Source organism: Campylobacter sp. CFSAN093233 (genome assembly GCF_011068165.1).
Taxonomy (GTDB): domain Bacteria; phylum Campylobacterota; class Campylobacteria; order Campylobacterales; family Campylobacteraceae; genus Campylobacter_D; species Campylobacter_D jejuni.
The window spans coordinates 56,910-113,103 of sequence record NZ_JAAMWY010000007.1; the positions used below are offsets into that span (position 1 = coordinate 56,910).

Here is a 56,194-nt window from a genome sequence, read left to right on the forward strand (position 1 = left end):
CAAAAAAAGAAAATTTTTGTAGCGGAGGAAGTTTTTCTTTAGAACCTAATTTTTCCTATAAAGATGGTATACAAACTCCAAAAGGTCAAAGATTTGATGCGAATTTAGAATGTGAATTTAAAGAAAACCAACTTGCAGATTTTAACAAGCTTTTAAATGACATCAATTCTATCATAGCTAAAAATAATTTCATCAGCGTTTCAACACCAGCCATACAAACAAAATTTTCAAAAGATACACTAAACAACAACAAAGAAAATCTCTACAAAGAGCTTTTAAAAACATCATACGAATATGAAAAAACTTACTCTTTAGATCTTAATAAAACTTGTGTATTGAAAAATTTACAAGTAAATACAAATGCCAATATCGCACCTAGAATGTTAAATGCAAAATCTGACAATATAGAACTTTCATCTCCAATTATCAGCGAAAAAGAACAAATTTTAAGTGCGAAAGCTTTATTTATTTGCAAATAACTTAAGGCAAAATAAACTCCTTTTAAGTTTATTTTGCTATACTTTTATCTTCAATTCTTTCAGAAATTTATGCGGGAATAGCTCAGGGGTAGAGCACAACCTTGCCAAGGTTGGGGTCGCGAGTTCGAATCTCGTTTCCCGCTCCATAATCACCCGCCCGGGTGGTGGAATTGGTAGACACAAGGGACTTAAAATCCCTCGGAATTTTTCTTCCGTGCCGGTTCAAGTCCGGCCTCGGGCACCACTTTTTCAACATTATCAGGGCGACATAGCCAAGCGGTAAGGCATGGGCCTGCAAAGCCTTGATCTCCGGTTCGAATCCGGATGTCGCCTCCAAAAGGCAAAACTTTACTTTATCGGGAGATGGCTGAGTGGTCGAAAGCGGCGGTCTTGAAAACCGTTGAGGGTCACACCTCCAGGGGTTCGAATCCCTTTCTCCCGGCCACCAAGACTTTCTAGTTTATCAAGCTTATATCATTCCTGAAATTATAAAGGATATTACAAATGAAAAATAATACTTCGGTCTTACTATTTTTGTTATATCCTAAAAAAACTTAGAAAAACTATGGCTAATATAATTAAAAATAAGAAATACAAATGGAAAATTTAGAATTTGTTATCTTAAAACAAAAATATAAAATTTTAAAAATATGTCAAATTTTAAAATACAAGGTAGGCAAATGAAAGAATTTTATATGAATTTAGCTTTAAATGAGGCTTGGAAATATCAGTTTTTAACCTATCCAAATCCGGCTGTAGGCTGTGTAATCTTAGATAAAAATGAAAAAATTTTAGCCATAAAAGCTCATGAAAAAGCTGGATTAGCTCATGCGGAACTTAATGCCATAGCTCATGCTTTTAAAAACTTAAGACCTGAAATTTCATTGCCTAAAGAAGCAAACGCCTTGCATGAGTTTATTTGCAAAAACCATCAAGGTGTATTTAAAGATAGCATAGCTTTTGTCACACTTGAGCCTTGCTCTCATCAAGGAAAAACGCCTCCTTGTGCAAAACTCTTTAGCGAGCTAGGTTTTAAAAAAATTTTCATCAGCGTTAAAGATGGAAATAAAATCGCAAGTGGTGGGGCTGAATTTTTAAAAAAACAAGGTATAGAGGTTGAATTTGACATACTTAAAGAAGAAGGAAAAAAACTTTTAAAACCTTTTTTAAAATGGCAAAAAGGGCAATTTAAACTTTTTAAATTAGCCCTTTCTATGAACGGCTCACCTTTTGGCAAAATCGTAAGCAATGAGCTAAGTCGCACTTATGCACATAAAATTAGAGCGGTGATTGATTTGCTTGTAGTCGGTGGAGAAACCATAAGAAAAGATCACCCTATACTAGATGCTAGGCTTTGCAAAGCAAAAGCGCCTAATCTTTGTATCTTAAGCCGTCAAAATATAGATAATTTTGATAAAAATATCCCTTTATTTAAAGTTCCAAACCGCCAAATTTATACCCAAATTCCAAGTGAAGCTAAATTTTTAATGTATGAGGGTGGAGAAAATTTTCTCAAAACCTTTAAAGATGAAATAGATATGTTTTTGATTTTCCAAAGTTCAAGTTTAAATGATGAAAAAAATGTTACAATACCTTTAAATTTCAAGCCACTTTATAGGAATTTTTTAGGGAGTGATACTTATGGCATTTATGAACTTTAGTGGATTTTTTTATGCGAGAAATGATTTAAGATTATTTAAAATAGAAAAGAAAAATGAATTAAAATCCTTTTTTTACAAAGACTACACCTTATCAAGCTACAAAGATGCTTTAAATTTAAATAATGAAATCTTTTTTTATCAAAGTTTAAAAGAAGGCTTATTTAAAGAAAATGATGAAATTTTAGTTTCAAATTTGGGTAAAAAGATCATACTTTTTAGAAATTTCACTCAAAATTGCGATAATTTTAATGAGGCAAAATTAAAACAAATATTGCTTTTATTTTTTTTGTTATTAGCGAGCGTATTTTTTGCAAGTTTGGCTATGATTAATGAATTTGGAGCCATAGATCTTGTTTTTTTAATGATTTGCTTATTGCTTTTAGTGATGGGAGCAATCAATCTTGGCTTGCTTTTTAAGCAAATTCGTATTCTTAAAAGTTTTTCCAAAGAAGAAATGAAAGAATTTTTAAGTCTAAGAATGAAAAAATACACCAAAGTGTAAAAACACTTTAGCATACTGTTTTTAAATTTGTAGCAAGACCACCTAAAGAAGTTTCTTTGTATTTATAATTCATATCTTTTCCTGTTTCATACATGGTTTCTATAACCTCATCAAGGCTTACCATAGGAGTAGATTTACGTGTCATTGCCATTCTAGCAGCACTTATAGCCTTAATAGCTCCAAAGGCATTTCTTTCTATGCAAGGAATTTGCACAAGTCCTGCAACTGGATCGCAAGTTAAACCTAGATGATGTTCCATTGCCATTTCAGCAGCGTTGCATGCTTTAAAAGCATTAACCCCTAAAACTGTTGCCATAGCCGCAGCTGCCATAGAACTAGCACTACCAATTTCTGCTTGACAGCCTGCTTCTGCTCCGCTAATACTTGCATTTTTCTTATAAAAAGAACCTATAAGCATTGCTGTTAATAAAAACTCTATAGCTTTTTCATCACTAAAACCTATAGTATGATTTTTAAGATAAAGCATAACAGCAGGGATAACGGCACATGCTCCATTTGTTGGCGCGGTTACAACTTTTGCTCCGCTAGCATTTTCTTCAGCAATCGCAATAGCATATAAAGAAATAAAATCTATAATGCCCATAGGATCAGCTGTCATCGCCACTCTTTCTTTAAGCCCTTTAGCTCTACGTTTTAAATGAAGTTTTCCGGGCAAATAATCTTCATTTGGATGCGTACCATTATAATACACTTCTTGCATCACTTCCCAAATTTCAAGACAATAAGCACGAATTTCCTCTTTAGTGTGAAATTGCAATTCATAACGATAGGAAAGCTCTGCTAAATCCCAATCTCTTTTATCGCAAAGCTCTAAAGCTTCTTTAGCGTTATTAAGCTCTATATCTAGTTTTTTCTTTTTATTTTGGTTAGAATTTTTACCTTTTTTTTCTAATTCCGCAGCTGTTAAAACAAAGCCTCCACCTACAGAATAATAAGTTTCCTCATCAACTAACCCACCTTTACAATCATAAGCTTTAATCTTCATACCATTCTCATGTAAAGGTAAAAAATCTTTGGAAAATATCAAATCTTTTTCATAATTAAAACAAAGTTTTTTCTCACCACAAAAATCAATTTGAGCATTTTCAATAGCATTTTTATTTACTTCATCTTGTATTGCCGCACTTAAATTTTTAGCTTCTAAGCCATTTAACCCCCAAATCACAGCCTTATCACTCAAGTGTCCTTTGCCTGTTAACGACAAAGAACCATAAAGAGTAACCTCAACTCTATCAATTTCATCAAGCTTTTTAGCAACTTTTTTACAAAATAAATTTCCAGCAAGCATAGGCCCTAAAGTATGAGAAGAAGAAGGGCCAACACCTATTTTAAAAATGCTTAAATTACTCATTTTTTATCCTTAATTTATAAAAGATCATGAATTGCAGCAGAAATTGCAACTATCCCCATTACCAAAACAAAAAGATCTAAAAATTTATTACGAAACCTTGCCAAAATATCAAAACGATAAATACAATAAAGCGGCATTAAGAAAAGCAAAATAGCCAAAACAGGACCACCAATAGCCTCGATAATTCCTATAACACTTGGATTTTTATACGCAACAAACCACGCGATAGCAAAGGTAATGATCGCTGTTAAAGTTTGAGCGAATTTACCTTGAATTCTACCATTACTTGCTTTATATAAAATACCATTTAAGCCTTCTTGAGAACCAAGATAATGCCCTAAGAAACTTTTGCTAATAGCTACAAGTGCAACAATAGGTCCAACATAAGCTAGTAAAGAAACTTCAGGAAATTTATTTGCTATAAAAGTAAGAATATTGATATTTTGATCTTTTGCTGATGCAAAATCTTCTGGTGTAAAGGTTAAAGCACAAGAAAAAACAAAAAACATTACAACAAAAACCATAAGAATAATTGCTAAAGAAATAATTTTTCTAGCGCGAGGTTCAGCATAACCACCATATTCTTTTTTACAATAACAAGCAAGTGAAGAAATGATAGGAGAGTGATTAAAACTAAATACCATCACAGGAATAACAAGCCATAAAGTAACCCAAAAATTACTTGTTGAAATTACGGAAAAATCAACATTTGCAAATAACGATAAATTCCATTGTGGAATTAAAAGCAATGAAAAAATAAATAAAAATATAATAAAAGGAAAAACAAGAAAACTCATTGCTTTTGTTACAACATTTTCACCAAGAATAGAAATCAAAACCAAAACTCCAACAATCAAAAAACTCACCCACCAACGAGCAGCATGAGTAAGATCTGCATTGAAATTAAACTGATTGATTAAGAACTCAAGCAAAGTTGTTGTAAGATTAGCACTATAAACCAATAAAATAGGCAAAATAGCAAAAAAATACAAAAGTGTAATTAAAAATCCACCGCCCTTGCCAAAATAACTTTCTGCAACAAAAGTAATATCATCTTTTGGATTAGAACTTGAAAGCACAAAGCGACATAAATTTCTATGAGCTAAGTAAGTCATAGGAAAAGCTAAAACAAGTATAACTAACAAAGGTATCAATCCACCAAGCCCAGCACTAATAGGTAACAAAAGTACGCCGGCTCCAATAGCTGTTCCAAAAAGAGATAAAACCCACCTTGTATCGTGACTAGTCCATTTAGGAGTATTCATTATTCTTCCTTAAATTTAAGATTACATCTCTTTTATTTTAGCAAAATATTTATAAATAATTATTTTTTAAAAAAAATATTTTAAATCTTATGTAACATTTTGTAAATTTAATTTTATAAAAAAACAATCACTTGTATCAATAAAGTATTATTTTAAAACTAAATATATTTTGGGTTTTGCAATCAAAAAATAAAAATTTGGAAGACTATGCTTCCAAATTTTTGCATCAAATTTTCTAAGGGAGTTAAATTTTCAAAAATTAATCTAATTTTTGACCTAGGATATTTCCTTGCATATCTGTATAAACTTCCATATTGTTATTAAACTTAAATTTATAACCATTAATTTCTTTGTCTACTTCAAGAATTTGAGCATTTGATTGAGTTGCACTCACTTTTTTCATAACATTAGGTAAGATAGTATGTGGCAAAGCCTTATATTTTCCATCAACTTCTTTCCACTCTCCATTGATCATAAAATCAATTTCAGTTCCATCATTTAAAATCACATCATAAGAATCTATATCTTTTTTCACCAAACCAATTTGAGCGGTTTTAAAATTTTTAGAAATAAATTCTTTGGCATTATTTGGAAGTTCGCTAGCAGGAACAACCATATCTTTAGCTAAAAGCACCGTAGTACCCAACAAAGCAAGTAAAGTTAGTTTTGCTTTCATAATTTCTCCTTTTTTTCTTGGTTGGCGAAAGTTTAACTCAAAACTGTGAAGTGAATGTGAAACTTAAAAAATAATTTTCAAGCTTTCATTCTCAACACTTATACCTTGACTTTTTATAAATTTTATTTCTTTTCCATCTTCAAATTTTAAAATATCTTTATCTTTTAGATTAATATCATAAGTTAAAATATGCAAAACAATATCATAAATATAAAAGAAAAGTTCTTTTTCTTCTATGTTTAAATCACAAACTTCAAGTTCTAATTTATCAAAATTTCTAAGCCCATAAGTATAAGCATTAACTCCATTTTCACTAGGATAAACACTAACATATATCCAATTATATACCGGCAAGCGATTATCATCTAACATTTTTGCATTTTCTATATAAAAACTGGGCTCTAAAACAACTGCACCTGTATAAAAACCTAAAGCATGTTTATTATCCAAACATAAAGCTGCAATTTTCGTAAACATTTTAGCTTGTTCTAATTTGCTTTGATCTTGACTTAGCACCGCTATAAGAAGATGAGCTTTATGTTTTTTAGTTTGCTCTAAGGCATCTTTCCACATAAAATTAAAATTTGCATAGTATTCTGCTTCGTGATTAGGTATAGGATTTTTAATCAAATTTAGAGTAACTAACATATTTTCATATGAAAAAATCACGCCCTCTTTGGTAAAATTTTCATCAGCTATTTTTATATTAAATTTATCTTCTAAAATGCTTTTTAACTCCGAAAAATTAAAATCAACTTTATCAAGAAGAACAAAAGAGGTAAAATTGTGATTTAAATCTATAGTCATGTTAAACCCTATTAAATTTTTATAAATTATAACCTAATAAAAATAAATACTATAAACAAGAATTTCTTAAAAATTATGATAATTGATATTAATTATAAATTTATTTTTTATACAGTATAATCTTTTAAAATTTATAAGTATATTTTTGGAGAAAAATATGGAATTTTTAAAAGATTACATCGATTTAATTATCTTTTTAATTCTAGGAATTATGGCATTTATAGCTTTTTGGTGTGTTGTAGAAAGAATGCTATTTTTTAGAAAAATTAACTTTAAAAATTATGAGAATCAAGAGCAATTTGATGATGCGATTAGTGAAAATTTAACCACCATATATATCATCTATTCCAATGCCCCTTATATAGGACTTTTAGGCACTGTAATAGGCATCATGGTTACATTTTACGAAATGGGCTTGGCGGGCAATATAGATGTCAAATCTATAGTCGTGGGACTTTCTTTAGCTCTTAAAGCTACAGCCTTAGGACTTTTGGTTGCTATTCCTGCTTTAATGGCTTATAATGCCTTACTTAGAAAAGTTTCTCTCTTAAGCAATGCTTATAAGGCAAATAAAAATGCTTAAACTACCAAAAAATGAAGGTTTAAATATAGTCCCATTTATAGACATTATGCTTGTTTTGCTTGCTATAGTGCTTAGTATTTCAACCTTTATTGCGCATGGAAAAATTCAAATCTCACTTCCTTCAAGTGAAAATGCTACCAATATAAGCAATAATGAAAAAAAACTTCTTATAACCATAGACGAAAAAAATACTTTTTATTTAAATGATAAATTAGCTGATTTAAATGAAGTTCAAAATGCTATTTTTTCACTTGATAAAAAAACCATAGTAGAACTAAAAAGCGATAAAAATGCTAAATTTGAAAGCTTTGTAAAAATTATAGATTTTTTAAAAGCCAAAGAACATGAAAATTTTCAGATTCTTACTGAGAAAAACAAATGAAAACTTTATTTTTAAATCATAAATACCAAGCTTCTTATATAACTTTTATAGTCTTTATACCTTTACTTTTTGTCATTTTTCACTCAAATGACTTTTTTAAAATGGAAATTAAAAATGAAGATTCTTTTTCTTTAGCAATAAAACAATTTACCCAAACTAATCCAACAAATGAGACTAAACCAACAGAATCCATTATAGAACCTATCAAACCAAAACCTCAGCCAAAAGTTATTAAAAAAAACTCCTGAAAAAATTCAAAAAAAGGTAAAAAAAATACCTCCACGCCCAATACCAAATAAAACCCCAATAACACCAACTCAAGAAGTTAAAACTTTTACAAAAACAACTGATACAAATGTCAAACCTAAAATCACCCAATTAACACAAGGAAAAGATAATCACCCTGTATTAAAAGAAATTCAAAAAGCTATACAACAAGCACAATTTTATCCAAGGCAAGCAAAAAAAATGCGTATGCAAGGAACTGTAAAAGTAGAATTTTTATGGAAAGAAAACAAAACTTTAGCAGATTTAAAAATCATAGAAAGCTCAGGATATGATTTATTAGATAAAAGTGCTTTAGAAAGCATAAGAAAAGCTTCTTTAAATTTTCCACACTATAACGGAGATTTAAGAATTACACTACCTATTATATATGATTTTAAAACCCTAAGAGGATAAAATTATAATTTGCTACACTCTCTTATCTACAATTTGTGCTTCTTGATTTTCAATTTTATTTTGAAAATCTTTACTTAAATTCTGACTTAATTCTTGCAAAGATTTTTGCTTCAGTTTTTCAAATTCTTCAGGATTGCTAGCCTCAAGCTTTGCCTGCTCATCAGCACTTAAAGCACTTAAACCTTTTTCTTGAGCTTTTTGAAGCAAATCTTCGTCTCCTTTTTCTTTGATATTATTTTCCTTATCATCTTTTTTATTGATTTTTTGCGGATCTATGGTTTTCATAGCATTAGCTCCACCACCTGATGCTTCTTTAATGTCGCTTAAAATTTCTCTCATGCTAGGTTCTTTAACATCACTATCATCAACTTTACCATCTTTATTTACATCTTTATCAATAAAAAAATTTAATTTTTCTTCTATATTTGCATCATCAGATATTTTTTCATCGCTTGTTTTAAAGCCTAAATTTTGCATACTTTGTTGAAGGGTACTTGTATTAAAATTTAATTTTACACTTTGTTGTTTATTATTTAAATTTGAATTTAAAGAACCAAAATTATCTTTTACACTTTCAAACCAATTTGAAACAAATTGATTTGCTTCGCCATTAAGCCTTATACTACCATCATTTCTAGCAACATAATTCATATAAGAACCGAAATTTTTTTGTAAACTACTATAATTTTCATCGCTTAAATTTAAAGCTATAAGTTCACCTTGCTTATTTTCAAAAACAACCTTAACACCATCGCTATTTAAACTCGAAAGATCTTGCACGGGAATTTTATCTTGATCTTCTTTTTTTAATACGCTAAGCTCTTTTTTATCAACATTATTAGTTAAAGAATGGGTTAAACTAGCAGAAGTATCGATTTTCATTATTTATCCTTTTTTACATTTTGCAAATAAACCTAAACGACACATTTTTCTCTCATGTGAATTTTTTAAAGAATTACACTTTTTAAGTTCTTGCTCGTAGTTAGCACAAGAATTTGCAAAAGCAAAAGAACTCAAAATGCTTAAAATCAAAATTATTTTTAACACTTTCCAATCCTTATTTTAAAGATTTTTTAGTTAAAATTATACCTTTTATAATCGACAAAATCTTAAAAAACTTTATAATCTCAGAAAGGAATCAATGAAAGCATTAGCTCTTTTTAGCGGTGGGCTTGATAGTATGCTTGCAATGAAACTCATCACTGCACAAGGCATAGAAGTTAAAGCTCTAAATATCAACATAGGTTTTGGAAGCACAAGTGATAAAAGCGAAATCATGAAAAAGCGTGCAGCGATGGTAGGTGCGGATTTTGAAATGATAGATGTAAGAAATTCCTATCTTCAAGAAGTGCTTTTTAATCCACAATATGGCTATGGCAAACATTTTAATCCTTGTATAGATTGTCATGCTTTTATGTTTAAAACTGCTCTTGCTATGTTAAAAGAAGAAAATGCAAGTTTTATCATCACAGGAGAAGTTTTAGGACAACGCCCTATGAGTCAAAGAAGTGATGCAATGGCAAAGGTTAAAAAACTTGCTCTTGATGAAGAAGATTTAATCTTGCGTCCTATGTGTGCAAAAAACCTACCTCTAACCAAACCTGAAAGAGAAGGTTGGGTAGATAGAGAAAAACTCGAAGGTATTAGCGGAAGAAGTCGTAAAAGACAACTTGAACTTGCAGCTAAATTTGGATTAGAAGACTTTGAAAGCCCAGGTGGAGGTTGTTTGCTAACTCTTGATAGTTTTGCTAAAAAAATTCGAGATTTCATAGAATTTGACAAAGATATGCAGGTTAATGACGCACAACTTTTAAAATATGGTCGTCATTTAAGATTACCCAATGGAGCTAAAATGATCATAGGTAGAAATGAACTTGAAAATACTCTTTTAAAAGGTTTAAAAACTCCTAAATATGAAGTAATAGAACTTGGAGATTTAATCGGAGCTTACTCTTTGGTAGATGAAAAAATTTCAGAAAAAGACTTAGAACTTGCCTTAAAAATAGCCCTTACCTATACTAAACACGAAGTAGGAAAAAGCTATGAACTTAAATTTAAAAATCAAGCTTATACAAGTATAGCTTTTGAAAATAAGGCTGATATTAATCAATTTTTTATTAGTTAAAGTATAAAGTATTTAGCAAAACAAGCGATATAGTATTTGAATCTTTTCAAAATATTGCAATCAAGCCCATGAAAATGGGCTTTTTTTATTTTAATCCATAAGCATTTTTTAAATTGTTTAAATTCGCACTCGCATTCAAAAGCAAACAATCAGCCAAAACTAAACGCACCATAGCACTAGCTACAACACTTCCTCTAACACCTACACAAGGATCATGCCTACCTTTGAGTTCAAATTCCAAATTATTGCCAAATTTATCTATACTTTCTTGCTTGGCAAAAATAGAAGGAGTAGGTTTAAAATAAGTTTTTAAAATAAGATTTTCTCCATTTGAAATTCCTCCTAAAATTCCTCCACTATGATTGCTTAAAAACTTGCCATCTTTTAAAGCATCATTATTATACGATCCGCGCATTTTACTTGCATTAATACCTTCGCCTATTTCAACTGCTTTAACAGCATTAATTCCCATTAAAGCATGAGCTAATTTAGAGTCTAACTTATCATAAAGAACTTCTCCAAGTCCCACAAGCATACCACTAACTTTTGTAAAAACAGCAGCGCCTACACTATCTTTTGAATTTCTAGCATTTAAAATTTCATTTTTAAAGTCACTTTCTAGTTTTGGATCAAGGCAAAAAATTTCACTTTTCTTAGCAAATTCAAAATCAAATTCTTCTTCTTTCAAATTTGATACAAAAGTTCCTATTCCAAAAACACCACTTTGAACACAAATGCCAAATTCACACAAAAGCATCGCTGCAACTGCACCACCAGCCACTCTAGCAACACTTTCCCTAGCGCTTGATCTACCCCCACCCCTATGATCTCTTATGCCATATTTATAAAAATAAGTAAAATCCGCATGAGCAGGACGAAATAGATCTTTTAAATTATCATAATCTTTAGAATGAGCATTTTCATTAAAAACTACTATAGCTATGGGATGACCCGTTGTATATCCTTCAAAAACCCCGCTTAAAACCTGAGCTTTATCGCTTTCTTTTCTTGGTGTTGCAAATTTACTTCCGCCTTTGCGTTTATCAAGCTCATTTTGCAAAAATTCTTCATCAAATTTAACCCCAGCAGGCATTCCATCAATAATACATCCAACAGCCACACCATGAGACTCACCAAAACTTGTAAATTTCAATCTCGTACCAAAGGTATTCACTATAAAGCTCCTAATTTCTCAAGTGCAATTTTTGCTGCCATTTGCTGTGCTTCTTTTTTGCTTCCCGCAATAGCTCTTGCAAGTTCTTTACCATCAAGCATTAAAGCGATTTCAAATTGCTTTAAATGATCAGGACCAAAAGCACGCACTGTTTCATACTGCGGAGTTTGTCCGATTTTTCCCTGTGTAATCTCTTGTAATTTTGTTTTATAATCTTTTATAAGAATTTTTGCATCAATTTGAGGGAAATTTTTTTCTATAAGTCTTAAAGCAATAGTTTTTGCAAACTCAAACCCAGCTTCTAAATGTATAGCACCTATAATGGCTTCTAACGCATCTGAAAGTATAGAAGGCTTTTCTTTTCCTCCATTGTTTTCCTCAGCAACACTCATAAAAATAAAATCACCCAAATTTAAACTATTTGCAATTTTTGCAAAAGACTTTTCATTCACTAAAGCCGCTCTAAGCTTAGATAAATCTCCTTCGGCATCTTTGGCGAATTTATGAAAAAGGTATTCACCTACAACTAAATCAAGCACGGCATCACCTAAAAATTCCAAGCGTTCGTTGTTGTAAGATTTTTTAAAACTTTTATGGGTTAAAGCATGTATAAGAAGATTTTTATCTTTAAATTCATAAGTTAAACTCTGCTCTAGCTTTTCAATGTTTTTCATCATTTTCCCTTGCAATTTTCAAAGCAGCTTCACGCGCCAATGTATCACACCTTTCATTTTCCAAATGTCCATTATGTGCTTTTACCCAAAAAGCCTTAATCTTATGAGATTTTGCCACTTTAATATATTCCTTCCATAAATCTATATTTTTTTTACCTTTAAAATCCTTTTTTATCCATCCTTCTAGCCATTCATTAATACTTTGAACCATTAGGTTAGAATCTGTAAAAAGCGAAATTTCACAAGGCTCTTTTAAAGCCTTCAAAGATTCAATAATTGCCATTAGCTCCATTCTATTGTTAGTGGTATTAGCCTCAGCTCCAAAACCTTCCTTTTGATACTCCTTATAACGCAAAATATAAGCCCATCCGCCAAAACCTGGATTATTAAGACATGAGCCATCTGTATAAATTTCAATGTGTTTCATTGTTTTTCACTTCATAAATAATTTTACAAGTATTAAACTCATAACAAACAGGACAGTGATAAAAAAACAAAGGCATTACATTTTTACACTCAGAACAACGATATGAAAATTCTAACCCCGCATTAAAAGAATTATCTTTTAAAATTTTTAACATTTTAAAGTTAGAATTTTTAAAAACAAACTGGTGCGTATCATCATGCTTTGAAATTTTACCCAAAGCATAAAAGAATTCTAAAAAATCTTGATTTTCTAAATTAAACGCTTCATTTTCTCTATAAAGCAAATCACAAATATCAAAAAAATTTTGCCCTAAAAACATATGATATTTTTCAAAAACTAAACGCCCCAACATAGGATTATCTTCTATTTTAAATTCTAAAAGTTTTTTCTTTTTTTCTTCATCAGTAATATTAAAAGTACAAAGTTCTAAAGCTTTGATAAAATCACTCTCTTTTTGTACATCTTCATTAAGCTCAAAAAGACATTCTAAAAGTTCTAAATTTTCTTTATAAGAACGAAGTTTTAAATAAACAATTTTTAAAAGTTTTAAGGCTTGTATATTTCTTGGACGCAGTTTTAAAGCTTGTAATAAAACTTCTTTTGCACGCTCTAAAAATCCTGCTTTAAAATAAACTTTTGCTAAAGAAAGGAAAATAAATTCTCTTTCTTGTTTATCTTTACATTTTTCAAGAGCAATCAAATAAATTTGAGTTGCTTTTTCAAATTCCCCGCTTTTAGTAAAAATTTCAGCCAAAAAACTTAAATTTCCAAAACTCAAGCTACTATTTCTTAATAACTCTTTATGAGCGTTATCCATTTCAAATTTTTTTATAAATTTTTCAAGCTTTTGTTCTTCATCTTTGCTAGCAAATATTTTCCAAATATAATTTGCAACAGCTACAACAAATACTAAAATGGTTAAAATTATAAGCCCTACTAAAGGGTCTCTGTATTCTACAAAGAAAAAATCCATAGTCTCGCTCTAAAAATTTTATGCCAAATTATAGCCAAATCTTTGTATAATTTTAACAAGGTTTGTAAAATGATAACTAAAGAAAGTATAGAAAATTTATCCCAAAGACTTAATATTGTTGATATTATAGAAAATTATATTGAAGTAAAAAAACAAGGCTCTAGTTTTGTGTGTATCTGTCCTTTCCATGCAGATAAAAACCCGTCTATGCATATCAATCCTACCAAAGGTTTTTATCATTGTTTTGCTTGCAAAGCTGGTGGAGATGCTTTTAAATTTGTAATGGATTATGAAAAATTAAGTTTTGCCGATGCAGTTGAAAAAGTTGCAAGCCTTAGTAATTTTACTTTGAGTTATACAAAAGAAAAACAAGAAAATAAAAAAGAGCTAAAGTCTATACTACCAAGCTTAAATGCGTATTTTAAAGATAATCTCAAACACCACAAAGAAGTTTTAACCTATCTTTACCAGAGAGCTTTAAATGACAAAGATATAGCCAAATTCGAATTAGGTTTTGCAGGAGCAAGTGAAGATAGTATAAGATTGTTGCAAAATCAAAAAATTCCTTTAGAAGATGCTATGAGTGTTGGAGCTTTAAAAAAAGATGAAAATAATGAATTTTACGCAAGTTTTATATGGCGTGTCACCTTTCCAATCTACGATCATAAAGACTTATTGGTAGGGTTTGGAGGGCGTACTTTAAATCCCAATGTACCGGCAAAGTATGTAAATTCACCCCAAAATATACTTTTTGATAAAAGTAGAATTTTTTATGCTTTTAACATCGCTAAAGAAAATATAGCCAAAAAAAAAGAAATAATAGTATGTGAAGGCTACATGGATGCAATAGCTTTTCACAAAGCAGGGTTTAACAATGCTGTAGCAGTTCTTGGAACAGCATTAACCGAACATCATCTACCCTTAATCCGCCGTTATGATGCAAAAGTGATTTTATGTTTTGACAATGATGAAGCAGGATTAAAAGCTGCGACACGATCTGCATTTTTATTAAGCACAAACAAAATAGACGGTAAAGTGGCAATTTTGCAAGGCGGAAAAGATCCTGCTGAGCTCGTAGCAAAAAATGAAAGCACAAAACTCCATAATATACTCGATGAAGGAATAGAGCTTGGTGAATTTTATATCAGACGCTTAATATCCACTCATTCCATAATTTCTGCTCTTGATAAACAAAAAGCTTTAGAAACTATACAAAAATTCACCTTTAATCTTGAACCTTTAGTGGCAAATTCTTACACTAGTCTAGTTTCAAATTTATTAAAAGTGGATGAAAAATTTATTGTCTTATCACAAAATTCAAAAAAAACCATACAAACCCCTTTAATTTCTCAAAATAAATACAATTTTCCTAAAGAAAAAATTCACATTGCAGAATTAGAACTTATAGCTTTTTTAAAACAGCATCCAGATATATGTAACGATTTTAAGCAAATTAGTGATAGTGTTTGTTTTAAACATAAGATTTTATTGGATAAAATTTTAGAAAAAAAAGGTTATGAAGATAGTGATATTAGAGAATTTGAAAGTAAAAATATTCGAAAAAATTTAAACTATAGCGAATTCTTGTTAGGTATTTGCAAGGTTAATTTAGCTTTTTTAAACAATGTAAAAATTAAAAATTCTACACTCGCATTAAAAAAACAACTTTTTACGCTTATTGATAAAAATTTAAATCTTTTAATTAAAAATTTAAATACCGCAGAATTAAATAATTTTTTAAAAGAATATTTAAGCTTCTTAAAATATGAAAAAAACGAAGAAATTCTGCAACAATCATTTAGAAACTTAAATGGAATTTTTGGTAACAAAAACTTTACAGCTTATGATTTAGGATTTAGCATACAAAATAATGACGAACCTTTTTAATTTATTTAAATTTCAAGCCTTAATTTACCTTTTTTTAAACACAATCACGCTAAAGTATATAAAAATTTTTAAGGATAAATTATGATGCCTTTTAGTGATGAAGAGCTTATAAATCCTGTTAAAACAAGTTTAGAAAAGAGCTTGCCTATGCTTGAACGTGATGGCGGAGGGCTTGAATTTTTAGGAATTAAAAATGGGATTGTTTATGTCCATTTAATAGGAGCTTGTAAAGGCTGTGCATCGAGTGGAACAACGCTAAAATATGGTCTTGAAAGGCAACTTAAGATTGATATTCATCCAGAAATCACTATAATCAATTTAAACGGCGGAGCAGACGAATTTGCAAAATTATAAAAAACTTGGAATTGAACATTTTTACAAGAAAGATTTTAAAACTGCAAAAATGTATTTTTCTATGGCTTATGAAAAACGCAAAAATAAACGCTTGCTAAATTTTATCTGCCTTTGTGATCTTGCTTTAAAATCTCCTAAAGAAGCTTCTTTACTTTTTGATTTTTATATAGAACATTACAAAATCTCTAGCATTGATAAAGACTTAGAAGAAATTTTAAGTACAATTGAATTTAAAAAACAAGAAAACAAACAGGAAAACGAATTTGAAGATGGGCATGCGTTAAATTATCAAGATTTTTTAAAAAGCGAAGAAGAACTTGGCTTTCAAAAAAGTTTTGAAAATATCATTAACAGCACTAAGTTAGTTATTGATAATCGTGATGATTTTTTAGATTTTTTGGAAAAATTACTTGATAATGGCTATAAAGATATGACTTTAAATTACATAGAAAATGTTATGCCTCATTTTTGGGCAAATGATAGATTTATCAAACTCCAAGAAAAACTCATGGGATTTAAAAGTGAAATTAAAACTTGAAAATTCATTCATTACAGATAACACCTTAGAGTGTGAAAAAGAATGCTTTTTTTTGCAAACCACACAAAATGCTAAATTTCACGCTCAAGCCTTAGAAAAAGGTGCAAAAATCATTGATGTAAATGAGTGTAAAAAACTTTTAAAAATCGATGAAAAGATTCAAATCATAGGAATCACAGGAACCAATGGCAAAACCACAACCGCAGCAGCGATTTATTCTATCTTATTGGATTTAGGTTATAAGTGTGGGCTTTGTGGGACAAGAGGAGCTTTTATCAACGATGAACAAATCGATGAAAAATCCTTAACCACCTCCCCTATTCTTAAAACCTTAGAATACCTACAAATAGCCACTCAAAAAAAATGTGATTTTTTCATCATGGAAGTAAGCTCACACGCCTTAATTCAAAACCGCATCGAAGGCTTAAATTTTGCTGCTAAAATTTTTACCAATATCACTCAAGATCATTTAGATTTTCACGGTACTTTTGAAAATTATAAAGAAGCAAAAGAACTTTTTTTTACCGATGAGAGTTTAAAATTTATCAACAAAGATGCTTTGGCTATTAAATTTAATGTGCGTAATGCTTTTACTTATGGCATAGAAAATCCTGCTTTATATCAAATCAAAGCTTATTCTTTAGAAGAAGGCATTAGTGCTATTGTAACAAATAAAAATCAAACTTTTCACATAGACTCGCCCTTGCTAGGACTTTTTAATCTTTACAATCTTCTAGTTGCTAGTGCTTGTGTGAATGAACTCGTAAAGCCTGATTTAAAAGACTTGGAAAAAGCTATCAGTGGATTTGGCGGGGTTTGTGGCAGGGTAGAACAAGTAGCAAAAGGCGTGATTGTAGATTTTGCTCATACGCCTGATGGCATTGAAAAAGTGCTTGACACTCTTAAAAATAAAAAACTCATCGTTGTTTTTGGAGCAGGTGGAGATAGAGATAAAACCAAACGCCCTTTAATGGGAAAAATCGTCGAACATTTTGCAAAAATTGCTATCATTACAAGTGACAATCCACGCAGTGAAGAACCAAAAACCATCATGGAAGAAATTTTATCAGGCTTTACTAAAAAAGAAAAAGTTTTAATGATAGAAGATAGAAAAGAAGCTATAAAAAAAGCTTTAGAACTAAAAGAAAATGACGATTTAGTCGTTATTTTAGGCAAAGGTGATGAAACTACTCAAGAAATTAAAGGGATAAAATATCCTTTTAGTGATAAAGTAGTTGTTAATGAAATTTTAAAAAATCAAGGATAATCAATGTTTGAAAATATGGATTTTTCTAAAATGGGAGAACTTTTAAATCAAGTTCAAGAAAAAGCAAAAAATATAGAACTAGAACTTGCAAATCGTGAATTTAGTGCCAAAAGTGGAGCAGGACTTGTTAAAGTAAGTGCCAATGGAAAGGGTGAAATTATCGATGTTAGCATTGATGATTCTTTACTTGAAGATAAAGAATCCTTGCAAATTTTACTTATTTCTGCAATTAATGATGTTTTGGCTATGGTTGCGCAAAATCGTTCAAGTATGGCGAATGATGTTTTAGGCGGTTTTGGAGGTATGAAATTATGAAAAAAATTTTAATTATTTGTATGCTTTTTACTTTGTCTTTTGGTATAGAAAGACCTAAATTTGAAGATTTTTTAGCAGGTTATGAAAGAAATAAGGCAAGCATGCTTAACTATGAAGGAATGCCAGCTTTTGCACTCAGTGAAAATTTACTTGCTGTGTTAAAACAGCCTAATACTAAGCTTAACAAATATGTAAAATACGATCCATTTTTAAATTTATACCTTGTAAGAACTGACTTTAGCCTAATCCCTACTCCTATGGGTGATGAAGAAAAACTTACTCGTAATGATTGGGTTGGAATTTGGGATCCTAATAAACCCTATATAGGACATATTAAGTATTTAGCTCAAAATATTGATGAAAAAGATCAACTTGATTTTAATTCTAAAATAGGACTTTTAGGGACTCCGTGCTGTGAAATGATGGGGATTGCTTTAAATAATAGCTCTTTTATAGGCAATCGCTATTTAAAACATTTTATGAAATATAACGATGTTTATTGGGGGGATATTGGCGTTGATTTTGTTATTCGAGAAAATAAAATTTATGTTAACAATGTAAGAAAAAATCCACAATTTTTAATCAACGATCAAGTTATAAGTGTTGATGGTTTACCCGCCAATGATTTAAGAAAACTCAATGAAAAAATTCTTTTTGCAGATCGCGGAAGCACTCTTTATTTTCAAGTGTTACGTGATAATATGGATTTAAATATTTCTACTGAAGTTTTTGCAAAAGATTTGAGCAAATTTAACCTTCCTGATTCTAAACCAAAACCAAAAATTACAAATTTCACAAGCAATCTTGGTTTAACGGTTAATACTAGTCTTGTTGTAACCAAAATAGATCCAAAATCAAAAGCATCAAATGCAGGATTTATGGTAGGAGATAAAATTTTACGCGTTAATAATATTATTTTAAATAATTTTAAAGAATTACAAAATATTTTAAGCGCTGGTAATGACTTTAGCATCTTAATTGAACGCAAAAGTACTAAATTACCTTTATCAAATTTCAACAATGAACTAGGCGGAAATGCCAACTCAGGTGGCGATGGTAAATTTCAATTTTTCATAAGGCTTACTAAGTGAATTTAAAAGAACTTTTTATCCATCACTTAGAAAAAAATCTACCTAAAGTCGAAAGCTTTCATCCTTTTTTTAATGAAGCTTTAGCTCTTATGCTAAAAGCAGGAGGGAAGCATTTTCGTGCACAATTGCTTTTAAGCGTAGTACAAAGCAATAAACCTAAACTTTTAAATCAAGCTTTAGATGTGGCTTTAGCTTTGGAATTTATCCATACTTATTCACTCATACACGATGATTTACCCGCTATGGATAATGCGGATTTTAGACGAGGAATTCCAACCTTACACAAAAGCTACGATGAAACTACAGCCATCTTAGTGGGTGATGCTTTAAATACTGAAGCTTTTTTAGTTCTAAGTCATGCTCATTTAAAAGATGAAATCAAAATCAAACTCATCAAAACCCTTGCCTTTAATGCAGGACTTAATGGAATGGTCATAGGACAAGCTATTGATTGTTTTTTTGAAGACAAAAGACTGAGTTTAAATGAACTTGAGTTTTTACACACACATAAAACCGCAAGATTAATCGCTGCAGCTTTAAAAATGGGTTGTGAAATTTGCGAACTTAACAACGAAGAAAGCAATCAAATTTACAAACTTGGTTTAAAACTAGGACTGATTTTTCAAATCAATGATGATATTATCGATGTAACCACAAGTCAAGAACAAAGCGGAAAGCCTACTAATAACGATATTCATAAAAATTCTTTTGTCAATTTGCTTGGACTTGAACAAGCCATAAAAACAAAAGAAAATCTTCTTAGTGAATGCGAACAAGATTTAGAAAAACTTAATGAAAAACTCGCACAAATGATACAAAATTTAATAATTCAATACTTATAAAGGCAAAAAATGGACATTCAAATTTTACAAGAACAGGCAAATACTCTAAGATTTTTAAGTGCCGATATGGTGCAAAAAGCAAACTCAGGACACCCAGGTGCACCTTTGGGCTTAGCAGATATTTTAAGTGTTTTAAGTTATCATTTAAAACACAATCCCAAAAATCCAACTTGGCTAAACCGTGATAGACTTGTATTTTCAGGTGGACATGCAAGTGCTTTACTTTATAGTTTTTTACATTTAAGTGGCTATGATTTAAGCCTAGAAGATCTTAAAAATTTCCGCCAACTTCATTCTAAAACCCCAGGACACCCTGAAATTTCAACTCTTGGAGTAGAGATTGCTACAGGCCCTTTAGGACAAGGCGTTGCCAATGCTGTAGGCTTTGCTATGGCGGCAAAAAAAGCACAAAATTTACTAGGTAGTGATTTAATCGATCATAAAATTTATTGTCTTTGCGGAGATGGAGATTTGCAAGAAGGCATTTCTTATGAAGCTTGTTCTTTAGCAGGACTTCACAAACTTGATAATTTCATACTTATTTATGATAGCAACGATATCTCCATAGAAGGCGATGTAGGTTTAGCCTTTAACGAAAATGTAAAAATGCGTTTTGAAGCACAAGGATTTGAAGTTTTAAGTATAAATGGACACGATTATGAAGAAATTAATAAAGCCTTAGAACAAGCTAAAAAATCCACAAAACCTTGTCTTATCATCGCAAAAACAACTATAGCAAAGGGTGCAGGAGAGCTTGAAGGCAGTCATAAAAGCCATGGCGCACCTTTGGGTGAAGAAGTGATTAAAAAAGCCAAAGAACAAGCAGGTTTTGATCCAAATATCAGTTTTCATATCCCACAAGCAAGCAAAATCCGCTTTGAAAGTGCTGTAGAACTTGGGGATTTAGAAGAAGCAAAATGGAAAGATAAGCTTGAAAAAAGTGCTAAAAAAGAACTTTTAGAAAGGCTATTAAATCCTGATTTTAACAAGATAGCTTATCCTGATTTTAAAGGAAAAGATCTTGCTACAAGAGATAGTAATGGTGAAATTTTAAATGTTTTAGCTAAAAATTTAGAAGGATTTTTAGGTGGAAGTGCAGACTTAGGCCCTTCGAATAAAACAGAACTTCACAGTATGGGAGACTTTGTAGAAGGTAAAAATATCCATTTTGGTATCAGAGAACACGCTATGGCAGCGATTAACAATGCTTTTGCAAGATATGGAATTTTCTTACCATTTTCGGCAACTTTTTTCATCTTTAGCGAGTACTTAAAACCTGCCGCAAGAATAGCAGCTCTAATGAAAATCAAACATTTTTTCATTTTCACACACGATAGCATAGGCGTGGGCGAAGATGGACCAACACACCAACCTATAGAACAACTTAGCACTTTTAGAGCTATGCCAAATTTTTTAACCTTTAGACCTGCTGATGGGGTGGAAAATGTCAAAGCTTGGCAAATAGCCCTAAATGCTGATATTCCGAGTGCTTTTCTGCTTTCACGCCAAAAACTCAGAGCTCTAAATGAACCTGTTTTTGGAGATGTAAAAAATGGAGCGTATTTACTCAAAGAAAGCAAAGAGGCTAAATTTACACTTTTAGCAAGTGGAAGTGAAGTTTGGCTTTGTTTAGAAAGTACAAACGAACTTGAAAAACAAGGTTTTGCTTGTAATGTTGTTTCCATGCCTTGTTTTGAACTTTTTGAAAAACAAGATAAAGCTTATCAAGAAAGATTGTTAAAAGGTGAAGTTATAGGTGTTGAAGCAGCACATTCTAATGAACTTTATAAATTTTGCCATAAAGTGTATGGCATAGAAAGTTTTGGAGAAAGCGGCAAAGACAAAGATGTGTTTGAACACTTTGGATTTAGCGTTTCAAAGCTTGTAAATTTTATCCTTAGCAAATAAAATGAATACAAATTTCAAATTTCAAAATAACACTCTTTTTATCTTTGGAATTTGGGATAAAACAAGCATTTATAAGTTAAAAATAAAAGATTTTTTAGCTTTGATCCAAAGCAAGGAAGTGATTTTTGATTTTAAAGATCTAAAAGCAATCGATACCGCTGGAGTGAGATTTTTCCTTGCTTTGGAAAATGATCTTAAAGATAAAAATATTAAAATCACCAAAGAAGGCTTAAATTCACGCTTTCAAACCCTTTTTGAACTTTGTGAAAAAAACTACCAAAGACTAAGCAAAACAAAAAAATCACATAAAAATTTCAGTGAATACTTTATCGATCTTGGAAAATTAAGTTTAGAACTTTTAAAAATTTTAAGAAAATTCATCAATTTCACAGGAGCTTTTTTCACAAGTCTTTTTTTATGCCTTAAAAATCCTAAAAATTTTCGCTTTATTGCTTTTTTATATCATATAGAAAATTCTGCTTTTAAAGCCTTACCTATAGTTATTTTAACCGCTCTTTTAGTAGGAGTGGTTTTAGCCTATCAGGCTGCTTATCAACTCGCACAATTTGGAGCCAATATTTTCATAGTGGATTTGATGGGAATTTCAGCCACTAGAGAACTTGCACCTTTAATCGCTGCCATAGTAATCGCGGGAAGAAGTGCAAGTTCTTATACCGCACAAATTGGAGTGATGAAAATTACTGATGAAATTGCAGCTATGAATACTATGGGTTTTCGTTCTTTTGAATTTATTATTATTCCACGTGTCATGGCTTTGGTAGTGGCCATGCCTTTAATCGTTGCCATTAGCGATGCAATCAGTATTATAGGCGGAATGATGATTGCAAAATTAAATCTTGATATTTCTTTTGTCGAATTTTTAAGACGCTTTAGAGAAGCTGTCGATATAAAACATATCTTTATAGGACTTGCAAAAGCACCTATTTTTGGATTTTTAATAGGACTTATTGCTTGTTTTCGTGGTTTTGAGGTAAAAAACACTACACAAAGCATAGGAATTTATACAACAAAAAGCGTTGTAAATGCTATTTTTTGGGTGATAGCTTTTGATGCTTTATTCTCTGTTGTTTTAACTTCTGCAGGAATTTAAATGGTTGTTAAAGCGCAAAATATCATTACAAAATTTGGAGAAAAAATTGTCCATGATGGCGTAAGTTTTGAAATCAAAAAAAATGAAATTTTTGGTATTTTAGGAGGTAGTGGAAGTGGAAAATCCGTCCTTTTAAAACAAATGCTTATGCTTGAACATTTTGATGGTGGAGAATATGAAATTTTAGGCTATAAACTTAAAAATATCAGCGAAGAAGATGCACTTGCTTTGCGTAAAAAATGGGGTGTGGTTTTTCAGTTTGCTGCACTTTTTAGCTTTTTTAATGTTTATGAAAATATCGCCATTCCTTTAAAAGAATACACTCATTTAGATGAAAATAGCATACAAGAACTGGTTTTAATGAAGCTAAAAATGGTAGGCTTAAACGAAAGTGTTTTAAAACAATTTCCAAGTGAACTTAGTGGCGGTATGCAAAAAAGAGTGGCAATTGCTAGAGCTTTAGCACTTGATAGTAAATTGCTTTTTTTAGATGAACCTACTTCAGGACTTGACCCTCATAGTAGTCGTGAATTTGACGATTTGGTTTTAGAGTTAAAAAAAAGTTTTGATTTAAATATCATTTTGGTTACACATGATAAAGAAAGTATGAAAAATTTACTCGATCGTTTTATCATTTTAGAAAATAAAAAAGTTGGATTTTGCGGTACTTATGAAGAATTACGCCTGCAAAATGAACGACTTTTTAAAAGATTTATGGAGTAAAAGTGGAAAATAGAGCAAATTATTTTTTTGTAGGACTTTTTGTTTTTGGAGTATTTTTTGCAAGCCTTGGTTTCATACTTTGGCTTGGTGGATACTCTAAAGAAGAAAGTTTTAAGTATTATGAAATTCACACACAAGAATCCGTTGCAGGACTTGGCATAAAAGCACCCGTAAGGCTTTTGGGCGTGGAAGTAGGTAGCGTAGAAGAAATCAGCATTTACAATCAAGATGAACTCGGCGTTAACATACGCATCAAGGTCAAAAATAACACCCCTATAAAAGAAGATACTTTTGCTACTTTGCAACTTCAAGGTATCACAGGACTTAAATTTGTCCAACTTCAAGGCGGAAGTAAAAATAGCAAAGATTTAGTATCTATACAGGGAAAACTTCCAGTCATTCCTTTTAAAGAAAGTTTTTTAGCAACTATAGATAGACAAAGTGAACATATTTTTTCTTTAGTTAAAACGGCCGATGATAAATCAAAAGAACTTTTAAGCGAAAAAAATCTTAAAAATCTAGAAATCCTTTTGCAAAATCTAGCAGAATTAAGTGCAAATTTAAACGCTAATTCTAAAAATTTAAGCCTTAATCTTTCAAACGCAAGTTTAAAAATAGGAAAAATGGCTGATAATATAAGCCTTAGTGCGCAAAATTTCAACTCCAGTCTTAAAGACATAAAAGAAAGTACGATGATTTTAAAAAATTTCATAAAAAAAGCTGATGAAAAATTAAACACTTATGATGATATTAAAGCATCTTTGATGCAAAATTTAGAGCTTTTTAAACGAGTTTTAATTGAAAGCAATATTCTAATAGAAAATTTACAAAACAGCCCTGCTGATTTGATTTTTAAAGAAACCAAACCTAAACTAGGACCAGGAGAAAAATAATGCTAAAGCAATTATTCTGTATTTTGACTTTTATTTTTATGTTATGCGGATGCTCTTTAAGACACGAAACCATCAACAAAAATGAAAATATCATATTAAAAGATGAAGGAATAGATTCAAATATTTTTTTTAAAAAAACCGGTAAAATTCTTAAAATTCGCAATGCAAATGCACCTTTGTATTTAAACTCGCGAGCTATTGTTTATATAGATAATGGTTTTAGCAACAAATACGCACATTATTTCTGGGGAGATTTACCAAGCAATCTTTATTCTTTTTTAATTTTGTCAAAATTTGAACAAAGCAATATTTTTACAACCCTACTTTCTTCAACAAGCTCTTTAAGTGCGGATTATGCTCTTGAAAGCAGGATTAACTCTTTTGAGCAAATTCTTAATAACAATGAAAACTACGCTCAAATTTCTATAAGCGTAAATTTCATAAATCTTGAAAACAATCAAATAATAGCTCATAAAATTTTCAATACTAAAGAAAAAATAGAAAAAAAAGACATCCACTCTACTTATAATGCTTTTCAAAAAGCCTTGAATAAAATTGGCAATGAGATTGTTTTTTGGGTAAATTCTAACTTATCCTAATTTAGGAACACTTTTTGCTTTTTAAATATTGAGCAATATTTTTGAAAGGTAAACAATGAAAAGTGATTTAGATATATTTAAAAAACACTTAGGTGAAATTCAAGGCGTGAATGAATTTAAAGCAAATCAAATTTGCTCTCAAATCAATGATGCAAATGATTTTATAGGAGCACTTCAAGTGCTTGATATGTCTTTAAAAAAAATAGAAAAAAGTATTCTAGAAAGAATAGATGAAAATTCAGATGATATGCAAAAAAGAACTCTTGATGCCACAGCATCACAACTTATACAAAACTGCTCTTTCATGGGAACAGCTCTTTTTGGAAATATTTTCAATGTTTATGTTGGTAAAAAACTTTTTGAATTTGAAATTGCTAATCCACTTTTAATTCTTCAAACAAGTAATTACGAAGGTGTATTGGCCTATATACAAGATAAAAGAGATGAAATAAAAATCATTCTATCAGAGTTAGCAACCGCAATCACCATGGGCGAAACTATAGATAATACTGGAATTTATAACTCTACAATGGATTTTAAAAATTTATTTAAATAAGAAATAGTAATCGTTTGTTCTCTTTAAGCAAATATAATATATTTTAGCTTAAAGAGATTTTCCAAACTCTTAAAAGAGAGTTAGGCTACGAATAAAAAGGGGAGGGAAATAGCCTAACCCAAAAGAGATCTTAAAAGATCTCTTTAAACCAAAATAAATATTTAGATAATTTAACAACTTTTATTAAATTATATAAACCATATTTATGTTTTAGTTTAATACGATGTGACATTTTATTCTAAAAACACTTAATCTGCTATAAAAATATCATTTAGTAACTTAAATTATTAAAGAATATTACTACAATATTATTTAAAAAATTTTAAATTTTTAGGATTTTAAGAAAAAAATATTATTTTTATAATTTAATATCATATCATAGAAAGAATTTCAGCACGCCCATTAATCACGGCAACACAATGTTCATAATGAGCCGCATTCAGCCCATCAATACTTCCAGCATCCCATTTTCCATTATAATGCTTTGGTGTTCCATCTTTTTGGCATATCATAGGCTCTATGCAAAACACCATTCCATTTTTAATTTTAGGGCCACTTTTTGCACTCGCACCTTTTTCTAAATAGTTTAAAATTTCAGGCTCTCCATGGGGCTTTCGTCCTATACCATGCCCGCAATATCCACGAAGCGGGACAAAACCTCTTGCATGGATAAATTCGCCTAAAGCAGCTGAAAGTTCCTTAAAACGCATTCCATCACGAATAATATCTATAGCATGATATAACGCGTCTTTAGCACAAGAGATTAAAGCTTTATCAGTGGGTGAAACTTCTCCTATAGCAATAGTTCTTGCTGCATCCCCATAATACCCATCAATCAAACTTCCCACATCAAGACCTAAAATATCACCCTCTTTGATAATTTTATCATCTGGAATTCCATGGATACAAACTTGATTTAAAGATGTGCAAATGGCACCTGGAAAACCATAAAGTCCCTTAAATGATGGCTTGGCGCCAAGGCTTAAAATATAATCTTCTGCCATTTTATCGATTTGTTTTAAGCTCATTCCTATTTTAATTTCATTCTCTAAAAAATTTAAAGTTTTTGCTACAATTTGATTTGCTATTCTTAATTTTTCTATTTCATCTGGTTTTTTCAATTCTATCATTTTATTTCCTTATAAATTTAGCCAAATTTTAGCAGTATTTTTTAAAGATTCAACATCGCTTGAAGCATAAAAATGTAATTTTGCTTTATGATTTTTCAAATCTATATTTTCTTTTTCTTTAAGAAATTCAACTATAGCATCTCCTGAATGAATTAATTTTGTTTTATCACCAAAATACTTACTTAAAGAACGACCTAGTAAAGGGAAATGAGTGCAAGCGAGTATCAAAGCATCTGGAGTTGTGATATTTTTAAAATAATACTCCATAGCACTTTGCAAAAAATCTCCTTCAAAAATACCTTCTTCAACCATAGGCACAAAAAGCCCTGTAGCTAAAGCATTTATATTTGTATATCCTTGGGATAATAAACGCTTTTGGTATTCTTCTGATTTAATGGTTGCTTTTGTTGCAATGACTAAAATTTCTTTATTTTTATCATGCAAAGCTTTTATCGTTGCTTCAACCCCTGCATCAATTACACCATATACTGGAAAATGTGCTTTTGTCCTTAAAGCATCTAAAGCATAAGCACTAGCAGTATTACATGCAATGATAAGCATATCAATTTGAAATTGTTCAAAAAATTCCAATGCTTCAAGACAGAACTTTATAATAGTATCTTTATCTTTTACTCCATAAGGAACTCTTGCAGTATCTCCATAATAGATAATTTCATCAAAAAGTCTAGCTTCATAAAGAGATTTTAAAACGCTAAGCCCCCCTACCCCGCTATCAAATACACCTATTTTCACTTTAATACCTTCTTGCTCCTATATAACGAGCCTTCCAATAAGAACTATTTAGCTCGACTTCTTTTACTCCACCTTTAGTAGATAAATGTATAAATTTTCCCTTGCTCATATAAATACCAACATGCATACCATTTGGCCCTCTACCTGTCTTAAAAAATACCAAATCTCCTGTTTGCAATTTTGATTTAGAAACTTTTCTTCCAGAACCTAATTGAGTTTTTGTAGTGCGAGGTATGCGTATATTAAGCTGAGCTAATGCGCTCTGTGTAAATCCTGAACAATCAGCACCTTTTTTAGTAGTTCCACCTAAAACATAAGGGGTTTTTTTCCATTCATTTGCAATAACCTTGAGCCTTGCTTCTTTATTTGTGTTGTAACTAGGACGATAGTTTAGATTCTGATAAAAACTACATCCACTTATAAAAAATATAATCGTAATAATAAAAAAAATATGCCTCATCAATCCCCTTAAGATCGAGTAGTAAAGAATTTAAGATAAATAAAACCCCAAATCCCAGAACAAAATGAGGCTATAAGAATAGCTAAGTTATCTGCATAATTAAAAATATCACTAACTTCATACGCCAATCCATCAATAAACAAACTCATTGTAAAACCAATTCCTGTAAGTATGCAAACCCCATAAAGTTGTTTCAAATTTGAACCTTGGGGCAAAGCTGCAAATTTAAAGCGGATTGCCAAATAAGAAAATAAAAATACACCCACTTGTTTACCCACAAAAAGCCCTAAGAAAATACCTATACTTACACCTGAAAAAATTGCTCCTATATCGATATTGGATAAATTTACTCCAGCGTTAGCAAAAGCAAATAAAGGTAAAATAATAAAAGCAATCCAAAATTTTAAGCTTTCATAAATTTCTTCTAAAAATGCTTCCCCATTTTTAGTTTGCATCGGTATAAAAAATGCTGTTACAATTCCAGCTAAAGTTGCATGTACTCCACTTTTTAAAACACTAATCCAAAGAATAACTGAGCAAATAAAATAAAAAGACTTTCTTGTTATCCCTAAAAGATTTAAAATAAGCATTACCAAAATAGCAAGTCCTGCAACGACAAAAGCAACTATTGATAATTTTGTCGTATAAAAAATAGCTATAATTAAAATAGCACCCACATCATCAAAAATAGCCAAAGAAAGTAAGAAAATTTTTAAACTTGATGGAATGTGCTTGCCACACATCATTAAAATCGCTAAGGCAAACGCTGTATCTGTGGCTGTAGGTATAGCCCAACCTTTTAAAATATAAGCATCTCCTATATTTACCAAAGCAAACAACATCGCAGGTATAAGTATACCCCCTAAAGCAGCCATAAAAGGTAAAACAATATTTTTAGGATTTTTAAAATCCCCATGCAAAAATTCCTTCTTAAGCTCAAGCCCTATAGCAAAGAAAAATATAGATATAAGCCCATCATTTATCCAAAGTAAAAAAGGCTTGTTAAGCTCAATTTCACCTACACTAAATCCGACTTTTAAATTTAGAAATTCTCGATAATGTTCGCTAAAAGACCCGTTTTGCACAAGCAAAGCAAGCAAAGTACAAACTATAAGTAAAACACCACCAAAAGCCTCGTTTAAAACTAAAGTTTTTAATTTATGTACTATATTATTCATTTAACAATCTTAAGATAAATAAAACCAACAATGGCACTTAAAAAACTTGCTATTAAAATAGCAAGTTTATCCGCATGTTCAAAAATATCACTATTTTTATAAGCCAAACCATCAATAAACAAACTCATCGTAAAACCAATGCCTGTTAAAATACATATACCATAAAATTTTCCATATTTAATATTTTCAGGTAGTTTTGCAAGCTTAAGTTTGATAGCAATAAAACAAAAAGTAAAAACACCTAGTTGCTTTCCTAAAAATAATCCTAGAATAATTCCAAGGCTTACAGGCGAGAATACCGAACCAAGATGCATATCTCTGATATCAATCCCAGCATTGGCAAAAGCAAATAAAGGTAAAATAAAATAAACCACCCAAGGATTTAAATCCTTAAGAACTTCATGCAAATAAGGTTTTTTATTTTTTGTATCAAGCGGTATAAATAAAGAAATAATCACACCAGCCAAAGTCGCATGTACTCCACTTTTAAGCATAGCTATCCACAATACAACACCTACTAACACATACAAAGAAAGATGGGTGATGTGATAATAATTTAACAAAAGCAGAGCAAATATACAAAACAAACAAATAATAATCGCCAAAGCTGAAAGCTGATCTGTATAAAATAAAGCAATAATAACAATAGCACCCAAATCATCAAAAATAGCTAAAGAAAGTAAAAAAAGCTTTAAACTTGTAGGAATTTTATTTCCTAAAAGCATCAAAATACCCACTGCAAAAGCTATATCAGTTGCTGTAGGTATTGCCCAACCTTTCATAGCAAAATCATGAGAATAATTAATAGCAATAAAAATTAAAGCCGGAGTAATCATACCCCCTAAAGCTCCAAATATAGGTAAAGATACAGCTCTTATATTTTTAAGTTGCCCACGTAAAATTTCATATTTTAACTCAAGCCCTATACATAGAAAAAATATAGCTATCAAACCATCATTTATCCATAAATCCAACGACTTTGAAATTTGAAAATGATCAAATCCTACTGTAAAATTAGCATGAAAAAAATCTGTATAAATAACACTTAAAGAAGAATTTTTACATAATAAAGCTAAAAATGTAAAAAATATAAGCAAAATACCAGGGAAAGTTTCACTTAAAACCATCTTCTTTATCATTTGCATCCTTGCTCCTAAGTAAATATTTGTAAAAAATTTAATACGATAAATAAAATGGTAAAATTATAACGAAAAAATACTAAAGAAATAATTATTTAAAAAAACAAGCCCAAGATACCAAAAAGTTCTTAAGCTTGTTCTTAAGATATTTAAGCGTAAATATCTAAACCACTAGAGCTAGAAGCTTGTGGAGCGGAGGCTTGAGAGACACCTTCCATACCTTCGATGAGTTCATTCATCAATGCCTCGTTTGTGTCCATAGATTTTTTCAAAACTGAAGTATTAACAGCAGTCATTAAATTAACATTACCCATAGAAACATCTGAAACCATACATCCTCCTTTTAGATTGAGTCTTAAGACTTTATTTAAATCGGATGATATTTTTAAAACTTAATATTTTTTACTAAACTTTTTAAAATTTTTCAAGGAAGCCAATATCTGAAATTAAAAATCATAAATTTTTAAGATAAAATCCTATTTTAAAAATTTTTACACTATGAAACAATAAGCAAAATATAAATGGTTGATACTTTTAGAAGCAAATGAAATAGATAAAATTTTACTTCAATAAATTTAAGTTTTATCTTATTTTATACAATTTTTAATATAATCTAAAATTATAATTTTAAATGAGAAATCAGGAGCTTGCTAATGTTACTTAACACGCCTTGCAGGGGAATAGTAGATACAAATTTTGAAAGCAAAAGAATTAGCATAACTTCAACTTTAAAATTTCAAGAAAAAAAAGAAAAAGTAGAAGCTAAGGCTGAGAAAGAAGAAGCAAATAAAGACAATAGCAATTCTACAAACACAAATACCAATAAAAAAGATAAACTTTTGGATATATCTGCTTAGTCTAAAATATACTATAAACTATATCTCCTTAAAGAATACGCAATAAATGATTTTTTGATTTTATTAAGCTTTTAAAACATCGAAAAAAGGAAAAATTAAAAAACACAAAAACAATATCCCAAAGTCCATAGCTTAGAAGAAGACCTTGCGATACTTAAAAACAACCCATATTAAATCACAAAAATAAAATATATTTAAATATTTATTAAAATACATTTTATAATTTAATAAAAAAATATTATCAACATAAAAGCTTATTTTTTAGTTCTATTTAAGATTTTTAGTATTATACTAGCCATTATTTATTTTGATAATAAATATTATTTTTATCAAAAATCAAGGATAATGATAATGAAAATTTTTAAAATTATATTTTTAATTATAGGTATTTTTTTATCAAGCTCAGCTTTTGCTAGGGTAGATGATTATATTAATGAAGCAAATCTTATCAAAGATATGCTAAAACAAAGCATAGAAACTTATAAAAAGGGCGATAATCTAGGCGCCAAAAAGCTTAGCGAAGATGCGTATTTTCAACATTTTGAAAATATGGAAGGCCCAATAGGAAGAAACATAGGAAGAAAAGCTATCACTATGGAACGTAAATTTGTAAATTTGCGTCGCATGTATAAAGATGAAGCTCCTTTAACACAAATTAATGCTTTAATTGATAGTCTTTATTATGATCTTGATGAAGTAGCTCCGATTTTACAAAATGGATATCGTTTAAAAGCAGAAGCAAGCGATATAAACTATGATAAGGCTAAAGCTGAAAAATCAAGCCTAGAAGCCAATGCCAAACGCGAAGCTGATGCAGAAGCTTTAATCGCACAAATGATGGGTGTAGATAAAAAAGATTTAGCACAAAGCTCTTTAACCACCCAAGCTCCTATACCTGTAAATAATGATACAAGCAAACTTATAGATGATAATGCAAGCACTGATTTACAAGCTGCCGCTGCAATGGACGTAAGATTGCAATTTATACTAGATAATATCTCTACCAAATTTTCACAGGCAGCTAATGCTTTTAAAGAAAAAAACTACCAAACTAGTAAAGATTTTTTAAATGATGCCTTATTTAGTGATTATCGCAATACCAAAGTAGAAATTTTAGTAAATAAATTTACCAAAGCAGGAAACGATCAAAAAATTCAACAAGCCATACGCACCCTTATACGCCAAATCAACGATGCAAAAATAGATGAAAAAGGCTTAAGAGATGGCTTAGATAACATAGAAGAACAAATTTTTGATGTTTTCTTACAAATTCCAAATTCAGAACTTTCAAGTTTGCAAATTTCAGGCTTTAATGATGAAACAAAAGGCAAAGATTATGCCAAAGTTTCTAATGATATCAAACTTGCTTTAGATGAAATTTTAAAAAATTATGATGGCTTTAGCACTTCTATGGTAGATGATTTACAAGGAATTTATCTAGATATTTTTGAAGCAAGCGGTATGGAAAATAAAATCGGTGCTGTAGATAGTGGCTTAAAACTTAAAATAGAAAGTTTATTTTCCAAAGGCATGGCACTGATTAAAGCAAGTGCAGATAAAAAAGAGCTTGAAGCTACTTTTAATGACTTAGAACAACTCATAGCCAGCAGCGTGGATAAAATTCAAGATTCTACTCCTTATTCGCTGTTTATATGGGCTTTAGGTATTATTTTGCGTGAAGGCTTGGAAGCTTTGATTATCATTGTAGCCATTGTTTCTTATCTTGTGCAAAGTGGCAACAAAAATCGTCTAAATATCGCCTATAGTGCTCTTTTTACAGGAGTGATTTTAAGTTTTATTACCGCTTTTGGAGTTTCTTGGCTATTTAAAGAAAATGCAGGTCAAAGTAGAGAGCTTATAGAAGGTATTACCATGCTTATAGCCGTATTACTACTCTTTTATGTGGGCTTTTGGCTACTTTCAAACGCACAAAATAAAAAATGGACAAGCTTTATCAAACAAGGTGCTATAGATGCTATATCAAATAATAGCGCAAAAACCCTTTGGATTACCGTATTTTTAGCTGTTTATAGAGAAGGTGCAGAAACTGTGCTTTTTTATCAAGCCTTGCTTTTTGATGCTAAAACAAGCACTGATTTTGGTGCTGTTTTTGGCGGACTTGGACTTGGAATTTTAATACTTATTGTTTTATATTTTCTTTTAAAAGCAGGAGCCATTCGCATACCTGTAAAACAATTTTTCTATATCACTTCTTACATTATTTTTTACATGGTTTTTGTTTTTACAGGCAAAGGCATAGCCGAACTCATAGAAGGAAAAGTCATCATTCCTGGTCTTATACCTATGAATTTTGAACCGATTTTATGGCTTGGAATTTATCCTTACTATGAAACTTTAATCCCTCAATTTATAGTTTTAATTATGCTAATTATTGGCATTTTAATAACAAAACAAATTTCAAAAAAAGGAGTAAAATCATGATAAAAAAAGTTTTATCAGTAGTTGCTGCAGCTGCGGTTATTAGTACAAATTTATTTGCGGGCGAAGTGCCGATCGGCGATCCAAAAGAACTTAATGGCATGGAAATAGCCGCTGTTTATTTACAACCTATTGAAATGGAGCCAAGAGGTATTGATTTAGCTGCATCTTTAGCAGATATTCACCTAGAAGCTGACATTCACGCACTTAAAAACAATCCAAATGGTTTTCCAGAAGGTTTTTGGATGCCTTATTTAACTATAGCTTATGAACTTAAAAATACCGACACAGGTGCAATTAAACGTGGAACTTTGATGCCTATGGTGGCTGATGATGGTCCTCACTATGGTGCAAATATTGCTATGGAAAAAGATAAAAAAGGTGGCTTTGGCGTAGGAAATTATGAACTTACTTTTTATATCTCAAATCCAGAAAAACAAGGTTTTGGACGCCATGTTGATGAAGAAACAGGTGTGGGTAAGTGGTTTGAACCTTTTAAAGTAGATTATAAATTCAAATACACAGGCACGCCAAAATAATTTTACGCTCGGATTTTCCGAGTGTTTGAATATTTTTATTTTTATTTGAAAAATTAAAATAAAAATGTTTAAAGAGTAAATTATGAGTATATATTTTGTGCATTTTCTTATCAGTGTTTTACCGCTAAGTATTTTAATGGCCTTTATCACTCCTAATAAAAAATATATTTTTAAAAGTTTTTTAGTAGTTTTTTTGGGCTTTTTATTTGGATATTTTGCTTTTTTTATCGCAGCACAATTTTTAAAAACCGAAAATTTAATCTTTAATTTTGATTTTGTTTTTATAGGTTTATTGCTAGTAAGCTTTATATTTTATTTTTGGAAAAAAATTGAAATTTTAAATTTTATTTTATTGGGAATTTTAAGTTTTTGCACCGCTTTGCATTATTATTTTTTAAGTCAAGATTTCCCTATTTTTACTAGCTCTTTAATCGATAGCGAAGGTATAAGTTCTTTAGGTTTTATTGCTTTAGCCTTGCTTGTTTGTATTTTGATTTTCTTCTTTTTAAAATGGCAAAAAAATTTTAATCAAAAAACAAGCTTTATGCTGTTTTTACTGCTTATCCTTATAGAAAGCGATAAAGCTCTAGCCAATATCTTGCTTACTTTAATGCGAAATTCCATCATAGAAACTCATGCTTTTTTGGTGAGTTTTGTAGGAAAAAGTAATTATTTTGGTGTTTTTGGAATTTATGTTTATTTAATTTTCATCACTTTTTTAGCATTCTTAAGCTTAAAAATTCGCAAAAAAAATATAAGCAAAAAACAAATTTTAGATATAAATTATCGCAAAAACGAAGCTAAAACAAGTCTTATTAATCGCTATTTTTCCAGTGTTTTTATCTCCTGTGTTATAAGTTTTTGCATTGTTTTATACTTTTTTATGGTAAGCTCTAAGCCTTTAACCATAGATGAGCCTAAAGAAATTTTACCCGATAAGAATGGCAAATTTATCTTTGATATAGCTCTTTTAAGGGATAACAAACTCCACCGCTTTGCTTATATCAGTGCTGAAGGCAAAGTGATAAGGTTTTTTCTTATCAACAAAAGAGAAGATAAGGATTCTCCTGTAGCTGTTTTTGATGCTTGTATGATTTGTGGAGATATGGGCTATATCAAAAAAGATGGACAACTCATTTGCATTTCTTGCAATGTGCGTATTTTCTTGCCAAGTGTAGGTAAAAGCGGGGGTTGCAATCCTATCCCACTCAAATACGAATACGATGGTAAAAAAATCACCATAGATGTTAAAGATGTAATAGCAGGATCTAATTATTTTAGTCAAATCAAAGAAATTGAAGTGCAAGATCCTGTATCAAAAACAAAGGTTATAAACACCCAAGCTCCTTTTTCTTATAGCTATAAAGGGATTACTTATTATTTTTCAAATCAAAACAACTATGAAGAATTTAAAAAAGATCCTACAAAATATGTAGAAGAAAACGAAGCCCAATTTTTAATCCAAAGGAGAAATGATGTTGGCTAAAATGATTTTTAACTCTATATTTAAAAACAAAATTCAAAAATTTTTAGCCTTTCTTACTTGTTTTTTAGCCACGCTTTTGCTCTCTACTATGCTAAATATTACCCTAAGTATAGGTGATGAAGTAACTAAACAACTCAAAAGCTATGGCTCTAATATCCTTGTTTTACCCAAAGGCTCAAGCCTTAGTATAGAAATAGGTAATGAACTTTATGAACCCTTAAAAAACAAAAACTATCTAGAAGAAAAAAATTTATATATGATTAAAGACATTTATTGGCGTAACAACATCACCGCACTTGCTCCTTTTTTGGAAGGTAAAATCACAATTGAAAACTCCCAACAAAAAGCACTTATTTATGGTACTTATTTTCAAAAAGCCATAAAAATTAAAGATGATGATGATTTTATCACAGGTATAAAAAGTCTTTATCCTTATTTAGCAGTGCAAGGAGAATGGGCAAAAGATGATAGTAATGAAATCATGCTAGGCGAAGACTTTGCTAAAAACAATAAACTAAAATTAGGAGATACTATCAAACTCATAGGAGAAAACAATCAAAGCAAAGAAGCAAAAATCGTAGGCATTTTACTTCATGCCAATCCTAAAATGTCAAATAAAATCATCGCTCCTTTAAATTTAGCTCAAGATTTACTCAACAAACAAGGGCTTTACTCAAGTGCAGAAGTAAGAGCTTTTACCATACCTGAATCAGCCCTTTCTGAAAAAGTACGTCGCATGGGCGAAGAAAAATTAGATCAGTTAGAATATGACAAATGGTATTGCTCAGCTTATGTAGACTCAATCGCTAGTCAAATTAGCGATGGCTTGCCAGGTGCTGATGCAAAAGCTCTAAATGCTATAAGCGATGCTCAAAGCTTGGTGGTTAAAAAGATCCAATCCTTAATGGGCATTACTTGCATTATTTGTCTTATTGTTGCAAGTATTGCGATTTCAAGTCTAATGAGTTCTGAAATTCATCGTAGAAAAAAAGAAATAGGACTTTTAAAAGTACTTGGTGCTAATACTTTTCAAATTTATCTCATCTTTGCTAGTGAAAATTTAATCGTAGCTTTATTTGCTGCTTTATTTGGATTTATTTTTGGCACAGCACTTTCTCAAATCATCAGTCTTAGTATTTTTGGATATTTTATTGATATAGCCTTTGTAGCTTTACCTTTAAGCTTTATTTTTGCAGGACTTATTGCCTTACTTGGTTGCTTGCTTCCTATCAAAAATATCACACAACTTTCAGCTGCAGGAGTGCTTTATGGTAGATAAGTTTTTCCTCAATGAGCTTTTTAAAAGCATTAGCTTTTCTTATCAAAGACTTTTTATTATAGTTTTAAGTGTTTTTATAGGAGCACTTACTTGCTCAGCTTTTTTAAATATTTATTTTGATATCGACATCAAACTTTCTAAAGAATTAAAAGCTTATGGAGCAAATGTAATGATAAGTCCCAAGCAGGATGAAAATTTTATCTCCAATACTGAGTATGAAAAAATAAAAGAAAATTTAAAGGCTAGAGCTTTAACTCCTTTTTTGTATGATTTTTTAAATTTAGGCAGTACAAGCGGGGTGGTTTTAGGCACTGATTTTAGGGCTTTAAAAATCACTAAACCTTTTTTAGAAGTTAAAGAAGGAAGCTTTTCTCTAAATGATTTTGATGAAAATTCAGCCTTTTTAGGAGTTAATTTAGCCAAGCAACTAGGCCTAAAAGCAGGCAATGAACTTCAAATTTATAATCCAAACAACGGAAAAAGCATAAAACTTACCATAAAAGGCATACTTTCAAGCAATGATGAATTTGATAGCATTGTTTTAGCCCCTTTAAGCGTGGTGCAAAATTTAAGCGATAGAGCCGGTATTAACTATGCTAATGCTGTAGTTTATGGAAATTTTGATGAAGTTAAAGCCAAAACACAAGCAATCAGCAATGAATTCATCGATGCAAAACCTATATCTTCAGTATCCTTAAGTGAAGGTTTAGTGCTTGGAAAAATCAAAGCTTTAATGTTTTTAATCATACTTGTGGTATTGATCATAGTTACTACTAGTGTTAATACAACTTTAAGTTCTATTATATTTTCTCGCAAAAAAGAAATCGCACTGCGTTTAGCCTTGGGTGCGAAAAAAAGTGAAATTTTTAAACTTTTTGCTAGTGAATGCTTTATAGTAAGTTTTTTTGCTAGTTTAATCGGAGCTTTTTGTGGGATATTTTTAGCCAATGTCTTTGGTTATTTAATTTTTAATTCTAGTATTGATTTTAGATTTATAGCTGTTTTTATAGCCTTAATCATTTCTTTGATTTTTGCCTTTTTGGCTGCATTTTTTCCTATAAAAAGAGCATTAAAAATCAATGTGTGTGAAAATTTGAAAGGTGAATGATGAAAAAAGAACTTATTAAAATAAACAATTTAAATAAAGAATTTGGCAAAGTTAAAGCCTTAAACAATATCAACTTAAGCGTCTATGAAGGAGAATGGCTTGCCATCATGGGTCCATCAGGAAGTGGAAAATCAACACTTTTAAACATACTATCGCTCATGGATACTCCAAGCTCTGGAGAGTATATCTTGGATAATGAAAACCTAGAGCAAATGGATGAAGAGCAAAAAATCACCTTGCGTCGTGAAAAAATAGGGCTTGTCTTTCAACAATTTCATCTTATCCCCTATCTTAACGCCTTAGAAAATGTTATGCTCTCTCAGTATTATCACTCAAGTGTAGATGAAGAAGATGCCAAAATGGTTCTTGAAAAAGTAGGACTTTCGCATAGACTCACTCATTTACCTAGCCAATTAAGTGGCGGAGAACAACAAAGAGTTTGTATAGCAAGAGCTTTAATCAACAACCCAGAGCTTTTACTCGCAGATGAACCCACAGGAAATTTAGATGAAGCCAATGAACAAATCGTTCTTCAAACCTTGCAAAAATTAAAAAATGAAGGTAAAACCATAGTTTTAATCACACACAATCCTGATTTAGCCAAATTCGCAGATCGAACCCTTATCTTACAACATGGGGTGTTAAAATGAAAAAAAGCCTTTTAATCTTAAGTATTTTGTTTTTACTCAATGCTTGTTCTTTTGAAAATTCAAAAGATACTGGAAAAGTTGGAGAAAAAAGCGCTGAAATTTCAGCTAAAGATACTTTAGGAAAAGCTGTAAAACTTGCTGATGATAATACAAGTTTAAAAGTCTTAGTCTTTTTTCAAAATGGCTGCCCTTCTTGCTTAAAAGAACTCCCTTCTTTAGATGAATTCATACAAAATCACCCCAATAAAATCAGTGTTTATGCTATAAATTCCATCGATAATGCCAATGTGGTTAAGGTTTTAGCCGAACAATTTGACTTTAAAAATGTAAAAGTTTTAAAAGACGATCTTAAAATCACCAATGATCGTTACGCTGTGTTTGCAACCCCTACTACCATCATCATTAAAGATGGGATGATAAAAGATAGAATTTTAGGAGAAAAACCATGGGAATTTTTCGAATCCAAGCTTATTTCTTTGCTTTAATCATAGCTTTATTTTTTGTAGCTTGTGATAGTGGAGAAAATTTTAAAGCTTTAAATAGCGATAAAACCTATAATTTTGCCTACAATGGTTTTGAAAAAAGCCTAAAACTAAATGATAAAGCACAAAATTTTGCCTTAGTATTTTTCACAAAAGATTGCGGAGTTTGCAAAGAACAAATTCCTATTTTACAGAATTTGGCTAAAAATTATGATTTTAATATCTTTGTGGTTTTAGGCGATGCAAACGATGCAAACGATGCAAAAGCTTGGGCTGATGAAAAAGGTTTATCTAATTTAGCAATGTTTTATGAAAAAAGAGCAGCTAAATACCTTTCAAGTGCCATTGGGGAAATATATGGAGTACCTGTGCTTAGTTTTTTCAAAGAAGGAAAAATGGATGAAAAATTCATAGGCTTAACTCCTTATAGCATACTTGAAAAAGAAATCAAAAAAGTAAAAAGCTAAAAATTTACTTTAAAGCTTTTTATCCCCTATAAAATATCCATAAAGCTCATAGCTTCCATCTTTTTTCATCAAAATTACAGGATATTTTTCACTATAACCTTGTTCCATTCCTGGACTTCCTTGCGGCATGCCAAGAGCTGAAATTCCTATAACATCTTTAGGTTTGTTTTCAAGCAACCATGCTATAGCACTTTCAGGAACATGCCCTTCAATAGCATAGCCTTCAATCACACCTGTATGGCAACTTTGATACTCATCTTTTATACCCATTTTTTCTTTGATTTTAAGAAAATCATTGGTTTTATGAACACTAACCTCATAACCCTTAGCTTTCATATAATCAGCCCAAAGATCACAACAGCCACAAGTAGGACTTTCATAAATTTGTATTTCCTTAGCCTGCGTAAGAGTGAGTAAAAAAAGAATGGTTAAAATTGTTTTTTTCATAATTGCTATCCTAAGTAAAAAATATATAATAATACTTTTATAAAGTTAATATCATCACATTTTTAACACTAAAAATGAATTTACAAAAATTTAATCAAGAAAAGACTTTTAATGAGTGTTGATTTTGTCTTTGCAGCAAAGATATAAAAGATAAAACGATTTAAAAAACTAGAAATTTTTAACTTAAAAAGCTTAAAATTTAGATATATTTTATACTTACTATGTTTTTTCATAGTATGTTCTAATGGTGGATTTCCGCCAAGAGTGAAAACTCAAGGCGGATTTTTATTTGCAATATTTACTTAATAGAATAATTATGATCAGCTGTGCCTCCACATAAATACCCCTTCTTATCAAAACTTGCAATTTCGCAAGAAAGAGTAGATAATCTAGCTCTTTTACCATCACTAGTTAATATAAGAACTTGTTTATAATAAACATAATTGCTTTTATCTGAATATTCTTTTTGTATTATAGCTTGAGTTGAATTATAAGTTCTTGGATCAACTTTTGCAACAATATCTGCTTCATAAAAAGTTGCCTTTTTAAAAAGTGGCTCAGTTAAAGTTGATTTTATACTCTCTTGGAAATATTTGTTTTGCATTTCGCTTGCTGAAACTGGAACTAAATCTTTTTTATTGATAACTATCAAATCTGCAAATGCTGACACATTTAAAGCAACTAAAACTGCTAAAACTAAACCTAATTTTTTCATTTTATCTCCTTGAATTGAATTTTGTATATTTGAATTATTTTTCAAATCTTTTGCAAGATAATTTTTAAATTTATCTAAATTAAATTTGCATTTTATCTAACAATCATAAGAAATTTTAAAATGAAATAAAAATTTATGAGAAATCAACTCTTATTTGAAAATGATAAAAGTAAGTGGTGCGGATGAAAGGACTTGAACCTTCACGCATTGCTGCACCAGATCCTAAGTCTGGCGTGTCTGCCAATTTCACCACATCCGCAAAGTGGTACGCCCAAGAGGATTCGAACCTCTGACCTACGGCTTAGAAGGCCGTTGCTCTATCCAGCTGAGCTATGAACGCATATAAAATCTTGGTGGTGCGCCCGATAGGAATCGAACCCATAACCTACAGATCCGAAGTCTGTCGCTCTATCCAGTTGAGCTACGAGCGCTAGTGGGGTGAGTGATGGGAATTGAACCCACGACCCTCAGGACCACAATCTGATGCTCTAACCGACTGAGCTACACTCACCATTTTGTATAAATTTATAAAAAATGGTCGGGGTGAAAGGATTCGAACCTTCGGCCCCTTGGTCCCAAACCAAGTGCGCTAACCAGACTGCGCTACACCCCGAATAAATAAAAGGAAATATTTTATCACAAAATAATTTTAAAGTCAAGGATTTTCATCTCTTATTCTTAAAAACACCGGAAAGCGAGGTAAGGAATTTTTGGTCAATCCATTAAATTTATAAGTCACAATACTACCAATTTTTGGAGGATTTTTTCTATCTTCATCTTTTAAACCACTGCCTATTTTAATGATTTGTCCATTAGGCATTTTACAAAGTAAGGCACCTACTTGATTTTCAAATTTACCCTTGCCCTTGCGAAATCCTACCAACTCACATTCTGCATCATCATAGGGTTTTAATTTCGTGGCATTTTTACTTCTGCCTTTTTCATAAGGACTTAAATTTTTGCGTATAACAATACCTTCACCTTGATTTTTTATAATGCTTTCGTAAAATTGATTTAAATTATTTTGATTTTCAACTGGAATTTGAGAAATAATTTTTATATAGGCACTAGGATATTTTTGCAAATACTCTTCTAAAACAGCCAAACGATTTTTAAGAGTGCAAGTAGAAATTTGAAATTCTTCGCAAGCATTTGGTACATCAAAAATATTATAAGTTACTTCCTTCCATAAGGTCAAATTACTATCGCCACTACGAATTAAAGCTGAAATTTCATCAAATTTATTTCTTGCTAGCCAAAGCTCACCATCAATAGCAAAAGGAGGGAAATTTTTTGTAAAAAAGTCAGGAGTTTTTATTTTGTAATTTTGGCGAGTTTTTAGATATTTCCCATCCCAAATTCCACGCACTCCATCAAGTTTTTCGCTCATCAAATAAGCATTAAAATCTTTAGAGTTAAAATCTTGCTTATCGAATTTGCTAAGAAGTAAAATTTCATTAGCAAAAACTAAACAAGCACAACATATTAAAAAAACAAACCTCATCAAAGCAGATTAATCATATATCCAGTTGCATCTTTTTGAATATTATAATTATAAGTTCCATCAAGATATATTACAAGTCGATAATATCCTTTATGAGATCCAAAGTCTATGCGTTTAAAAATAGAATTGCTAAGGCGTATGTTTTTTGTAGGGCTAATCATTTTAGATCTAAAATCTATAACGATTTTACTTGGATTTCCTACTGAAAAATCTGTAATCATTTCATCACTAGTGTTAAGTTTTATTTTATTTTTATAAACCGCATAAGAAATAAAATCATAAATCTTTGCAACCTGTAAAGGTATTTCAACATTGGCTGTTGAGTTTGATTCTTGTTTGGAGCTATTTTTTTCAGGTATAGTAACTGAAACATCGAGTACTTTTGAAGGATCAGGACTTTTAAATCTTGATATAGTATAAGTATCGTGCCAATCAATACTTTTATTGACATCTAAATCGATCTTATCTTCACTTCCGTCTAAATTGATATAATTAAAAGTGATGCTTTTTAAAATTCTTGCACTAGAATTAAATTTAACTTCCTCTTTTTGAAATTCAGGTGGAGCAACCAAGGTTATATTTTGATCTGTCTTAAAAGGATTTTCATCAGCATATAAAAGAGAGGTAAAAATAAAAAATATTGCCAAAATTCTAGTTTTCATTTGGGTATAATCCTTTTAATTCAAAATAATCTTTTTGTGCTTTAGCATTTTGTTCTTTGAGCAAAATAATCTTTTTATTAAGCTCTTCTTTGGTATTTTCTAAGCTTAATAAAGTATCTAAAGAATACTGCCCAAAAAACATATTGCCAAAATAAATCGCTCCAATTACAACAAGAAAAGCCCAAAAAATCATTTTTATAACATGGGTATAAAAACTTTTTTTTCTTGTGCTTTCGTCGTATTCTTTAAGTAAATCGCTCAGAGCTTTTCTCCTAAGTATTCATCGCTTTCAAGTTCAATTTCAAGCAAGCGATTGTATTTTGCGGTTCTTTCACCTCTTGCTAGGGCTCCTGTTTTGATTTGTCCTGTATTTAAAGCCACAGCAAAATCCGCTATAAAAGCATCTTCACTTTCGCCGCTTCTATGACTCATCACACATTTATAGTTATTTCTTTGCGCTAAACGCACAGTTCTCATAGTTTGGGTAATAGTTCCGATTTGGTTTGGTTTAATAAGCACAGCATTTGCCATTTTTTTGATGATGCCTTCTCTTAAAATATCTTCATTAGTTACAAACAAATCATCGCCTACAAGCTGAATTTTATTGCCCAATTTTTCAGTAAGCTTAATCCAACCTTCAAAGTCATTTTCAGCTAAGCCATCTTCGATACTGCAAATTGGATATTTTGCACAAAGTTCTACATAGCGTTCGATCAAATCCTCGCTTGAAAAAGCCTTGCCTTCCATGTGATATTTGCCATCTTTGAAAAATTCTGTACTTGCCACATCAAGAGCGATTTTTACACGATTTTCATAACCTGCTTTTTTGATACAAGTCATTAAAAGATCGATAGGTTCTGTGTTGTTAGCTAAATTTGGAGCAAAACCGCCTTCATCACCTAAAGCCGTAGAATGTCCAGAATTTGCGAGTTCTTTTTTTAATATAGCATAAATTTCACAAACTGAACGCAAAGCTTCTTTAAAGCTAGTAAAACCAAAAGGCATGATCATAAATTCTTGAAAATCTACATTGTTGTTTGCATGAGCACCGCCATTTATGATATTACACATTGGCACGGGTAAAATGCTCGCATTTGCACCACCTAAGTAGCGATATAAAGGCATTCCCAAAGCAGCTGCAGCCGCACGAGCTGTTGCCATAGATACGCCTAAAGTCGCATTTGCACCTAAATTTGAGTAATTATTTGTTCCATCGAGCTCACGCAAAGTATCATCAAGTTGAGTTTGATTAAAAGCATCTAGTCCTAAAATTTCATCTGCAATGGTCTCATTGACATTTGCAACAGCTTTTAAAACGCCTTTTCCGCCAAATCTTTCATCATTATCACGCAATTCTAAGGCTTCTTTTGAACCTGTACTTGCACCACTTGGAACTATGGCCGCACCTACACTTCCATCGCTTAGCGTAACTTCGGCTTTTACGGTTGGATTTCCTCTACTATCAAGAACTTCATAGGCTCTAACATCTTCAATTACTAACATTATTCTTCTCCTTCGTCATCTTCGCTACCGCTGATCATACCTTCTATTCCCATAGAATTTTGAATTGCTTTTGTGATTTCATCTGCAATTTCAGGGTTTTCTTTTAAGAAAGCTTTTGAATTTTCTCTACCTTGTCCAAGTTTTTTATCTTTATAAGAAAACCACGCACCACTTTTATCTACGATATCAAGTTTTACACCATAATCGATCAATTCACCTTCACGGCTTAAACCCTCTCCAAACATCACATCAAATTCAGCTTGTCTGAATGGAGGAGCAACTTTATTTTTAACTACTTTTACTTTAACGCGGTTTCCTATAGGTTCTTCGTTTTGTTTTAAGGTTGCTACTTTTCTAACATCTAAACGCACAGAAGCATAAAATTTTAATGCATTTCCACCTGTTGTGGTTTCAGGAGTACCATAACCCATAGCACCGATTTTCATACGAATTTGGTTGATAAAAATTACTGTGGTATTCATTTTATGAACTATACCTGTAAGTTTTCTTAGAGCTTGAGACATAAGTCTTGCTTGAAGTCCTACATGTTGATCGCCCATATCGCCTTCAATTTCTGCTTTTGGGGTAAGCGCTGCAACGCTATCTACTACGATAAGATCTACTGCGCCACTTCTTGCTATAGTTTCTACAATTTCTAAGGCTTGTTCTCCAAAATCAGGCTGAGAAACATACAAATCATCTGTATTTACACCCAAATTTTTAGCATATTTTACATCAAGCGCATGTTCTGCATCGATAAAAGCACAAACTCCACCTGCTTTTTGGCATTCTGCGATAATATGTAAAGTTAGAGTGGTTTTACCTGAACTTTCAGGTCCATAAATTTCTATAATTCTTCCTTTTGGAACACCGCCTATACCTAAAGCAAGATCAAGCCCAACTGAACCTGTGCCTATGCTATCGATTTGCTCGACTTCTTTATCCCCTAGTCTTAAAATAGTGCCTTTTCCAAAGGTTTTATCTAAACTTTTTAGGGCAGCGTCTAGAGATTTTCTTTTATTATCATCCATAACTTTCCTTGAAAATTCTAAATTTTTAGTTAGAATTCTAACAAAATAAAATTAAATAATGATTTATTTTGCTAGAATTAAAGCAAAGATTTAAAGGAAGCATAGATGAAAAAAATTACTATTGCACATTCTCCTGATGCTGATGATATTTTTATGTATATGGCAATTAAATTTGGGTGGATAGGGAATGATTTTGCTTATGAAAATACAGCTTTAGATATACAAACTTTAAATGAATTTGCCTTGAAAAATGAATTTGATGCTACGGCTATTTCTTTTGGGCTTTATCCTTTAATCGCTTCTGAGTATGCACTTTTACGCACAGCAGTGAGTTTTGGTGAAGGTTATGGGCCAAAACTCATCAAGAAAAAAGACACGCATTTAAAAAGAAATTTTAAAGTCGCTTTGAGTGGAGCAAATACCACCAATGCTTTGATTTTTCGCATGAAATATCCTGAAGCAAGAATTATTTATAAGAATTTTTTAGACATTGAAAATGCGGTTTTAAGTGGCGAAGTAGATGCGGGGGTTTTGATCCATGAAAGCATTTTAGATTTTGATCAAAGTCTTTACGTGGAAGCAGAACTTTGGGATATATGGCTTGAATTTGCTAAAGAAAATTTGCCTTTGCCTTTAGGTGGAATGGCTTTGCGTCGTTCTTTACCTTTAAGCGACGCGATTAAGATCGAAAGAGATTTAACCAATGCTGTAAAAATTGCCGATGCAAATCGTAAAATTTTAGCCCCTATGCTTATGGAAAGAAAACTTATCCGTGTTGATGAAGAAAAACTTGATACTTATCTTAATTTATATGCCAATAAAAACTCTATTAGCATGAATCAAACTCAACTTTTAGCTGTAGATACGCTTTTTAAACTAGGATATGATTATAAATTTTATGATAAAATCATACATGTAAATGATTTTCTTATCCCTAGCGAATACGAAGAAGCTAGAAATTCTTAAAAAGGATAAAAATGGATGAAAGTACCTTAGTTGCTCTTGGAGTGCAAACCTTTAAAATCACACTTTTACTTTCTTTGCCTATGCTTTTAGCAGGACTTATTGCAGGGCTTGTGATCAGTATTTTTCAAGCAACTACACAGATTAACGAAATGACACTTTCTTTTGTTCCTAAAATCATCTTGGTTGTAGTTATTTTAATCTTTTTAATGCCTTGGATGACTACAACTATGATTGATTTTACTGAGAATATACTAAATCAAATTCCAACTTTTATCAAATGATCATTGATTTTAAAAAATACTCTTCTGTGCGTATAGGAAATGAATTTGAAGTTTTAGTTTTGGATCAAATTTGTGATTTTGATGGTTTTTTAATAGGTGGTGCAAACAACCTTTTAGTTAGTCCAAAACCTAAAAATATAGGAATTTTAGGAGATGGTTTTAATTTTATACAAATTTTAGATCGGAATAAAGATTTTATACATCTTCGCATAGGCTGCAAAACAAAATCAAGTAAAATATATCGCTTTGCTAAAGAAAATAATCTTAAGGGTTTTGAGTATTTAAGCAAAATTCCTGGCACACTTGGTGGTCTTTTGAAAATGAATGCAGGGCTTAAAGGAGAGTGTATCAGTCAAAATTTAATCAAAATTGCTACTTCTCAAGGCGAAATTCTAAGAGAAAATATAAATTTTGATTATCGTTTTTGTCCTTTAAATATGCCTTTTTTTTGGGCTGAATTTAAACTAAATTTTGGCTTTGATACCCTTAAAGATGAAGCTTTAAAAAATGCAAGAAGCAACCAACCTAATGGAGCAAGCTTTGGCTCTATCTTTAAAAATCCAAAAAACGACTTTGCAGGACGTTTAATCGAAGCTGTAGGACTTAAAGGATTTAACAAGGGAGATGCTATGTTAAGCGATAAACACGCAAATTTTTTAATCAATAAAAAAAATGCAAGTTTTGAAGATGCGTTTTTTCTTATCAAATTGGCTAGAAAAAAAGTCTTTGAAGAATTTGGCATAAACTTAGAAAATGAAGTGATTATTATCTAAAAATTTTTCAATATATCTTTAATTTTTTTATTTCATTATCTATAACACTAGCTAACATTTTTGGCATTTGATTTACAATATCTTGATAATTTTGTTTTGTATCTTGATCTTTTAATATCAAATTTAATTTTGCATTTTTTGCTGCAAGAATTTTTCCATTGCTTGTAGAAATAATTTTAAAATTAACACTAGCCACACCCTCTTTACTAGTTGTGATAAAATAATTTGTAATATTTACATAAAAATCTTGCAAATTTACCACCACAACATAATCTGTAAATTTGGCATACATTTTAGCCTTATCTTTTTCTTGTGTTAAAAAAGGACTGACATTTATAAGTTTTGCATCCTTAGGGCTAAAATATGACAAAGTTTTAGGACTTTGATAAATACCATTTGCAGCAGAATTAACCCAATCAAGCCTTAAACTTTGAATCAAATTTTTAGCAAATAATGTAGAAAATTCCTTATCACTCACCCTAAAACCATCTAAAAAATAACCAAAATTTTTCCTAGAAGTTAATACAATGGCAAAATCAATATCTTTATCTTTGGTGATTTGCGATTTTTTTTCAATCAAGGTAGAACTATCAAACAATGCTTTTTGTTGATTTAGATTTGGATTTGCAACATTTTGATTTAGATCTATTACTTCAAAACTATCTGCGCTTTTTTCAATTTTAATAACTTTTTTCTGAGAAAAATTATTCGCTAAAAGATTAGAACTTAAAACTAAACTTAAAAACAAAATGAAACAATACCTCATCTTCATCCTTATAAACTATTTAAATATAAAATTATACTCTTTATTTTATAAAAAATCTTGTAAAAAATTCCTAGATGAAACACAAATAAAAGGACTGGATTTATAATTTAAAGGGCTATATAAAATGTATTTTTTAGAAAAATCTCCCATAAATCCTCCATTTTGATTAATCAAAAAATCTCCTGCTACAATATCCCAAATATTAAGCTTTTCAAATCTTTTATAAACTCCTGCCCTAGCCTCTAAAATAGCACAAAATTTCAATCCAGAGCCTATATTAATAGCTTCTAATTGATGCTCTTTTGCAAAGTCTTCATCTTCTTTGCTAAGATGATTAACACTCAATAAGGCTTTATATTTATTTTTCTCGTATTCTTGCTGGTCAATTTGCAAAGGTTTATCGTTTTTATAAACCTTGGTTTTTGCATGAGCATAGAATATATCACCTTTTGATGGATTTTGTATGAGTGATAAAACAGAGCGATTGTCATGAACCAAACTTATCATAACGCAAAATTCATCACTGCCTTTTAAAAAACCACTTGTTCCATCAAGAGGATCGATAAGCCAAAAAGTTTTTAATTCTTCACACTCTTCTTTGCTGAGTAATTTTTCTTCTGATAGAATTTTAATATCCGTAGAACCCAAAATATCATTTAGAATTTTATTAGAAGCAAGATCTGCTGATGTAATCGGGCTTTTATCTTCTTTTTCCCAAGTTTTGAAATTTTTTCTCTCTTCTAAAATAGCTTTAGAAGCTTGATTGCTAGCATTTATAGCAATTTCTAAAAATTTATCAAGATTAAGCATGATTATAAACTTTCTATAAGATTTTTTAAAATTATACAAGAAGATTTTGTGGAATTTTTAATTTCCACAAAAATTTTAATTATATTTTACTAGTTTCACCCAAATAAAGTTGTCTTGGACGGACTATTTTAAGACTTTCTTGCTCTTTTTGCTCTATCCACTGAGCTATCCATCCTGGGGTGCGTCCTATAACAAATAAAGTAGCAAACATTTCATTTGGAATACCTAAGGCTTTTAAAATAAGTCCACTATGAAAATCAACATTCGGATATAGCCCTCTTTGAACAAAATAATCATCACTTAAAGCAATCTCTTCTATACGCGTTGCTACTTTAATAAGATTGGTATCAATACCCAACTCATCAATAAGTTGATCACGAAGTTTTTTAAGTACTTTTGCTCTAGGATCAAAATTTTTATAAACCCTATGCCCAAAGCCCATCAAGCGGAAAGGATCGTTTTTATCCTTAGCTCTTTTGATGAATTCATCTACCCTATCAACACTACCTATTTGCTCAAGCATTCTAATAACACCTTCATTAGCTCCACCATGTGCATGACCCCAAAGCGCACCAATACCTGCTGCTATACAGGCATAAGGATGAGCGTGAGTTGAACCCACAGCACGAACTGTTGAAGTTGAAGCATTTTGCTCATGATCTGCATGAAGCATAAAAACTGTATCAAGTGCTTTTACTTCTATAGGTTTAAGCTCTACATGATCGTAAGGATAGGTTCTTAACATATATAAGAAATTTTCTGTAAAACCACGATCTAAATTTGGATAAGCCATAGGAAAGCCGTGTTTATATCTATAAGCAGTAGCCACTATAGTAGGGATTTTAGCTACTATTCTAGCTGCCATTTCCATATATTCTTCTTTTACATTCATGTTTAAATGATCAGGATAAAAAGCACTAAGCGATGAAACAGCACCTTGTAAAACTGCCATAGGATGAGCATTATCAGGGAAAGAATCAAAAAGACGATGCATACCTTCATGGATAAAAGAACGCTTTTTCATTTCATAACGAAATGCTTCAAGACGCGTAGCATCAGGCAATTCTTTATAAAGCAAAAGATGAACCACATCTAAATAAAGTTTGTTTTCAGCAAGCCACTCTATAGGATAGCCACGGTGCATTAAAATTCCGTTTTCTCCATCAATATAAGTGATTTTTGATTTACAAGTAGCTGTAGAAGTCAAGCCCTCATCATAAGAAAACATTCCTGTTTGTTTATAAAAACTTGACATATCTACAACGCTTGGCCCAGTTGTACCGTCATATATAGGAAATTCATAGCTTTTTCCATTTCTATTATCGGTTATAGTAACGGAATTTGACATTTTCGCTCCTTTTATTGTTACTTTTATTAATTCTAACAAAAAAGGACGATTATGAGTTTTTTTATTATTAAATTTTTAAGATTTTATTTGCTTTTTTGAGTAAAAAAGTAACTTTCATTTTTTAGAATTAGAAAGAAATTTAATCATACTCATAACAATAACAGCCTCAAATAACGCTGTTAAAATAAGTGCTGAATAAAGCTTCTCATCAATAACCTTGCCCGAATAACCCAGAGTAGCTGTTGCTATAAGCAAGGTTAAAGGCATAGAATGACTAAGACCAAATAAAATCATATTTTTAAAACCAATTCTTTTTAAAAAAACACTTGCACATAAAATTCTTAAACCCACCATAACAAACATAAGTAAAAATGCTTGTAAAACGATTTTATAATCTAAAATCATTTTAAGATCAAAGGTTGAACCTATATGGATAAAAAAAATAGGGATCAAAAACCCGTGTCCAAAAGTAGAAAGCTTGTGCTCAAGATCTTTTTTATGATCAAAAAAAGTAGCTATAAATGAACCTGCTATAAAAGAACCAAGAACGATTTCAAGTTTTGTAATAACCATAGCAACAATGATCAGTATAAAAATGGCCATACAAAATCTTATATCTTTTTCATTTTTATCTTCCCATGGCATAAGCACAACTTTAAGCTGAGGATACCACCAAAAAAGCACACCAAGCATTTTAAATCCGAGCAAACAAAGTCCCAAAAAGATATTAAGATATAAAATACTTTGCGCTACATCAATAATACCTGTTCCTTCGCGCAAAAAAGCTCCCGCTATAGTCAAAAGCACAATAGAAATCACCTCAGCTAAAGTAGCCACTATCATAGCAATATTTAGCCAATAACACTCTTTTCCAAAATCCTTAAAAAGCAAAGATAAAAGCCCTACACTCATCACAGGTATAATGATAACAAATACTAAAGAAAGTCCAAAAATCCATACTATAAGAGAAGATAAAGCGTAAAGTAAAAAAATATAAAAAAAACTTTTTTTGGCGACTTCTTTATCCATATTAAAAAAGGCTCTTAAATTTACCTCCATACCCGCTATAAACATTAGATAATAAAAACCTACATTGGCTAAAAGTGCAAAATTTTCACTTTTTCCTATGAAACCAAAATATGCTATTATTGCCCCTAAAATAATTTCAGTAGCTGAAAGAGGCAAGCGTAAAATTTTTGCAATATGCGGAGAAAAAAGTAAGCATAAAGCTATAACAATAAGAATTTTTAGATCAATTAAACCTTGTGGATCAATGACACTCTGATGCAAAAGTAAATCCCATTTCTTTTAATTTTATTATATCTTGACTTGGTTCTTCACCTTTAGTGGTTAAATAATCCCCTATAACAATAGCCCCAGCACCTGCTTGAAAAATTTCATACTGCCTTTCTTGCAATACCACTTCACGTCCACCTGCAACCATGATTACAGTTTGAGGCAAAGCCTCTTTGGTGTCACGCACGATTTTTAAAGCTTCATCAGCACTAAGTCTTGGAACTTGTAGTTTTAAATTTTCATTTGCTATAAAAAAATTAATAGGCGTTGAAAAAGGTTGTAATTCTTGCAAAGATTTTCTAAAACTTAGCCTATCTTCTTCGCTCTCACCCATACCATAAATTCCACCACAACAAAGCATAAGCCCTGCTTCTTTAGCGTTTAAATTGGTTTGAAATCTACTTTCCCAAGTATGTGTGGTGCAAATTTGTGGAAAAAATTCCTTAGAACTTTCAAGATTGTGATTATAAGAAAAAATTCCTGCTTTTTTAAGTTCTTTGAGTTGTTCCACGCTTGCCATACCATTACAGGCAATTAAAAGCAAATTAGGTACTTCTTTTTGCACAGCCTTGGCAGCTTCGCAAACATACTCAAGCTTTTCATCATCAAGCCCAAGTCCTGCCGTAACCAAACAAAAACCCAAGGCTTCATTTTTCTTTGCCATTTTTGCTTCTAAAACGATTTGTGAAAGTTCTTTACGACGATATTTTTGAATATCTGTTTTTACATGAGCGCTTTGGGTGCAGTATTTACAGTCTTCTGAACAATTTCCACTGGCTATATTTGAAATAGCACAAAGCATGATTTGCATTCTAATCCTTCATTTCTTTTTTGATTTTACACTTTAAACATTCTAAGAATGTACCTTTTTTAAGCTCTTTTATCACTAAAGTTTCGCCACACTCTTCGCATTTTTCTTCACTTGGTTTGTATTTGCTTATAAAATTGCATTTTGGATAAGCACTACAGCCATAAAATTTACCACGTTTTGAAAAGCGTTCTACGATTTCACCTTTTTGACAACTTGGACAAGTAATGCCTGTACCATTAGCTTTAGCTTTTGCGGCTGTATTTTCGCTTTCGTTTTTGCTTTCACTTTTTAAATTTCTTGAATACTTGCATTTTGGGAAATTTAAACACGCTACAAATTCTCCAAAACGCCCTTTTCTAATAGCAAGCTCTCCGCCACAATCAGGACAACTTTCGCCTAGTTTTGTGACAGTTTTTTGACTAGCTATTTTTGTTTTTCCTTCTTCGATTTTTCTCATAAAAGGATAGTAAAATTCTTTTAAAGTTTCTTGCCAATCTGCCTTATCTTCTGCGATTTCATCTAGGGTATTTTCAAGGTTTGAAGTAAATTTACTATCTACTATATCGCTAAAATTTTTCTCAAGCACTTCGGTTACATTAAAAGCAACATCGCTAGGAATGAGTTGTTTTTTATCTATTGTTACATAATCACGGCTTGTAAGTATAGAAATGGTTGGCGCATAGGTAGAAGGGCGACCTATGCCTAAACTTTCAAGTTTTTTTACAAGTCCTGCTTCTGAATACCTTGAAGGTGGTTCGGTAAAATGTGAGTTCATTTCTAAATTTTGCACTTTTAAATTTTGGCCTATTTTAAAATTTGGCAAAATTTTATCCTTATCCATATCACCATAAACTTTATAATATCCATCAAAAAGGATTTTTCTACCGCTTATTTTAAAAACTGCTCTATCATTTTTTACAAATACATTTTGAGTTTGAGAGATAGCAGGACTCATCTGACAGGCTAAAAAGCGATTGTAAATAAGTGTGTAAAGTTTTAACTCATCTTTGTCTAAAAATTTAGCCGCAATTTCTGGAGTAAAACTTAAATTTGTAGGGCGTATAGCTTCATGAGCTTCTTGAGCGCCTTTAGTCTTTGTAGTATATACATTTGCTTTGCTTGGAAGATAGTCCTTGCCAAAATTTGCTTGTATGAATTTTCTTGCATTTTCTACTGCTTCTTTGGCTAAATTTAAACTATCGGTTCTCATATAAGTAATAACCCCCATCACGCCTTCATGGGTATTTACTCCTTCATAGAGCTTTTGAGCTATCATCATGGTTTTTTTAGGGTTAAAACCAAGGCGATTGCTGGCACTTTGCTGCAAGGTTGAAGTCATAAAAGGAGGAGGCGGAGCGATTTTTCTTTCTTTGCTTTCAATGTCGCTTATAGCATAAGCTTCATTTTTACAAGCCTCTAGTATAAGCTTAGCACGATCTTTGTTGGTAATGGTAAGTTTTTCTATCTTAGCTTTGTCAAACTCAACCAGTTCTGCATCTAAATCTTTTTGAAAAATCATATCAATACTAAAGTATTCTAGGGGTACAAAGGCACGAATTTCTTTTTCACGATCGACTATGATCTTTAAAGCCGCACTTTGAACACGCCCAGCACTAAGTCCTCTTTGAATTTTTTGTCCTAATAAAGGGCTGAGCTTATACCCTACAATGCGATCTAAAAGACGTCTGGTTTGCTGAGCATTTACAGAGTGCATGTTTAATTTTCTTGGATTTTTTAAAGCATTTTCTATAGCGCTTTTAGTGATTTCATGAAAAACAATGCGTGGTAAGGTGTTTTCATCTTTTCCTATAGCTTTTGCAATATGATAGGCTATAGCCTCTCCTTCTCTATCTTCATCCGTTGCAAGATAGACTTCTTTGGCATCTTTGGCTTTGCTTTTAAGTTCTTTAACTAAGGCGCTATGATCACTTGTGATTCTATACTCAGGGATAAATTCATCATCTTCTATTTTAATCCCAAAGCTTGATTTAGGCAAATCTCTAATATGTCCTTTAGAAGCGATAACTTCATAATCTTTTCCCAAAAAATTTCCTATGGTTTTAGCTTTTGCAGGAGATTCTACTATGATTAAATTTTTCTTCATTTTGCACCCTTGTTAAATAAAAAGCTGAATTTAGCTAAAAATATTTAAAATTCTACTTATAAAATATATTTTAATCAAGCTAAAATATTTTAAAAACAAAACTACCATAACAAAATAAATAAAATATAATTTTAAGTAATTTTAAATACAAACCATAATTTTTGGAGTATAATAAAATAAAAAAGGTAAAAATTATGAATGACAAAATTTATAAATTTCATCCAAATGACACAAAAATGGATAAAAAAATAATTCAAATTACTGAAAAGTCCGGATTTAAAGTAGCTGTGTTTTCTATGGCTGCTATGACTATGCTAGGAAGTGTGGTCATTTCATCTGCTCTGCCTGCTATCAACAGACATTTTGAAGAACTTTTAACCCAAAGTGGCGCTACTCTTGCTTCAAGTTTCACATTAGCTCATCTTGATATACTTGTTCGCTTAGTTTTAACCATCCCTGCTATTTTTGTTGTCATTTTATCTCCATTTGCTGGTATTTTAATGGATAAATTTGGCAAATTAAAATTCATTCTTCCAGCTATGGTGGTTTGGACTATTTCTGGGATAAGTGGCTTTTTCTTAAATGATATTTATGCTATACTGACTTCAAGAGCTATTTTTGGTATGGCAACTGCTTTTATAATGACAGGCGCTTCGGCTTTGCTTGGGGATTATTATAGTCGTGGTGGCTTTAATCGCAGAGAAAATGCTTTAAGTCTTCAAGGATTTTTTTGTGCAGTAGGGGGTGCTGTTTTTATTTCTATTGCGGGATTTGTTTCAAGTTATTCTTGGCGTTATCCTTTTTTGGTATATGGACTTGGAATTTTAATTACCTTAATGGCTATCATTTATCTTTTTGAACCTAGAAAATTTAAATTCTATAATCATACAAAAATAGAAACAAAAACAAATTATTGGCAATTTTTCCCTATCTATTTTATAGGTTTTTTTATCATGGTAGTTTATTATATTTCGCCAACTCAACTTCCTTACTATATAGAAGAACATTTGGGATTGGATCCTAAATATATAGGTATTTCGATGTCTGTATCTGCACTATGTTATGGTTTTTTCTCTCTAAGCTATAGATATATTATAAAATTCTTAAGTATTAAAACTATTTATGTTTTAACTCTTTTTATCGTATCTTGTTCTTTTTTGCTGCTTTTTTTAGTAGATAGCTTTTTCACAGTTTTAATCGCCTTAGCTTTGCTTGGAATGGGTGGAGGTATTATGCTTGTAAATAATACGGCTTATCTTTTTTCAATCTGTCCTGAAAATGCTCGCTCTAGGGCTTATGGAATTTTAGCAAGTTGTATATTTTTAGGACAATTTTTAAGTCCTAT

61 protein-coding genes, 9 tRNA genes and 1 pseudogene (2 of these 71 only partly in view) are annotated in these 56,194 nt (G+C 31.0%); 37 read left to right on the forward strand and 34 right to left on the reverse strand.

Annotation, left to right across the window (positions count from 1 at the left end; all coding sequences use genetic code 11):
- The 7 genes from FBF15_RS06530 to FBF15_RS06560 form a co-directional block, all read left to right on the forward strand.
- On the forward strand, nucleotides 1-479 hold the 3' portion of the coding sequence (locus FBF15_RS06530; protein WP_002909849.1) for a hypothetical protein. Its footprint begins 274 nt before the window's first position; only the last 479 of its 753 coding nucleotides appear in the window; the start codon falls outside the window, past its left edge; its stop codon occupies nucleotides 477-479.
- A gap of 71 nt (nucleotides 480-550) precedes the next feature.
- Nucleotides 551-625, forward strand: a tRNA-Gly gene (locus FBF15_RS06535).
- Nucleotides 626-634: 9 nt separating this feature from the next.
- Nucleotides 635-723 (forward strand) — tRNA-Leu (locus FBF15_RS06540).
- A gap of 18 nt (nucleotides 724-741) precedes the next feature.
- Nucleotides 742-815, forward strand: a tRNA-Cys gene (locus FBF15_RS06545).
- A 21-nt stretch (nucleotides 816-836) separates the two neighbouring features.
- Nucleotides 837-924 (forward strand) — tRNA-Ser (locus tag FBF15_RS06550).
- A 205-nt stretch (nucleotides 925-1,129) separates the two neighbouring features.
- On the forward strand, nucleotides 1,130-2,140 hold the full coding sequence (gene ribD / locus FBF15_RS06555) for a bifunctional diaminohydroxyphosphoribosylaminopyrimidine deaminase/5-amino-6-(5-phosphoribosylamino)uracil reductase RibD (protein ID WP_072233174.1): 1,011 nt from the start codon (nucleotides 1,130-1,132) through the stop codon (nucleotides 2,138-2,140).
- Nucleotides 2,121-2,642: a hypothetical protein gene (locus tag FBF15_RS06560; RefSeq protein ID WP_002871876.1), complete on the forward strand. Its 522-nt coding sequence runs from the start codon at nucleotides 2,121-2,123 to the stop codon at nucleotides 2,640-2,642. The genes ribD and FBF15_RS06560 overlap by 20 nt, the downstream gene beginning before the upstream one ends.
- A gap of 7 nt (nucleotides 2,643-2,649) precedes the next feature.
- Here FBF15_RS06560 and FBF15_RS06565 read toward each other — a convergent pair whose 3' ends face one another.
- The 4 genes from FBF15_RS06565 to FBF15_RS06580 all read right to left on the reverse strand — a co-directional run bounded on the left by FBF15_RS06565 (nucleotide 2,650) and on the right by FBF15_RS06580 (nucleotide 6,762).
- A complete protein-coding gene (locus tag FBF15_RS06565) occupies nucleotides 2,650-4,014 on the reverse strand; it encodes an L-serine ammonia-lyase (RefSeq protein ID WP_038816569.1) in 1,365 nt (454 codons plus the stop codon).
- 14 nt (nucleotides 4,015-4,028) lie between these two features.
- Nucleotides 4,029-5,279 carry a serine/threonine transporter gene (locus FBF15_RS06570; RefSeq protein ID WP_002843382.1) on the reverse strand — a complete coding sequence of 417 codons (1,251 nt, stop codon included), beginning with the start codon at nucleotides 5,277-5,279 and terminating at the stop codon, nucleotides 4,029-4,031.
- 259 nt (nucleotides 5,280-5,538) lie between these two features.
- Nucleotides 5,539-5,955 (reverse strand): PepSY-like domain-containing protein, encoded by a 417-nt coding sequence (locus FBF15_RS06575; RefSeq protein WP_002860079.1) that lies wholly within the window; start codon nucleotides 5,953-5,955, stop codon nucleotides 5,539-5,541.
- Nucleotides 5,956-6,018: 63 nt separating this feature from the next.
- On the reverse strand, nucleotides 6,019-6,762 hold the full coding sequence (locus FBF15_RS06580) for a DUF4261 domain-containing protein (protein WP_038817008.1): 744 nt from the start codon (nucleotides 6,760-6,762) through the stop codon (nucleotides 6,019-6,021).
- Nucleotides 6,763-6,919: 157 nt separating this feature from the next.
- Here FBF15_RS06580 and exbB point away from each other — a divergent pair, with 157 nt between their 5' ends.
- The 3 genes and pseudogenes from exbB (at nucleotide 6,920) to FBF15_RS06595 (ending at nucleotide 8,408) form a co-directional block, all read left to right on the forward strand.
- On the forward strand, nucleotides 6,920-7,345 hold the full coding sequence (gene exbB / locus FBF15_RS06585; protein WP_002851166.1) for a TonB-system energizer ExbB: 426 nt from the start codon (nucleotides 6,920-6,922) through the stop codon (nucleotides 7,343-7,345).
- The gene (gene exbD / locus FBF15_RS06590) at nucleotides 7,338-7,727 is read left to right on the forward strand and encodes a TonB system transport protein ExbD (RefSeq protein ID WP_002851470.1); all 390 of its coding nucleotides are present in this window, start codon (nucleotides 7,338-7,340) and stop codon (nucleotides 7,725-7,727) included. The genes exbB and exbD overlap by 8 nt, the downstream gene beginning before the upstream one ends.
- Nucleotides 7,724-8,408: pseudogene (locus tag FBF15_RS06595) on the forward strand (energy transducer TonB). Before exbD ends, FBF15_RS06595 begins: the two are co-directional and overlap by 4 nt.
- A gap of 12 nt (nucleotides 8,409-8,420) precedes the next feature.
- Here FBF15_RS06595 and FBF15_RS06600 read toward each other — a convergent pair.
- Together FBF15_RS06600 and FBF15_RS06605 are read right to left on the reverse strand one after the other, a co-directional pair.
- Nucleotides 8,421-9,290: a hypothetical protein gene (locus FBF15_RS06600; protein ID WP_038817028.1), complete on the reverse strand. Its 870-nt coding sequence runs from the start codon at nucleotides 9,288-9,290 to the stop codon at nucleotides 8,421-8,423.
- 3 nt (nucleotides 9,291-9,293) lie between these two features.
- The gene (locus FBF15_RS06605; RefSeq protein ID WP_038817027.1) at nucleotides 9,294-9,455 is read right to left on the reverse strand and encodes a hypothetical protein; all 162 of its coding nucleotides are present in this window, start codon (nucleotides 9,453-9,455) and stop codon (nucleotides 9,294-9,296) included.
- 94 nt (nucleotides 9,456-9,549) lie between these two features.
- On the opposite strand from FBF15_RS06605, the gene FBF15_RS06610 reads away from it, so the two are divergent.
- The gene (locus FBF15_RS06610; protein WP_002858967.1) at nucleotides 9,550-10,533 is read left to right on the forward strand and encodes an MnmA/TRMU family protein; all 984 of its coding nucleotides are present in this window, start codon (nucleotides 9,550-9,552) and stop codon (nucleotides 10,531-10,533) included.
- A gap of 85 nt (nucleotides 10,534-10,618) precedes the next feature.
- Here the strand turns inward: FBF15_RS06610 and aroC are convergent, their stop codons facing one another.
- From aroC to FBF15_RS06630, 4 genes are read right to left on the reverse strand one after another with little or no spacing between them, the layout of a single operon-like run.
- Complete coding sequence (gene aroC / locus FBF15_RS06615) at nucleotides 10,619-11,707, reverse strand: chorismate synthase (RefSeq protein ID WP_002901702.1); 1,089 nt, start codon at nucleotides 11,705-11,707, stop codon at nucleotides 10,619-10,621.
- Nucleotides 11,707-12,381: a ribonuclease III gene (gene rnc, locus FBF15_RS06620; protein WP_002862275.1), complete on the reverse strand. Its 675-nt coding sequence runs from the start codon at nucleotides 12,379-12,381 to the stop codon at nucleotides 11,707-11,709. The genes aroC and rnc overlap by 1 nt, the downstream gene beginning before the upstream one ends.
- A complete protein-coding gene (rnhA, locus tag FBF15_RS06625; RefSeq protein ID WP_002851277.1) occupies nucleotides 12,368-12,808 on the reverse strand; it encodes a ribonuclease HI in 441 nt (146 codons plus the stop codon). The genes rnc and rnhA overlap by 14 nt, the downstream gene beginning before the upstream one ends.
- The gene (locus FBF15_RS06630; RefSeq protein ID WP_002858970.1) at nucleotides 12,795-13,781 is read right to left on the reverse strand and encodes a CDC27 family protein; all 987 of its coding nucleotides are present in this window, start codon (nucleotides 13,779-13,781) and stop codon (nucleotides 12,795-12,797) included. Before FBF15_RS06630 ends, rnhA begins: the two co-directional genes overlap by 14 nt.
- A gap of 69 nt (nucleotides 13,782-13,850) precedes the next feature.
- On the opposite strand from FBF15_RS06630, the gene dnaG reads away from it, so the two are divergent.
- From dnaG to FBF15_RS06695, 13 genes are all read left to right on the forward strand, one after another.
- Nucleotides 13,851-15,668, forward strand: a complete 1,818-nt coding sequence (gene dnaG, locus FBF15_RS06635) for a DNA primase (protein WP_100647595.1) — start codon at nucleotides 13,851-13,853, stop codon at nucleotides 15,666-15,668.
- Nucleotides 15,669-15,749: 81 nt separating this feature from the next.
- Nucleotides 15,750-16,022 (forward strand): NifU family protein, encoded by a 273-nt coding sequence (locus FBF15_RS06640; RefSeq protein WP_165434614.1) that lies wholly within the window; start codon nucleotides 15,750-15,752, stop codon nucleotides 16,020-16,022.
- The gene (locus FBF15_RS06645; protein WP_002851410.1) at nucleotides 16,009-16,560 is read left to right on the forward strand and encodes a hypothetical protein; all 552 of its coding nucleotides are present in this window, start codon (nucleotides 16,009-16,011) and stop codon (nucleotides 16,558-16,560) included. The genes FBF15_RS06640 and FBF15_RS06645 overlap by 14 nt, the downstream gene beginning before the upstream one ends.
- Complete coding sequence (locus tag FBF15_RS06650; RefSeq protein ID WP_002867548.1) at nucleotides 16,544-17,827, forward strand: UDP-N-acetylmuramoyl-L-alanyl-D-glutamate--2,6-diaminopimelate ligase; 1,284 nt, start codon at nucleotides 16,544-16,546, stop codon at nucleotides 17,825-17,827. Before FBF15_RS06645 ends, FBF15_RS06650 begins: the two co-directional genes overlap by 17 nt.
- 3 nt (nucleotides 17,828-17,830) lie before the next feature.
- Nucleotides 17,831-18,142, forward strand: a complete 312-nt coding sequence (locus FBF15_RS06655; protein ID WP_002851172.1) for a YbaB/EbfC family nucleoid-associated protein — start codon at nucleotides 17,831-17,833, stop codon at nucleotides 18,140-18,142.
- Complete coding sequence (locus FBF15_RS06660; protein WP_002867547.1) at nucleotides 18,139-19,233, forward strand: PDZ domain-containing protein; 1,095 nt, start codon at nucleotides 18,139-18,141, stop codon at nucleotides 19,231-19,233. Before FBF15_RS06655 ends, FBF15_RS06660 begins: the two co-directional genes overlap by 4 nt.
- Entirely contained in the window at nucleotides 19,230-20,075 is an 846-nt protein-coding gene (locus FBF15_RS06665) for a polyprenyl synthetase family protein (protein ID WP_002872276.1), read from the forward strand. The genes FBF15_RS06660 and FBF15_RS06665 overlap by 4 nt, the downstream gene beginning before the upstream one ends.
- A 9-nt stretch (nucleotides 20,076-20,084) precedes the next feature.
- On the forward strand, nucleotides 20,085-21,983 hold the full coding sequence (gene tkt, locus FBF15_RS06670) for a transketolase (protein ID WP_038816995.1): 1,899 nt from the start codon (nucleotides 20,085-20,087) through the stop codon (nucleotides 21,981-21,983).
- A 1-nt stretch (nucleotide 21,984) separates the two neighbouring features.
- Nucleotides 21,985-23,094 carry an MlaE family lipid ABC transporter permease subunit gene (locus tag FBF15_RS06675; protein WP_038816996.1) on the forward strand — a complete coding sequence of 370 codons (1,110 nt, stop codon included), beginning with the start codon at nucleotides 21,985-21,987 and terminating at the stop codon, nucleotides 23,092-23,094.
- Nucleotides 23,095-23,817, forward strand: coding sequence for an ABC transporter ATP-binding protein (locus FBF15_RS06680; protein WP_002856037.1), 723 nt, complete (start codon nucleotides 23,095-23,097; stop codon nucleotides 23,815-23,817).
- Between the two features lie 2 nt (nucleotides 23,818-23,819).
- Nucleotides 23,820-24,710: an MlaD family protein gene (locus tag FBF15_RS06685; protein WP_002856572.1), complete on the forward strand. Its 891-nt coding sequence runs from the start codon at nucleotides 23,820-23,822 to the stop codon at nucleotides 24,708-24,710.
- Nucleotides 24,710-25,309 carry an ABC-type transport auxiliary lipoprotein family protein gene (locus tag FBF15_RS06690; RefSeq protein ID WP_002855883.1) on the forward strand — a complete coding sequence of 200 codons (600 nt, stop codon included), beginning with the start codon at nucleotides 24,710-24,712 and terminating at the stop codon, nucleotides 25,307-25,309. Before FBF15_RS06685 ends, FBF15_RS06690 begins: the two co-directional genes overlap by 1 nt.
- 55 nt (nucleotides 25,310-25,364) lie before the next feature.
- Entirely contained in the window at nucleotides 25,365-25,865 is a 501-nt protein-coding gene (locus FBF15_RS06695) for a flagellar FLiS export co-chaperone (protein WP_002855995.1), read from the forward strand.
- A gap of 371 nt (nucleotides 25,866-26,236) precedes the next feature.
- Here FBF15_RS06695 and map read toward each other — a convergent pair whose 3' ends face one another.
- The 6 genes from map to FBF15_RS06725 all read right to left on the reverse strand — a co-directional run bounded on the left by map (nucleotide 26,237) and on the right by FBF15_RS06725 (nucleotide 30,857).
- Complete coding sequence (map, locus tag FBF15_RS06700; RefSeq protein ID WP_002868878.1) at nucleotides 26,237-26,995, reverse strand: type I methionyl aminopeptidase; 759 nt, start codon at nucleotides 26,993-26,995, stop codon at nucleotides 26,237-26,239.
- A 9-nt stretch (nucleotides 26,996-27,004) separates the two neighbouring features.
- Nucleotides 27,005-27,748, reverse strand: coding sequence for a glutamate racemase (murI, locus tag FBF15_RS06705; RefSeq protein ID WP_038816789.1), 744 nt, complete (start codon nucleotides 27,746-27,748; stop codon nucleotides 27,005-27,007).
- A 1-nt stretch (nucleotide 27,749) separates the two neighbouring features.
- Nucleotides 27,750-28,208, reverse strand: coding sequence for a C40 family peptidase (locus tag FBF15_RS06710; RefSeq protein WP_052803999.1), 459 nt, complete (start codon nucleotides 28,206-28,208; stop codon nucleotides 27,750-27,752).
- An 8-nt stretch (nucleotides 28,209-28,216) separates the two neighbouring features.
- Nucleotides 28,217-29,386, reverse strand: a complete 1,170-nt coding sequence (gene nhaA / locus FBF15_RS06715; RefSeq protein ID WP_165434615.1) for a Na+/H+ antiporter NhaA — start codon at nucleotides 29,384-29,386, stop codon at nucleotides 28,217-28,219.
- A complete protein-coding gene (nhaA, locus tag FBF15_RS06720; RefSeq protein ID WP_038816440.1) occupies nucleotides 29,383-30,531 on the reverse strand; it encodes a Na+/H+ antiporter NhaA in 1,149 nt (382 codons plus the stop codon). The genes nhaA (FBF15_RS06715) and nhaA (FBF15_RS06720) overlap by 4 nt, the downstream gene beginning before the upstream one ends.
- Before the next feature lie 143 nt (nucleotides 30,532-30,674).
- Nucleotides 30,675-30,857: a YjfB family protein gene (locus tag FBF15_RS06725; protein ID WP_002787583.1), complete on the reverse strand. Its 183-nt coding sequence runs from the start codon at nucleotides 30,855-30,857 to the stop codon at nucleotides 30,675-30,677.
- Between the two features lie 321 nt (nucleotides 30,858-31,178).
- On the opposite strand from FBF15_RS06725, the gene FBF15_RS06730 reads away from it, so the two are divergent.
- The 9 genes from FBF15_RS06730 (at nucleotide 31,179) to traF (ending at nucleotide 39,832) form a co-directional block, all read left to right on the forward strand.
- Complete coding sequence (locus tag FBF15_RS06730; protein ID WP_002871895.1) at nucleotides 31,179-31,382, forward strand: hypothetical protein; 204 nt, start codon at nucleotides 31,179-31,181, stop codon at nucleotides 31,380-31,382.
- Between the two features lie 351 nt (nucleotides 31,383-31,733).
- Nucleotides 31,734-33,824, forward strand: a complete 2,091-nt coding sequence (locus FBF15_RS06735; protein WP_002884237.1) for an FTR1 family protein — start codon at nucleotides 31,734-31,736, stop codon at nucleotides 33,822-33,824.
- The gene (locus FBF15_RS06740) at nucleotides 33,821-34,360 is read left to right on the forward strand and encodes an iron transporter (RefSeq protein WP_002778842.1); all 540 of its coding nucleotides are present in this window, start codon (nucleotides 33,821-33,823) and stop codon (nucleotides 34,358-34,360) included. Before FBF15_RS06735 ends, FBF15_RS06740 begins: the two co-directional genes overlap by 4 nt.
- A gap of 82 nt (nucleotides 34,361-34,442) precedes the next feature.
- Nucleotides 34,443-35,846, forward strand: a complete 1,404-nt coding sequence (locus FBF15_RS06745) for a Fe-S-containing protein (RefSeq protein ID WP_002860100.1) — start codon at nucleotides 34,443-34,445, stop codon at nucleotides 35,844-35,846.
- Nucleotides 35,833-37,125 (forward strand): ABC transporter permease, encoded by a 1,293-nt coding sequence (locus FBF15_RS06750; RefSeq protein ID WP_072233176.1) that lies wholly within the window; start codon nucleotides 35,833-35,835, stop codon nucleotides 37,123-37,125. The genes FBF15_RS06745 and FBF15_RS06750 overlap by 14 nt, the downstream gene beginning before the upstream one ends.
- Nucleotides 37,115-38,233, forward strand: a complete 1,119-nt coding sequence (locus FBF15_RS06755; RefSeq protein WP_002851556.1) for an FtsX-like permease family protein — start codon at nucleotides 37,115-37,117, stop codon at nucleotides 38,231-38,233. The genes FBF15_RS06750 and FBF15_RS06755 overlap by 11 nt, the downstream gene beginning before the upstream one ends.
- Complete coding sequence (locus FBF15_RS06760) at nucleotides 38,230-38,883, forward strand: ABC transporter ATP-binding protein (protein WP_002860103.1); 654 nt, start codon at nucleotides 38,230-38,232, stop codon at nucleotides 38,881-38,883. The genes FBF15_RS06755 and FBF15_RS06760 overlap by 4 nt, the downstream gene beginning before the upstream one ends.
- Nucleotides 38,880-39,368 carry a TlpA disulfide reductase family protein gene (locus FBF15_RS06765; RefSeq protein WP_002851267.1) on the forward strand — a complete coding sequence of 163 codons (489 nt, stop codon included), beginning with the start codon at nucleotides 38,880-38,882 and terminating at the stop codon, nucleotides 39,366-39,368. Before FBF15_RS06760 ends, FBF15_RS06765 begins: the two co-directional genes overlap by 4 nt.
- Nucleotides 39,329-39,832: a conjugal transfer protein TraF gene (traF, locus tag FBF15_RS06770; RefSeq protein ID WP_002851157.1), complete on the forward strand. Its 504-nt coding sequence runs from the start codon at nucleotides 39,329-39,331 to the stop codon at nucleotides 39,830-39,832. The genes FBF15_RS06765 and traF overlap by 40 nt, the downstream gene beginning before the upstream one ends.
- 9 nt (nucleotides 39,833-39,841) lie before the next feature.
- On the opposite strand, the gene FBF15_RS06775 is transcribed toward traF, so the two are convergent.
- From FBF15_RS06775 to recA, 12 genes are all read right to left on the reverse strand, one after another.
- Nucleotides 39,842-40,279, reverse strand: a complete 438-nt coding sequence (locus FBF15_RS06775; RefSeq protein ID WP_038816911.1) for a DUF411 domain-containing protein — start codon at nucleotides 40,277-40,279, stop codon at nucleotides 39,842-39,844.
- 298 nt (nucleotides 40,280-40,577) lie between these two features.
- A complete protein-coding gene (locus FBF15_RS06780) occupies nucleotides 40,578-40,994 on the reverse strand; it encodes a hypothetical protein (protein WP_002851144.1) in 417 nt (138 codons plus the stop codon).
- A 174-nt stretch (nucleotides 40,995-41,168) separates the two neighbouring features.
- Nucleotides 41,169-41,253 (reverse strand) — tRNA-Leu (locus tag FBF15_RS06785).
- 4 nt (nucleotides 41,254-41,257) lie between these two features.
- Nucleotides 41,258-41,334, reverse strand: a tRNA-Arg gene (locus FBF15_RS06790).
- 14 nt (nucleotides 41,335-41,348) lie between these two features.
- Nucleotides 41,349-41,425: transfer RNA gene (locus FBF15_RS06795), tRNA-Arg, on the reverse strand.
- A gap of 3 nt (nucleotides 41,426-41,428) precedes the next feature.
- A tRNA-His gene (locus FBF15_RS06800) sits at nucleotides 41,429-41,505 on the reverse strand.
- Between the two features lie 24 nt (nucleotides 41,506-41,529).
- Nucleotides 41,530-41,607: transfer RNA gene (locus FBF15_RS06805), tRNA-Pro, on the reverse strand.
- Nucleotides 41,608-41,649: 42 nt separating this feature from the next.
- The gene (locus FBF15_RS06810; protein ID WP_052786612.1) at nucleotides 41,650-42,498 is read right to left on the reverse strand and encodes a DNA ligase; all 849 of its coding nucleotides are present in this window, start codon (nucleotides 42,496-42,498) and stop codon (nucleotides 41,650-41,652) included.
- The gene (gene cgpA, locus FBF15_RS06815) at nucleotides 42,498-43,160 is read right to left on the reverse strand and encodes a glycoprotein CgpA (protein ID WP_002851387.1); all 663 of its coding nucleotides are present in this window, start codon (nucleotides 43,158-43,160) and stop codon (nucleotides 42,498-42,500) included. The genes FBF15_RS06810 and cgpA overlap by 1 nt, the downstream gene beginning before the upstream one ends.
- The gene (locus tag FBF15_RS06820) at nucleotides 43,150-43,353 is read right to left on the reverse strand and encodes a hypothetical protein (protein ID WP_002839177.1); all 204 of its coding nucleotides are present in this window, start codon (nucleotides 43,351-43,353) and stop codon (nucleotides 43,150-43,152) included. Before FBF15_RS06820 ends, cgpA begins: the two co-directional genes overlap by 11 nt.
- Nucleotides 43,354-43,418: 65 nt before the next feature.
- A complete protein-coding gene (gene eno / locus FBF15_RS06825; RefSeq protein WP_002856489.1) occupies nucleotides 43,419-44,663 on the reverse strand; it encodes a phosphopyruvate hydratase in 1,245 nt (414 codons plus the stop codon).
- Nucleotides 44,663-45,694 (reverse strand): recombinase RecA, encoded by a 1,032-nt coding sequence (gene recA / locus FBF15_RS06830; protein ID WP_002851424.1) that lies wholly within the window; start codon nucleotides 45,692-45,694, stop codon nucleotides 44,663-44,665. The genes eno and recA overlap by 1 nt, the downstream gene beginning before the upstream one ends.
- Before the next feature lie 105 nt (nucleotides 45,695-45,799).
- Between recA and FBF15_RS06835 the strand changes: the two genes are divergently transcribed.
- Genes FBF15_RS06835 through FBF15_RS06845 form a run of 3 tightly spaced genes read left to right on the forward strand, consistent with a single transcriptional unit; the run spans nucleotide 45,800 to nucleotide 47,714 of the window.
- Nucleotides 45,800-46,660, forward strand: coding sequence for a menaquinone biosynthesis family protein (locus tag FBF15_RS06835; protein ID WP_002858996.1), 861 nt, complete (start codon nucleotides 45,800-45,802; stop codon nucleotides 46,658-46,660).
- A gap of 11 nt (nucleotides 46,661-46,671) precedes the next feature.
- On the forward strand, nucleotides 46,672-46,941 hold the full coding sequence (gene fliQ, locus FBF15_RS06840; protein WP_002851290.1) for a flagellar biosynthesis protein FliQ: 270 nt from the start codon (nucleotides 46,672-46,674) through the stop codon (nucleotides 46,939-46,941).
- Complete coding sequence (locus FBF15_RS06845) at nucleotides 46,938-47,714, forward strand: UDP-N-acetylmuramate dehydrogenase (protein WP_052803995.1); 777 nt, start codon at nucleotides 46,938-46,940, stop codon at nucleotides 47,712-47,714. The genes fliQ and FBF15_RS06845 overlap by 4 nt, the downstream gene beginning before the upstream one ends.
- A gap of 7 nt (nucleotides 47,715-47,721) precedes the next feature.
- Here the strand turns inward: FBF15_RS06845 and FBF15_RS06850 are convergent, their stop codons facing one another.
- The 6 genes from FBF15_RS06850 to topA all read right to left on the reverse strand — a co-directional run bounded on the left by FBF15_RS06850 (nucleotide 47,722) and on the right by topA (nucleotide 54,849).
- A complete protein-coding gene (locus FBF15_RS06850; protein WP_002860119.1) occupies nucleotides 47,722-48,486 on the reverse strand; it encodes a hypothetical protein in 765 nt (254 codons plus the stop codon).
- Nucleotides 48,487-48,525: 39 nt separating this feature from the next.
- Nucleotides 48,526-49,290, reverse strand: coding sequence for a 3'(2'),5'-bisphosphate nucleotidase CysQ (locus tag FBF15_RS06855; protein ID WP_038816673.1), 765 nt, complete (start codon nucleotides 49,288-49,290; stop codon nucleotides 48,526-48,528).
- A 79-nt stretch (nucleotides 49,291-49,369) separates the two neighbouring features.
- Nucleotides 49,370-50,638, reverse strand: coding sequence for a citrate synthase (locus FBF15_RS06860; protein ID WP_002851494.1), 1,269 nt, complete (start codon nucleotides 50,636-50,638; stop codon nucleotides 49,370-49,372).
- 114 nt (nucleotides 50,639-50,752) lie between these two features.
- Nucleotides 50,753-51,928 (reverse strand): cation:proton antiporter, encoded by a 1,176-nt coding sequence (locus tag FBF15_RS06865; protein WP_002876072.1) that lies wholly within the window; start codon nucleotides 51,926-51,928, stop codon nucleotides 50,753-50,755.
- Nucleotides 51,909-52,745 carry a biotin synthase gene (locus tag FBF15_RS06870; protein ID WP_002884213.1) on the reverse strand — a complete coding sequence of 279 codons (837 nt, stop codon included), beginning with the start codon at nucleotides 52,743-52,745 and terminating at the stop codon, nucleotides 51,909-51,911. The genes FBF15_RS06865 and FBF15_RS06870 overlap by 20 nt, the downstream gene beginning before the upstream one ends.
- A gap of 1 nt (nucleotide 52,746) precedes the next feature.
- Nucleotides 52,747-54,849, reverse strand: a complete 2,103-nt coding sequence (topA, locus tag FBF15_RS06875; RefSeq protein WP_002888820.1) for a type I DNA topoisomerase — start codon at nucleotides 54,847-54,849, stop codon at nucleotides 52,747-52,749.
- A 194-nt stretch (nucleotides 54,850-55,043) separates the two neighbouring features.
- Here topA and FBF15_RS06880 point away from each other — a divergent pair, with 194 nt between their 5' ends.
- Nucleotides 55,044-56,194, forward strand: partial view of an MFS transporter gene (locus tag FBF15_RS06880; protein WP_038816672.1) — the 5' portion only. The gene runs 121 nt beyond the window's last position; the window shows 1,151 of its 1,272 coding nt (coding positions 1-1,151); the start codon lies at nucleotides 55,044-55,046; the stop codon falls past the right edge of the window.

Excerpts from the sequence above, each read along its gene's own strand:
- FBF15_RS06860 (WP_002851494.1), bottom strand. The coding sequence starts at position 50,638 with ATGTCAAATTCCGTTACTATAACCGATAATAGAAATGGAAAAAGCTAT.
- FBF15_RS06850 (WP_002860119.1), bottom strand. The coding sequence starts at position 48,486 with ATGAAGATGAGGTATTGTTTCATTTTGTTTTTAAGTTTAGTTTTAAGT.
- FBF15_RS06750 (WP_072233176.1), top strand. The coding sequence starts at position 35,833 with ATGATGTTGGCTAAAATGATTTTTAACTCTATATTTAAAAACAAAATT.
- FBF15_RS06640 (WP_165434614.1), top strand. The coding sequence starts at position 15,750 with ATGATGCCTTTTAGTGATGAAGAGCTTATAAATCCTGTTAAAACAAGT.
- FBF15_RS06820 (WP_002839177.1), bottom strand. The coding sequence starts at position 43,353 with ATGATTTTTTGGGCTTTTCTTGTTGTAATTGGAGCGATTTATTTTGGC.
- FBF15_RS06755 (WP_002851556.1), top strand. The coding sequence starts at position 37,115 with ATGGTAGATAAGTTTTTCCTCAATGAGCTTTTTAAAAGCATTAGCTTT.
- FBF15_RS06730 (WP_002871895.1), top strand. The coding sequence starts at position 31,179 with ATGTTACTTAACACGCCTTGCAGGGGAATAGTAGATACAAATTTTGAA.
- exbD (WP_002851470.1), top strand. The coding sequence starts at position 7,338 with ATGCTTAAACTACCAAAAAATGAAGGTTTAAATATAGTCCCATTTATA.
- FBF15_RS06735 (WP_002884237.1), top strand. The coding sequence starts at position 31,734 with ATGAAAATTTTTAAAATTATATTTTTAATTATAGGTATTTTTTTATCA.
- FBF15_RS06710 (WP_052803999.1), bottom strand. The coding sequence starts at position 28,208 with ATGAGGCATATTTTTTTTATTATTACGATTATATTTTTTATAAGTGGA.
- FBF15_RS06690 (WP_002855883.1), top strand. The coding sequence starts at position 24,710 with ATGCTAAAGCAATTATTCTGTATTTTGACTTTTATTTTTATGTTATGC.
- FBF15_RS06760 (WP_002860103.1), top strand. The coding sequence starts at position 38,230 with ATGATGAAAAAAGAACTTATTAAAATAAACAATTTAAATAAAGAATTT.
- fliQ (WP_002851290.1), top strand. The coding sequence starts at position 46,672 with ATGGATGAAAGTACCTTAGTTGCTCTTGGAGTGCAAACCTTTAAAATC.
- eno (WP_002856489.1), bottom strand. The coding sequence starts at position 44,663 with ATGTTAGTAATTGAAGATGTTAGAGCCTATGAAGTTCTTGATAGTAGA.
- FBF15_RS06575 (WP_002860079.1), bottom strand. The coding sequence starts at position 5,955 with ATGAAAGCAAAACTAACTTTACTTGCTTTGTTGGGTACTACGGTGCTT.
- FBF15_RS06675 (WP_038816996.1), top strand. The coding sequence starts at position 21,985 with ATGAATACAAATTTCAAATTTCAAAATAACACTCTTTTTATCTTTGGA.
- FBF15_RS06745 (WP_002860100.1), top strand. The coding sequence starts at position 34,443 with ATGAGTATATATTTTGTGCATTTTCTTATCAGTGTTTTACCGCTAAGT.
- nhaA (WP_165434615.1), bottom strand. The coding sequence starts at position 29,386 with ATGAATAATATAGTACATAAATTAAAAACTTTAGTTTTAAACGAGGCT.
- FBF15_RS06600 (WP_038817028.1), bottom strand. The coding sequence starts at position 9,290 with ATGAAAATCGATACTTCTGCTAGTTTAACCCATTCTTTAACTAATAAT.
- FBF15_RS06835 (WP_002858996.1), top strand. The coding sequence starts at position 45,800 with ATGAAAAAAATTACTATTGCACATTCTCCTGATGCTGATGATATTTTT.
- rnc (WP_002862275.1), bottom strand. The coding sequence starts at position 12,381 with ATGAAAAACATTGAAAAGCTAGAGCAGAGTTTAACTTATGAATTTAAA.
- topA (WP_002888820.1), bottom strand. The coding sequence starts at position 54,849 with ATGAAGAAAAATTTAATCATAGTAGAATCTCCTGCAAAAGCTAAAACC.
- FBF15_RS06630 (WP_002858970.1), bottom strand. The coding sequence starts at position 13,781 with ATGGATTTTTTCTTTGTAGAATACAGAGACCCTTTAGTAGGGCTTATA.
- FBF15_RS06870 (WP_002884213.1), bottom strand. The coding sequence starts at position 52,745 with ATGCAAATCATGCTTTGTGCTATTTCAAATATAGCCAGTGGAAATTGT.
- FBF15_RS06580 (WP_038817008.1), bottom strand. The coding sequence starts at position 6,762 with ATGACTATAGATTTAAATCACAATTTTACCTCTTTTGTTCTTCTTGAT.
- FBF15_RS06660 (WP_002867547.1), top strand. The coding sequence starts at position 18,139 with ATGAAAAAAATTTTAATTATTTGTATGCTTTTTACTTTGTCTTTTGGT.
- FBF15_RS06775 (WP_038816911.1), bottom strand. The coding sequence starts at position 40,279 with ATGAAAAAAACAATTTTAACCATTCTTTTTTTACTCACTCTTACGCAG.
- FBF15_RS06695 (WP_002855995.1), top strand. The coding sequence starts at position 25,365 with ATGAAAAGTGATTTAGATATATTTAAAAAACACTTAGGTGAAATTCAA.
- dnaG (WP_100647595.1), top strand. The coding sequence starts at position 13,851 with ATGATAACTAAAGAAAGTATAGAAAATTTATCCCAAAGACTTAATATT.
- nhaA (WP_038816440.1), bottom strand. The coding sequence starts at position 30,531 with ATGCAAATGATAAAGAAGATGGTTTTAAGTGAAACTTTCCCTGGTATT.
- FBF15_RS06560 (WP_002871876.1), top strand. The coding sequence starts at position 2,121 with ATGGCATTTATGAACTTTAGTGGATTTTTTTATGCGAGAAATGATTTA.
- recA (WP_002851424.1), bottom strand. The coding sequence starts at position 45,694 with ATGGATGATAATAAAAGAAAATCTCTAGACGCTGCCCTAAAAAGTTTA.
- tkt (WP_038816995.1), top strand. The coding sequence starts at position 20,085 with ATGGACATTCAAATTTTACAAGAACAGGCAAATACTCTAAGATTTTTA.
- FBF15_RS06740 (WP_002778842.1), top strand. The coding sequence starts at position 33,821 with ATGATAAAAAAAGTTTTATCAGTAGTTGCTGCAGCTGCGGTTATTAGT.
- FBF15_RS06570 (WP_002843382.1), bottom strand. The coding sequence starts at position 5,279 with ATGAATACTCCTAAATGGACTAGTCACGATACAAGGTGGGTTTTATCT.
- FBF15_RS06610 (WP_002858967.1), top strand. The coding sequence starts at position 9,550 with ATGAAAGCATTAGCTCTTTTTAGCGGTGGGCTTGATAGTATGCTTGCA.
- FBF15_RS06855 (WP_038816673.1), bottom strand. The coding sequence starts at position 49,290 with ATGCTTAATCTTGATAAATTTTTAGAAATTGCTATAAATGCTAGCAAT.
- FBF15_RS06810 (WP_052786612.1), bottom strand. The coding sequence starts at position 42,498 with ATGAGGTTTGTTTTTTTAATATGTTGTGCTTGTTTAGTTTTTGCTAAT.
- FBF15_RS06725 (WP_002787583.1), bottom strand. The coding sequence starts at position 30,857 with ATGGTTTCAGATGTTTCTATGGGTAATGTTAATTTAATGACTGCTGTT.
- FBF15_RS06780 (WP_002851144.1), bottom strand. The coding sequence starts at position 40,994 with ATGAAAAAATTAGGTTTAGTTTTAGCAGTTTTAGTTGCTTTAAATGTG.
- FBF15_RS06565 (WP_038816569.1), bottom strand. The coding sequence starts at position 4,014 with ATGAGTAATTTAAGCATTTTTAAAATAGGTGTTGGCCCTTCTTCTTCT.
- FBF15_RS06655 (WP_002851172.1), top strand. The coding sequence starts at position 17,831 with ATGTTTGAAAATATGGATTTTTCTAAAATGGGAGAACTTTTAAATCAA.
- exbB (WP_002851166.1), top strand. The coding sequence starts at position 6,920 with ATGGAATTTTTAAAAGATTACATCGATTTAATTATCTTTTTAATTCTA.
- ribD (WP_072233174.1), top strand. The coding sequence starts at position 1,130 with ATGTCAAATTTTAAAATACAAGGTAGGCAAATGAAAGAATTTTATATG.
- map (WP_002868878.1), bottom strand. The coding sequence starts at position 26,995 with ATGATAGAATTGAAAAAACCAGATGAAATAGAAAAATTAAGAATAGCA.
- traF (WP_002851157.1), top strand. The coding sequence starts at position 39,329 with ATGGGAATTTTTCGAATCCAAGCTTATTTCTTTGCTTTAATCATAGCT.
- FBF15_RS06845 (WP_052803995.1), top strand. The coding sequence starts at position 46,938 with ATGATCATTGATTTTAAAAAATACTCTTCTGTGCGTATAGGAAATGAA.
- cgpA (WP_002851387.1), bottom strand. The coding sequence starts at position 43,160 with ATGAAAACTAGAATTTTGGCAATATTTTTTATTTTTACCTCTCTTTTA.
- FBF15_RS06680 (WP_002856037.1), top strand. The coding sequence starts at position 23,095 with ATGGTTGTTAAAGCGCAAAATATCATTACAAAATTTGGAGAAAAAATT.
- FBF15_RS06765 (WP_002851267.1), top strand. The coding sequence starts at position 38,880 with ATGAAAAAAAGCCTTTTAATCTTAAGTATTTTGTTTTTACTCAATGCT.
- rnhA (WP_002851277.1), bottom strand. The coding sequence starts at position 12,808 with ATGAAACACATTGAAATTTATACAGATGGCTCATGTCTTAATAATCCA.